The 57,671-nt window shown below is 62.5% G+C and carries 51 protein-coding genes and 2 pseudogenes (2 of these 53 only partly in view); 28 read left to right on the forward strand and 25 right to left on the reverse strand.

Annotation, left to right across the window (positions count from 1 at the left end; translation table 11 throughout):
• From EN859_RS04165 to EN859_RS04180, 4 genes are all read right to left on the reverse strand, one after another.
• Positions 1-160, reverse strand: partial view of an ABC transporter ATP-binding protein gene (locus tag EN859_RS04165; RefSeq protein WP_127851660.1) — the start only. It extends 1,460 nt beyond the left edge of the window; the window shows 160 of its 1,620 coding nt (coding positions 1-160); its start codon is at positions 158-160; its stop codon lies off the left edge, out of view.
• Between the two features lies 1 nt (position 161).
• Positions 162-1,283: an ABC transporter permease subunit gene (locus EN859_RS04170; RefSeq protein WP_127851661.1), complete on the reverse strand. Its 1,122-nt coding sequence runs from the start codon at positions 1,281-1,283 to the stop codon at positions 162-164.
• The gene (locus tag EN859_RS04175; RefSeq protein WP_127851662.1) at positions 1,276-2,199 is read right to left on the reverse strand and encodes an ABC transporter permease subunit; all 924 of its coding nucleotides are present in this window, start codon (positions 2,197-2,199) and stop codon (positions 1,276-1,278) included. Before EN859_RS04175 ends, EN859_RS04170 begins: the two co-directional genes overlap by 8 nt.
• A 165-nt stretch (positions 2,200-2,364) precedes the next feature.
• Entirely contained in the window at positions 2,365-3,957 is a 1,593-nt protein-coding gene (locus EN859_RS04180) for a peptide ABC transporter substrate-binding protein (RefSeq protein WP_127851663.1), read from the reverse strand.
• Positions 3,958-4,139: 182 nt separating this feature from the next.
• Here EN859_RS04180 and EN859_RS04185 point away from each other — a divergent pair, with 182 nt between their 5' ends.
• Positions 4,140-4,736, forward strand: a complete 597-nt coding sequence (locus EN859_RS04185) for a TadE/TadG family type IV pilus assembly protein (protein WP_245525466.1) — start codon at positions 4,140-4,142, stop codon at positions 4,734-4,736.
• Here EN859_RS04185 and EN859_RS04190 read toward each other — a convergent pair.
• From EN859_RS04190 to EN859_RS04235, 10 genes are all read right to left on the reverse strand, one after another.
• The gene (locus EN859_RS04190; protein ID WP_189501686.1) at positions 4,626-6,248 is read right to left on the reverse strand and encodes an alpha-glucosidase family protein; all 1,623 of its coding nucleotides are present in this window, start codon (positions 6,246-6,248) and stop codon (positions 4,626-4,628) included. The genes EN859_RS04185 and EN859_RS04190 overlap by 111 nt on opposite strands.
• Complete coding sequence (gene glgX / locus EN859_RS04195) at positions 6,238-8,295, reverse strand: glycogen debranching protein GlgX (protein WP_127851665.1); 2,058 nt, start codon at positions 8,293-8,295, stop codon at positions 6,238-6,240. The genes EN859_RS04190 and glgX overlap by 11 nt, the downstream gene beginning before the upstream one ends.
• Positions 8,296-8,369: 74 nt before the next feature.
• Positions 8,370-9,998 (reverse strand): alpha-D-glucose phosphate-specific phosphoglucomutase, encoded by a 1,629-nt coding sequence (locus EN859_RS04200; RefSeq protein ID WP_127851666.1) that lies wholly within the window; start codon positions 9,996-9,998, stop codon positions 8,370-8,372.
• A 3-nt stretch (positions 9,999-10,001) separates the two neighbouring features.
• On the reverse strand, positions 10,002-11,447 hold the full coding sequence (gene glgA, locus EN859_RS04205) for a glycogen synthase GlgA (RefSeq protein WP_127851667.1): 1,446 nt from the start codon (positions 11,445-11,447) through the stop codon (positions 10,002-10,004).
• Positions 11,447-12,712 (reverse strand): glucose-1-phosphate adenylyltransferase, encoded by a 1,266-nt coding sequence (glgC, locus tag EN859_RS04210; protein ID WP_127851668.1) that lies wholly within the window; start codon positions 12,710-12,712, stop codon positions 11,447-11,449. The genes glgA and glgC overlap by 1 nt, the downstream gene beginning before the upstream one ends.
• 34 nt (positions 12,713-12,746) lie before the next feature.
• Entirely contained in the window at positions 12,747-14,960 is a 2,214-nt protein-coding gene (gene glgB / locus EN859_RS04215; protein ID WP_127851669.1) for a 1,4-alpha-glucan branching protein GlgB, read from the reverse strand.
• Between the two features lie 53 nt (positions 14,961-15,013).
• Positions 15,014-17,476: a glycogen/starch/alpha-glucan phosphorylase gene (locus EN859_RS04220; RefSeq protein WP_127851670.1), complete on the reverse strand. Its 2,463-nt coding sequence runs from the start codon at positions 17,474-17,476 to the stop codon at positions 15,014-15,016.
• A 134-nt stretch (positions 17,477-17,610) separates the two neighbouring features.
• Positions 17,611-18,393, reverse strand: a complete 783-nt coding sequence (locus EN859_RS04225) for an ATP-binding cassette domain-containing protein (protein WP_189501688.1) — start codon at positions 18,391-18,393, stop codon at positions 17,611-17,613.
• A 2-nt stretch (positions 18,394-18,395) separates the two neighbouring features.
• Positions 18,396-19,460, reverse strand: a complete 1,065-nt coding sequence (locus EN859_RS04230; RefSeq protein WP_127851672.1) for an ABC transporter permease — start codon at positions 19,458-19,460, stop codon at positions 18,396-18,398.
• Between the two features lie 158 nt (positions 19,461-19,618).
• On the reverse strand, positions 19,619-20,635 hold the full coding sequence (locus EN859_RS04235; RefSeq protein ID WP_189501714.1) for a sugar ABC transporter substrate-binding protein: 1,017 nt from the start codon (positions 20,633-20,635) through the stop codon (positions 19,619-19,621).
• A gap of 231 nt (positions 20,636-20,866) precedes the next feature.
• On the opposite strand from EN859_RS04235, the gene EN859_RS04240 reads away from it, so the two are divergent.
• The 4 genes from EN859_RS04240 (at position 20,867) to EN859_RS04255 (ending at position 24,861) form a co-directional block, all read left to right on the forward strand.
• Complete coding sequence (locus EN859_RS04240; RefSeq protein ID WP_127851674.1) at positions 20,867-22,093, forward strand: ROK family transcriptional regulator; 1,227 nt, start codon at positions 20,867-20,869, stop codon at positions 22,091-22,093.
• Between the two features lie 2 nt (positions 22,094-22,095).
• Positions 22,096-22,542 carry an RbsD/FucU domain-containing protein gene (locus tag EN859_RS04245; RefSeq protein WP_127851675.1) on the forward strand — a complete coding sequence of 149 codons (447 nt, stop codon included), beginning with the start codon at positions 22,096-22,098 and terminating at the stop codon, positions 22,540-22,542.
• The gene (locus tag EN859_RS04250; RefSeq protein ID WP_127851676.1) at positions 22,539-23,462 is read left to right on the forward strand and encodes a carbohydrate kinase; all 924 of its coding nucleotides are present in this window, start codon (positions 22,539-22,541) and stop codon (positions 23,460-23,462) included. The genes EN859_RS04245 and EN859_RS04250 overlap by 4 nt, the downstream gene beginning before the upstream one ends.
• 256 nt (positions 23,463-23,718) lie before the next feature.
• Positions 23,719-24,861, forward strand: coding sequence for a DegT/DnrJ/EryC1/StrS aminotransferase family protein (locus tag EN859_RS04255; RefSeq protein WP_127851677.1), 1,143 nt, complete (start codon positions 23,719-23,721; stop codon positions 24,859-24,861).
• 130 nt (positions 24,862-24,991) lie between these two features.
• Here EN859_RS04255 and EN859_RS04260 read toward each other — a convergent pair whose 3' ends face one another.
• From EN859_RS04260 to EN859_RS04275, 4 genes and pseudogenes are all read right to left on the reverse strand, one after another.
• Positions 24,992-26,122: a Fic family protein gene (locus EN859_RS04260; protein WP_127851678.1), complete on the reverse strand. Its 1,131-nt coding sequence runs from the start codon at positions 26,120-26,122 to the stop codon at positions 24,992-24,994.
• A 277-nt stretch (positions 26,123-26,399) separates the two neighbouring features.
• A pseudogene (locus EN859_RS39040) lies at positions 26,400-26,699 on the reverse strand (SDR family NAD(P)-dependent oxidoreductase); the annotation flags it as partial.
• 410 nt (positions 26,700-27,109) lie between these two features.
• Complete coding sequence (locus EN859_RS04270) at positions 27,110-27,703, reverse strand: hypothetical protein (protein ID WP_127851679.1); 594 nt, start codon at positions 27,701-27,703, stop codon at positions 27,110-27,112.
• Between the two features lie 22 nt (positions 27,704-27,725).
• A complete protein-coding gene (locus EN859_RS04275) occupies positions 27,726-28,460 on the reverse strand; it encodes a DUF4142 domain-containing protein (RefSeq protein ID WP_127851680.1) in 735 nt (244 codons plus the stop codon).
• 148 nt (positions 28,461-28,608) lie between these two features.
• Between EN859_RS04275 and EN859_RS04280 the strand changes: the two are divergent.
• Positions 28,609-28,979, forward strand: a pseudogene (locus tag EN859_RS04280) (cupin domain-containing protein); the annotation flags it as partial.
• A gap of 441 nt (positions 28,980-29,420) precedes the next feature.
• Here the strand turns inward: EN859_RS04280 and EN859_RS04285 are convergent.
• Positions 29,421-30,575 carry a sulfite oxidase gene (locus EN859_RS04285; protein WP_127851820.1) on the reverse strand — a complete coding sequence of 385 codons (1,155 nt, stop codon included), beginning with the start codon at positions 30,573-30,575 and terminating at the stop codon, positions 29,421-29,423.
• Positions 30,576-31,180: 605 nt separating this feature from the next.
• Between EN859_RS04285 and EN859_RS04290 the strand changes: the two genes are divergently transcribed.
• The 15 genes from EN859_RS04290 to nuoG all read left to right on the forward strand — a co-directional run bounded on the left by EN859_RS04290 (position 31,181) and on the right by nuoG (position 47,091).
• Positions 31,181-32,203 carry an aminopeptidase gene (locus EN859_RS04290; protein ID WP_127851821.1) on the forward strand — a complete coding sequence of 341 codons (1,023 nt, stop codon included), beginning with the start codon at positions 31,181-31,183 and terminating at the stop codon, positions 32,201-32,203.
• Positions 32,204-32,690: 487 nt separating this feature from the next.
• The gene (locus tag EN859_RS04295) at positions 32,691-33,191 is read left to right on the forward strand and encodes an NADH-quinone oxidoreductase subunit J (protein WP_127851681.1); all 501 of its coding nucleotides are present in this window, start codon (positions 32,691-32,693) and stop codon (positions 33,189-33,191) included.
• On the forward strand, positions 33,191-33,493 hold the full coding sequence (nuoK, locus tag EN859_RS04300) for an NADH-quinone oxidoreductase subunit NuoK (RefSeq protein ID WP_127851682.1): 303 nt from the start codon (positions 33,191-33,193) through the stop codon (positions 33,491-33,493). The genes EN859_RS04295 and nuoK overlap by 1 nt, the downstream gene beginning before the upstream one ends.
• 4 nt (positions 33,494-33,497) lie before the next feature.
• Positions 33,498-34,961: a monovalent cation/H+ antiporter subunit D family protein gene (locus EN859_RS04305; RefSeq protein ID WP_127851683.1), complete on the forward strand. Its 1,464-nt coding sequence runs from the start codon at positions 33,498-33,500 to the stop codon at positions 34,959-34,961.
• Positions 34,958-35,212 (forward strand): hypothetical protein, encoded by a 255-nt coding sequence (locus EN859_RS04310; RefSeq protein WP_127851684.1) that lies wholly within the window; start codon positions 34,958-34,960, stop codon positions 35,210-35,212. Before EN859_RS04305 ends, EN859_RS04310 begins: the two co-directional genes overlap by 4 nt.
• Positions 35,205-36,965, forward strand: a complete 1,761-nt coding sequence (locus EN859_RS04315; protein ID WP_127851685.1) for a Na(+)/H(+) antiporter subunit D — start codon at positions 35,205-35,207, stop codon at positions 36,963-36,965. Before EN859_RS04310 ends, EN859_RS04315 begins: the two co-directional genes overlap by 8 nt.
• A gap of 8 nt (positions 36,966-36,973) precedes the next feature.
• Entirely contained in the window at positions 36,974-38,449 is a 1,476-nt protein-coding gene (locus EN859_RS04320; protein WP_127851686.1) for an NADH-quinone oxidoreductase subunit M, read from the forward strand.
• On the forward strand, positions 38,446-39,885 hold the full coding sequence (locus EN859_RS04325; RefSeq protein ID WP_127851687.1) for an NADH-quinone oxidoreductase subunit N: 1,440 nt from the start codon (positions 38,446-38,448) through the stop codon (positions 39,883-39,885). Before EN859_RS04320 ends, EN859_RS04325 begins: the two co-directional genes overlap by 4 nt.
• A gap of 154 nt (positions 39,886-40,039) precedes the next feature.
• On the forward strand, positions 40,040-40,405 hold the full coding sequence (locus EN859_RS04330; protein ID WP_127851688.1) for an NADH-quinone oxidoreductase subunit A: 366 nt from the start codon (positions 40,040-40,042) through the stop codon (positions 40,403-40,405).
• Positions 40,393-40,896 (forward strand): NADH-quinone oxidoreductase subunit B, encoded by a 504-nt coding sequence (locus tag EN859_RS04335; protein WP_111547966.1) that lies wholly within the window; start codon positions 40,393-40,395, stop codon positions 40,894-40,896. The genes EN859_RS04330 and EN859_RS04335 overlap by 13 nt, the downstream gene beginning before the upstream one ends.
• A complete protein-coding gene (locus tag EN859_RS04340) occupies positions 40,893-41,429 on the forward strand; it encodes an NADH-quinone oxidoreductase subunit C (RefSeq protein WP_127851689.1) in 537 nt (178 codons plus the stop codon). Before EN859_RS04335 ends, EN859_RS04340 begins: the two co-directional genes overlap by 4 nt.
• A 25-nt stretch (positions 41,430-41,454) precedes the next feature.
• On the forward strand, positions 41,455-42,669 hold the full coding sequence (gene nuoD, locus EN859_RS04345; RefSeq protein ID WP_127851690.1) for an NADH dehydrogenase (quinone) subunit D: 1,215 nt from the start codon (positions 41,455-41,457) through the stop codon (positions 42,667-42,669).
• A gap of 17 nt (positions 42,670-42,686) precedes the next feature.
• A complete protein-coding gene (gene nuoE / locus EN859_RS04350; protein WP_127851691.1) occupies positions 42,687-43,199 on the forward strand; it encodes an NADH-quinone oxidoreductase subunit NuoE in 513 nt (170 codons plus the stop codon).
• A 4-nt stretch (positions 43,200-43,203) separates the two neighbouring features.
• Entirely contained in the window at positions 43,204-44,469 is a 1,266-nt protein-coding gene (gene nuoF / locus EN859_RS04355) for an NADH-quinone oxidoreductase subunit NuoF (protein WP_127851692.1), read from the forward strand.
• Between the two features lie 33 nt (positions 44,470-44,502).
• On the forward strand, positions 44,503-47,091 hold the full coding sequence (nuoG, locus tag EN859_RS04360; protein WP_127851693.1) for an NADH-quinone oxidoreductase subunit NuoG: 2,589 nt from the start codon (positions 44,503-44,505) through the stop codon (positions 47,089-47,091).
• Between the two features lie 58 nt (positions 47,092-47,149).
• Here nuoG and EN859_RS04365 read toward each other — a convergent pair whose 3' ends face one another.
• From EN859_RS04365 to nuoH, 3 genes are read right to left on the reverse strand one after another with little or no spacing between them, the layout of a single operon-like run.
• Complete coding sequence (locus EN859_RS04365) at positions 47,150-47,590, reverse strand: CBS domain-containing protein (RefSeq protein WP_127851694.1); 441 nt, start codon at positions 47,588-47,590, stop codon at positions 47,150-47,152.
• Positions 47,591-47,636: 46 nt separating this feature from the next.
• Entirely contained in the window at positions 47,637-48,203 is a 567-nt protein-coding gene (locus EN859_RS04370) for an NADH-quinone oxidoreductase subunit I (RefSeq protein WP_127851695.1), read from the reverse strand.
• A 19-nt stretch (positions 48,204-48,222) separates the two neighbouring features.
• Positions 48,223-49,209: an NADH-quinone oxidoreductase subunit NuoH gene (gene nuoH / locus EN859_RS04375; RefSeq protein WP_127851696.1), complete on the reverse strand. Its 987-nt coding sequence runs from the start codon at positions 49,207-49,209 to the stop codon at positions 48,223-48,225.
• A gap of 367 nt (positions 49,210-49,576) precedes the next feature.
• Here nuoH and EN859_RS39045 point away from each other — a divergent pair, with 367 nt between their 5' ends.
• The 4 genes from EN859_RS39045 to EN859_RS37985 all read left to right on the forward strand — a co-directional run bounded on the left by EN859_RS39045 (position 49,577) and on the right by EN859_RS37985 (position 51,594).
• Positions 49,577-49,861: a YbhB/YbcL family Raf kinase inhibitor-like protein gene (locus tag EN859_RS39045; RefSeq protein WP_245525467.1), complete on the forward strand. Its 285-nt coding sequence runs from the start codon at positions 49,577-49,579 to the stop codon at positions 49,859-49,861.
• Between the two features lie 268 nt (positions 49,862-50,129).
• Entirely contained in the window at positions 50,130-50,675 is a 546-nt protein-coding gene (locus EN859_RS04385) for an oxygenase MpaB family protein (protein WP_189501690.1), read from the forward strand.
• Positions 50,672-51,400, forward strand: a complete 729-nt coding sequence (locus EN859_RS04390; RefSeq protein ID WP_127851698.1) for an SAM-dependent chlorinase/fluorinase — start codon at positions 50,672-50,674, stop codon at positions 51,398-51,400. Before EN859_RS04385 ends, EN859_RS04390 begins: the two co-directional genes overlap by 4 nt.
• A 38-nt stretch (positions 51,401-51,438) precedes the next feature.
• Positions 51,439-51,594: a hypothetical protein gene (locus EN859_RS37985; RefSeq protein WP_189501692.1), complete on the forward strand. Its 156-nt coding sequence runs from the start codon at positions 51,439-51,441 to the stop codon at positions 51,592-51,594.
• Positions 51,595-52,462: 868 nt separating this feature from the next.
• Here the strand turns inward: EN859_RS37985 and EN859_RS04400 are convergent.
• From EN859_RS04400 to EN859_RS04410, 3 genes are all read right to left on the reverse strand, one after another.
• Positions 52,463-53,119, reverse strand: coding sequence for an FCD domain-containing protein (locus EN859_RS04400; RefSeq protein WP_210237679.1), 657 nt, complete (start codon positions 53,117-53,119; stop codon positions 52,463-52,465).
• Between the two features lie 162 nt (positions 53,120-53,281).
• Complete coding sequence (locus tag EN859_RS04405) at positions 53,282-54,283, reverse strand: Gfo/Idh/MocA family oxidoreductase (RefSeq protein WP_127851700.1); 1,002 nt, start codon at positions 54,281-54,283, stop codon at positions 53,282-53,284.
• Positions 54,280-55,059, reverse strand: a complete 780-nt coding sequence (locus EN859_RS04410; RefSeq protein ID WP_127851701.1) for a creatininase family protein — start codon at positions 55,057-55,059, stop codon at positions 54,280-54,282. The genes EN859_RS04405 and EN859_RS04410 overlap by 4 nt, the downstream gene beginning before the upstream one ends.
• Before the next feature lie 192 nt (positions 55,060-55,251).
• Here EN859_RS04410 and EN859_RS04415 point away from each other — a divergent pair, with 192 nt between their 5' ends.
• From EN859_RS04415 to EN859_RS04425, 3 genes are all read left to right on the forward strand, one after another.
• The gene (locus EN859_RS04415) at positions 55,252-56,532 is read left to right on the forward strand and encodes a sugar ABC transporter substrate-binding protein (RefSeq protein WP_127851702.1); all 1,281 of its coding nucleotides are present in this window, start codon (positions 55,252-55,254) and stop codon (positions 56,530-56,532) included.
• 68 nt (positions 56,533-56,600) lie between these two features.
• The gene (locus EN859_RS04420) at positions 56,601-57,479 is read left to right on the forward strand and encodes a sugar ABC transporter permease (protein WP_127851703.1); all 879 of its coding nucleotides are present in this window, start codon (positions 56,601-56,603) and stop codon (positions 57,477-57,479) included.
• A 1-nt stretch (position 57,480) separates the two neighbouring features.
• On the forward strand, positions 57,481-57,671 hold the 5' end (the start) of the coding sequence (locus tag EN859_RS04425) for a carbohydrate ABC transporter permease (protein WP_127851704.1). It continues 697 nt past the right edge of the window; 191 of the gene's 888 nt are visible here — the first part of the coding sequence; it begins with the start codon at positions 57,481-57,483; the stop codon falls past the right edge of the window.

The raw sequence follows: 57,671 nt of genomic DNA on the forward strand, positions 1-57,671 counted from the left end.
TCGTCTGGCTCTTGCCGGAGCCGGATTCGCCGACCACGGCAACGGTCTCGCCTGCATTGACATGGATGTTGATGCCCTTGACGGCCTCGACCGCGCCGTCAAGCGTGCGGAAACGGACGCGAAGGTCCTTGACGCTGAGGATCGTTTCGGAAGCGGCCATCTCAACGGTCCTTGGGGTCGAGCGCATCGCGCAGGCCATCGCCGACGAAGTTCAGCGCGAACAGCGTCGAGACGAGGAAGAAGGCCGGGAACAGGAGCAACCAGTTGGCGGTGCCAATGTTGTGGGCGCCGGTCGAGATCAGCACGCCCCAGCTGGTCATCGGCTCCTGGACGCCGAGGCCGAGGAACGACAGAAAGCTTTCCAGGATGATCACCTGCGGCACCAGCAGCGTCATGTAGATCACCACCGGGCCGAGCAGGTTGGGGATGACGTGGCGGATCAGGATGCCGCGCTGGCCGACGCCCATCGCCTCCGCCGCCTGGACATATTCCTGCCGGCGGATCGACAGCGCCTGGCCGCGCACGATGCGCGCCATGTCGAGCCAGAGCACGGCGCCGACCGCCAGGAACATCAGCACGAAGTTCCGGCCAAAGAACACCACCAGCATGATGACGAAGAAGATGAACGGCAGCGAATAAAGCACGTCGACGATGCGCATCATCACCTCGTCGACCTTGCCGCCGGCAAAGCCGGCAGCCGCACCATAGAGCACGCCGATGACACCGGCCACGACGCCGGCGAGAAGGCCGATGGCCAGCGAGATGCGCCCGGCCATCAGCGTGCGCGACAAGAGATCGCGGCCGGTATTGTCGGTGCCAAACAGGAAATACTGCTGCTTGATCGAAGCGCTCAGCACCGCTTCGAGGCCATCAGGCGATTTGCTCTCTATCTTGGTGTTGTCGAAAGCGTCGGACCGGTCGAGGTAGCGGACGTTGCGGTCGTCGAACGGCTTGGACGACCTGACGGTAACGAAGATGCGGTCGCCCTCCTGCCGCCACTCCTTGATGTCGACGCGCATGCGCTTGATCGCCTCGTCTAGCGCGGACTCGATCATGTCGGCCTTCGGATAGGCCGAGAAGCTCGGCGGCGTGCGCACATAGTCGGCGTAGATGGCGGTGTATTGATGCGGCACCAAAGCGGGCCCAAACACGCTGACGAGCGCGATCAGCACAAGATAGTAGAGGCTGAACATGGCGGCGCGATTGGCCTTGAGGCGCGCCCAGGCATCGCCCCACAGGGAGCGGCCAACGACGACTGGAGCGGTGGCTGCAATATCAGTCATAGCGCACCCTGGGGTCGACGAAGGCATACATGACGTCGACAATCAGGTTGAAGACGATGGTGAACAGCGCGATGACCACCACGGTGCCCATCACCAGCGTATAGTCGCGGTTTAGCGCTGCATCGACGAAATAGCGGCCGACGCCGGGAACGGCGAAGATCGTCTCGACGATGATCGAACCGGTGAGCAGCGCCGCAGCTGCCGGGCCGGTGAAGGAGACGATCGGCAGGATGGCGCCGCGCAGCGCATGCTTGACGATGACCGACCAGTCCGACAGACCGAGCGCGCGGGCGGTGCGGATGTGATGCGAGCGTAGCGATTCGATCATCGAGCCGCGCATCAGGCGGGCGACGATGGCGATCTGCGGCAACGCGAGTGTCAGCACCGGACCGACCTTGTTGAGCAGGGCACCATCGCCCCAGCCGCCGATCGGCAGCAGCCGCCATGTCAACCCGAACAAAAGCTGGATCACCGGCGCGATGACGAAGGTCGGGATGGTGCTGCCGGCGGCCGCAAGCGCAATCACCGAATAGTCGGCGAGCTTGTTTTGATTGAGCGCCGCAATGGTGCCAAGGAGGCCGCCGAGCAACAGCGCCAGGATCAGCGCCGAGGCGCCGATCTGGATTGAAATCGGCAGGCCCTTGGCGAACAATTCGGTGACGGTGAAATCCGGCAAGTTGTAGCTCGGGCCAAAATTGCCGCGCAGCAGATTGCCGAGATAGTGGACATATTGCAGCCAGAGCGGGTCGTTGAGGCCGAACTGCGCTTCAAGATTGGCCTTGACCTCGGGGCTCAGCCCTCGCTCCTGATTGAACGGGCCGCCCGGCGCGACGCGTATGAGGAAGAACGCCGTGGTCACGATGACGAACAGCGTCGGGATGGCGGTCAAAAGCCGCCGGAATACATAACGCAGCATCGGTGCCCCGCTAACCTAGAGCGACGTGCGTCCACTTGGGCGCACAAAGTACGCTCTAGCACTTCAAATCTTCGCATCGTGCGTTCCGAAAATCGATTCCGATTTTCGGACCGATGCGATGGCTAACCGCCGCCCCGAAATGGAGCGGCGGTTCGGCCAAGGAAATCAGTCCTTGGAGATGAAGCGGGACGGATGCACGTCCATGACGTTGTCCACGAAGCCGTGAAGCTTCGGAGAAACGATGTCGTGGTAGCTATAGTAGAGAAGCGGGATATTGCCGAGCTCGTCGACGAGGATGCGCTCGGCCTCAGCCAGTTCCTTCATGCGCTCTTCGGGCTTGCCGCCGGCGGCGGCCGCCTTATCCATGGCCTCCTCGTATTTCGGGCTGTTGTAGTCCGAATAGTTGTTGCCGCTGGCCTTGCGCGAGATGCCGAGGAAGGTTTCCGGATCCTTGTAGTCCGCAATCCAGGCGGCACGCGCCACGTCATAGTCGCCCTTCTGCTCGAGGAAGGAGTAATGCGTCTTGGTATCGGTGTTGAGCAGCGTGACGTCGACGCCGAGCGGCTTCAACTGTTCCTGGATGGCGACCGCAGTGTTCTTGTGGTTTTCCGAGGTGTTGTAGCGGATTTCCATCTTCAACGGATGCTCGGGCGTGTAGCCGAGCTTCTCGAGGATCTTCTTGGCTGCGTCCTCGCGGTCGATCTGCGACATGTCCGCGTATTTAGCCATTGCCGGCGTGTAGCCCTCGATGCCCGGAGGCACCATCGAATAGCCGGGCAGCATCGAGTTCTGCCAGACCTTGTCGGCAATGAAATCACGGTCGATGGCCATGGAGATAGCAGTGCGCAGTTCCGGGTTGTCCCACGGCGCCTTGTCGGTCTTGATCGCATAGTAGTAGGTGCCGAGGTACGGCCCGACATGAATCTGATCGCCAAACTTGGTCTTGAGGTCGGCGAGCTGCTCAGTCGGGAGATCGTCGTAGCTGTCGAGTTCGCCAGCCTCGAAGCGCTTCATCGCCGACGAACGATCTTCGGTCGGGATGTAGTTGACGGTGTCGATCTTGACGCTCGCAGCGTCCCAGAATTTCGAATTCTTGACCAGTTTCATGTGGTCGTTAGGAACCCACTCGGCCAGTGTATAGGCGCCGTTGGAGACCAGGTTGCCCGGCTTGATCCAATCGGCGCCGAGCTTTTCGATCGAGGCCTTGTTGACCGGATAAGTCGCCTGGTGGGTCAGCATTTCGAGGAAATAGGGCGTCGGCGCCTTGAGCGTCACTTCCAAAGTATTTGCGTCGATTGCCTTGACGCCCATCTCCTCGGGCTTCGCCTTCTTGGTGTTCACCTCCTCGGCGTTCTTCACAGGATAGAGCATCGAAGCATATTCGGCGCCGGTGGCCGGATCCTCCAGCCGATGGAAAGCGTAGACGAAGTCATCTGCCGCAACCGGGCTGCCGTCCGACCAAAGGCCGTCCTTGCGCAGCTTGAAGGTGTAGACGGTGCCGTCGTCCGATACTGTCCAGCTTTCGGCGGCGCCCGGAATGACATTCGCCTTCTCGTCCTGCATGACCAGCCCCTGGAACAGATCACGCAGAACATTGGCTTCGTAGACTGTCGAGGTCTTGTGCGGGTCGAGCGACTCCGATTCGGCGGCGGTGCCGCGGTTGTAGACGATCTCGGCGAAGGCCGGCGTATAGAAGGTGCCGGCGGCCAAGGCCATGGTTGTGGCGAATACCGTCGCCTTCAGCATATTTTTCAACATGGAGTTCTCCCTTGTCGACGCGGCCTCTCAGCTACGTCTTTTGAGTGTTGACGCCCCGAAACCGATATCTGGTTCCTTTGAGCGCGCCGCCGGGTTCCCTTGTCCGGCCGCTGGTGGCAGGAGACTAGACAGACGGGAATCTTATTTCAACTGAGTCCTGCTCGACTCCTGCTTGACGCAAAGTGAGCAGCCCCGCGCTAAAACAGGAATATCTAAAGCTGGAAGCACTTTTCAACTTGGTGCAGCTTGAGGTTGCTCGGTCTGTTTTCTGTTTTTGCAGTGCGGGCTTGCCATGCTCCGCATCATGCTGCAGAACCCAGATCCTCGCGCTTTATGGTACCGCTTCCGGGGCAAATGCCTCGGGAACGTCGGCGATCGAATTTGCCATACTGGCGCCGCTTTTCATCCTGCTCTTGCTCGGCATGGTTGCATACGGCATCTATTTCGGGGCAAGTCATTCGGTCCAGCAAATCGCAGCGGACGCCGCGCGAACAGCCATCGCCGGCTTGAACGCGGCCGAGCGAAAGACCCTCGTCACCTATTTCATCGATCACGACGCCGCCGGTTATCCTTTTGTAGATGCCCATAAGCTGAGGGTCGATGCCAAGGACAGCACCGTCGACGGCAGCCGTTCAATAAACTGGGGCCGAGCCTGGTCGGCCGAGGCATCAGCCAACTCGTCCGAGAAAGCAGCCCAGCGCCGGCAGCAACAGCATTTTTTCCTGCAGGCCGGCGCCGCCAAGCTCGATCGCTTCCACAGCACCCAGGTCCGGCGGTAGCGGCCAGTTGGCCGGCTCGTCGGCGAAGTTGAAGACGCAGAGCAGCTTGTCGCCGCCGCCTTCGCGGACGAAGGCAAGGACTTCGCCCTCGGCATCGAGAAAGCGGATCGAACCCTTGACCAGCGCCGGATGCTTTTTGCGCAACGCAAGCATCGCCCGGTAGCGGGCGAGAATCGACATTTCCTCGCCGTTCTGAACGTCGACTGCGCGGGCGCCATGGCTATCCGGCACCGGCAGCCACGGCTTGGCCGCGGAAAACCCGGCATTGGCGGCGCCTGCCTCCCAGACCATCGGCGTACGACAGCCATCCCTGCCCTTGATGCCTGGCCAGAAGCGGATGCCGAACGGGTCGCGCAGATCCTCGAAGGCGAGTTCCGCCTCCTCCAGACCGAGTTCCTCGCCCTGATAGAGACAGATCGATCCGCGCAGGCAGCACAGCAGCGCTATCGAGAATTTCGCCAGTCTCTGCGGATCGCCGCCTGGCCTCGTCCAGCGGCTCACATGGCGCACGACATCATGGTTGGAAAATGCCCAGCAGACCCAGCCGTCGGAAACAGCGGACTCGAAGGCCTCTATGCTGCCTCGTACATGCGCCGCTGAAAACTGCGGGCCGAGCAGGTCGAATGTGTAGCACATGTGGAGCTTGTCGCCGCCGGAGGTGTAGGCGGCGAGCGTCTGCAGCGAACGGTCTTCGTCACCGATCTCGCCTACCATGGCACGACCGTCATATTCGTCGAGCAGCGCCCGGAAGCGCCTGAGGAAAGCAAGGTTTTCCGGCCGCGTCTTGTCGAACAGATGCTCCTGGTAGAGATAGGGATTGGTTGCGATGTTGGTGCCGGCGACGCTTGCCGCCAGAGGCGGGTTGTCGCGGAGCCAGCGGTCATGGACATAGTAATTGACCGTGTCCAGCCGGAAGCCGTCGACGCCGCGCTCCAGCCAGAACCGCACCGTTTCCAGCAAGGCATCCTGAACGTCGGGATTGTGGAAATTCAGGTCCGGCTGCGAGGCAAGGAAATTGTGCATGTAGTACTGCCTGCGCGTGGCATCCCACTCCCAGGCAGGGCCGCCGAAAATCGACAGCCAGTTGTTGGGCGCGTTGCCGTCGGGCTTGGCATCGGCCCAAACATACCAATCGGCCTTGGGATTATCGCGGCTCGACCGGCTTTCGACGAACCATTCATGCTTGTCCGACGAATGCGACAGGACCTGGTCGATGATGATTTTCAGGCCGAGCCGGTGCGCCTCGGCAACCAGCGCGTCGAAATCCTCTGACGTACCGAACATCGGATCGACAGCGCAATAATCGGACACGTCGTAGCCCATGTCGGCCATCGGCGACTTGAAGAAGGGAGACAGCCAGACGGCGTCGACGCCAAGCGATGCGACATGGGCCAGCCTTGACGTGATGCCGCTGAGATCGCCGCTGCCATCCCCCGTCGTGTCCTGGAAGGAGCGCGGATAGATCTGGTAGGTGACGCAGCCGCGCCACCACTCGGCATTGTCACTTGCCACCACGGTTCTCCTTCGTCTGAGCCGGCCCGGCCCTGCGTTCGATCATGAAAAACACCGTTCGCCCCGGCACCGGCCGTGAGATTCCTGCTGCGCCGTCCAGTGCTTCGATGGCTGGCTCCCACCAAAACCCCTCGCGCTCCGGCAGCGTGAACATACACGCTCGACGATCGCCGTTGATGACGACGGCAAGGCGGCAACCCCCGTCGCCGGCGCCGCCGAGCATCATGACCAGGCGGTGCCGCCCCGGGTCATGCCAGGCCGCCTCGTCAAGCGGCACGCCGGTTTCCGTGAACCAAGCAATATCAGCTATTTCCGAACCGCCTGGCGGCTGGCCGGTCAGGAAACGCGTATCGGCAAGCGCCGGCACTGAGCGACGCACCGCGGCGAGCATGCACGCGTAGCGTTCCAGTGCCCGATCGCGCCCGACCCAGTCGAGCCAGGTGATCTCGTTGTCTTGCGCATAGGCATTGTTGTTGCCCTTCTGGGTGCGGCCAAATTCGTCGCCGGCCGTCAGCATGATCGTGCCGCGCGAGGCAAAGAGCGTCGCCAGCAGCGCGCGCCGGTCGTCGAAGCGAGCCTTGGCGATAGCGCCGTCACCGGTCTCACCCTCGACGCCGTTGTTCCACGACAGGTTTTCGTCGTGACCGTCGCGGTTCTGCTCACCATTGGCCTCGTTGTGCTTGCGCTCGTAGGCAACGATATCGGCCAGCGTCATGCCGTCATGTGCGGCGATGAAATTGACGCTGCGGCTGGTCCGCTGACGCGAACTGCCGAAGACATCGGACGAGCCGGCCAGCCGCGTCGCCAGCGCGCCGACCATGCCGCTGTCGCCGCGCCAGAAGCGGCGGATGTCGTCGCGATAGCGGTCGTTCCATTCGAGGAATGGCGGCGGAAAATTGCCGAGCTGATAGCCGCCCGGGCCGATGTCCCAGGGCTCGGCGATCAGCACCCGGTCGCCAAGGACGGAATCATGTCGAATAGCCCTCAGCAGCGGCGCAGCGGTGTCGAACGCGCCCTCGACCCGGCCGAGAACCGGCGCCAGGTCGAAGCGGAAACCGTCGACGCCGGCATGGCGGACAAAATGACGAAGCGTGTCGAGGACCATTTCCTGGACGACCGGATGATCGCAGTCGATCGTGTTGCCGGTGCCGGTGTCGTTGGCCAGCCTGCCGTCTGGCTCGTGCCGGAAGTGGGCGCGGCTATCGAGGCCGCGCAGCGACAGCGTTGGCCCAAACTTGTCGCTTTCGCCGGTGTGGTTGAAAACAAGATCGAGGATGGTGCCGATGCCGGCATTGCGCAGTGCTGCGACCGTATCGCGCAGTTCAGCCAGGCCGCCGGGTGCCAGGCGCGGGTCGAGCGCCATGAAGGTGACGGGATTGTAGCCCCAGGCATTGCGCAGCCCGAGCGGCGGCAGATGCCGCTCGTCGATCGATGCCGTCACCGGCATCAGCTCGACCGCTCCGACGCCGAGTTTTTGCAGATGCTCGACGACAGCCGGATGGGCAAGGGCTGCGATCGTGCCGCGCTGGTTCTCGGGAATGTCCGGATGCAGCATGGTGAAGGCGCGCACCGGCACTTCGTACACCAGGCCGCCGGGCCGGAAGAGCAGCGGCAAGACAGGCAGCGGCTTCGGCAAGGCACTGGCAATGGCCTTCGGCATCAGCGGCGCGGTGTCGGTCCCCTCGCCCCGGCGCTGGCCAAGCCTGCCGTCATAGGCATAGGGCCTGTCGATCTCGACGGCGTAGGGGTCGACCAGCAACTTGTCGGGATCGAACCAGAGCCCGCGCTCTGGTGCATAGTCGCCGTCGGCGCGAAACCCATACCGGGTGCCGGCGGCGAGGCCGGCAACGAAAAGCCCGTGCACACCCTCGCCTTCCGGCTGGAGTTCAAGCCGGTCGATCTCACGGCCTCCCCGCTCGTCGAACAGCGAGACCCAGAGCCCTTTGGCCGCTGACGACCACGCGGCAAAGCGGATGCCGCCTTGCCCGACATGTCCGCCAAATCGCGGCCGCCAGTCAGCCGCTATTTTATCTTCCTGTTTGACCATGATCTTTTCCGAAAACCGGGTTCCACTTTTTCGCTGCCGCGGACCTTCGGTTCGGGATCATTGTCTGGATGGCATCAGGTGATGACGCTCGGCTTGGCGCGGCCGGTATGGGCGCGAATCCCGGCAGTGTCATCGGCGGCCGCAATCAGATCGGCAAGCGCCTGCTGCGTGTCGAGATCATGCCGGCTGTTGTCCGGCTCGTAGCGCTCGATATAGACGCGCAGCGTCGCGCCCGAGGTGCCGGTGCCGGAGAGGCGGAAGACGACGCGCGAGCCGCCGTCAAACAATATCCTGATGCCCTGGTTCTTGCTGATCGAGCCGTCGACCGGGTCGTTATAGGCGAAATCATCGGCGCTGGCGATCTTCATGCCGCGCACGCTTGTCCCCGGCAGCGAGCCAAGTTTGGCGCGCAATTCATCGACCAGCGCATTGGCACGGTCGATCTCGATCTCCTCGTAGTCGTGGCGCGAGTAATAGTTGCGGCCGTAGGTCGCCCAGTGCTGGGTGACGATCTCCCTGGCGCTTTCGCCGCGTGCTGCAAGGATGTTGAGCCACAACAGCACCGCCCACAGCCCGTCCTTTTCGCGGACATGGTTGGAGCCGGTTCCGGCACTTTCCTCGCCGCAGATCGTCGCCATGCCGGCATCGAGCAGATTGCCGAAGAACTTCCAGCCGGTCGGCGTCTCATAGATGCCGATGCCGAGCTTTTCGGCGACGCGGTCGGCGGCACCACTGGTCGGCATCGAGCGGGCGATGCCTTTCAGGCCGGCCTTGTAGCCCGGCGCCAGATGGGCGTTGGCGGCGAGCATGGCCACCGAATCCGATGGGGTGACGAAAATCCCCTTGCCGATGATCAGGTTGCGGTCGCCGTCGCCGTCGGACGCGGCGCCGAAGTCTGGCGCATCCGGTCCCATCATCTCGTCATAGAGGTGCTTTGCGTGGACCAGATTGGGGTCGGGGTGGTGGCCGCCGAAATCCGGCAGGGGAATGAAGTTGCGGGCGGTGCCTTTCGGCGCGCCGAGACGGTTTTCGAGTATCTCCTTGGCGTAGGGTCCGGTCACCGCATGCATGGCGTCAAAGCGCATGCGAAAGCCCGATTTGAACAGCCGGCGCAAGGCCTCGAAATCGAACAGGCTCTCCATCAGCTCGGCATAGTCGGCGACCGGATCGATCACCTCCACCGTCATGCCGCCAGCCTCGACGGTACCGATCGTGTCGATGTCGACCGTTGCGATGTCGGCGATCTTGAAGCTCGAGATCGCCTTGGTCCTGGCGAAGATCGCATCGGTCAGCTTTTCCGGCGCCGGGCCGCCATTGCTGGCATTGTATTTGATACCAAAATCCTCGTGCGGGCCGCCCGGATTGTGGCTGGCCGACAGGATGATGCCGCCGAAGGTCTTGTATTTGCGGATGATGTTGGAGGCCGCCGGCGTCGACAGGATGCCGCCCTGGCCGACCATCACCTTGCCGAAACCGTTTGCCGCGGCCATGGCGATGGCCTTCTGGATGACCTCACGGTTATAGAAGCGGCCGTCGCCGCCGATCACCAGCGTCTTGCCCTTGAATCCGTCCAGCGCATCGAAGATCGACTGGATGAAGTTCTCGGCATAGTGCTCCTGCTGGAACACCGGCACCTTCTTGCGCAGCCCGGAAGTGCCGGGCTTCTGGTCGGGATAAGGTTTGGTGGCGACAGTTCGTATCATGCTTCACGCAACCCTTTTCGAAAGCAGCAAGCGATAGAGTTCAACATATTTTTCCGCGCTTTTGTCCCACGACACATCCGTCTTCATGCCTTGCCGTTGCATCGAGGTCCAGACCGTCGGGTTGGCATGCGCCTCCACCAGCCGGCGGATGGCGTGCAGGAAATCGCCGGCATTGGCGGGCGCGAACTGGAAACCGGTCGCCACGCCGGCCGAGATAGCCGCCTCGTTGGCGTCGATGATAGTGTCGGCGAGACCGCCGGTGCGAGCGACGACCGGCACGCAGCCATAGCGCAAGCCGTAAAGCTGCGTCAGCCCGCAAGGCTCGAAGCGCGACGGGATGACGATGGCGTCGCAGCCGCCTTGCATGGTGTGGGAAAGCGCCTCGTCGTAGCCGACGACGACGCCGATGCGGCCACGATGGCGGGCAGCGGCGGCAAGCAGAGCGCCTTCGAGGCCTGCATCGCCGGACCCGAGGATCGCCAGCCGCGCACCTCTTGCGACGATGCCGTCGACGACCGCCGCCAGTATGTCCATGCCCTTCTGCCAGGTGAGCCGACTGACGATGCAGACGATCGGGCTGTCGTCGCGGTCGAGGTTGAAGCGATCCTCGACGGCGGCCCTGTTGGGCAGTCGCGCCTTCAACGTCTTGGCCGTATAGTTGGAAACCAGGTGCTTGTCGGTTTCCGGGCTCCAGATCTCGGCGTCGATGCCGTTGACGATGCCGTAGAGATCGGTGGACCGCATGTTGATCAGGCCGTCGAGGCCCATGCCGAATTGCGGCGAGCGTATCTCCTGCGCATAGGTCGGGCTGACCGTGGTGATGGCCCAGGCAGCCTGCAAGCCGGCCTTGAGGAAGCCGACGCCGCCGTAATATTCGACGCCATCGAGCGCCATGGCCGCCGCCGGCAGGCCGAGCTCACCGAAGATGCCGGCGCCGAACTGGCCCTGGAAGGCGAGGTTGTGGACGGTCATCATCGACGGCGTGCCGACCGCCTTGCCGAAACGCATATAGGCCAGCGTCATCGCCGACTGCCAGTCATGGGCATGGACGATATCAGGCTGGTAGCCCGAGATGGCGCCGCCGGCAATATCGCCGCCGACCTGGCTCAGGGCCGCGAAACGCCGCCAATTGTCCGGCCAGTCGGCGCCAGTGGCATTGCCGTAGGGACCGCCGGGGCGGTCGAACAGATGCGGCGCGTCGAGCACGAACAGGTCGAGCCCGGCGATCTGGACGGCGTGGACCGAAGCCTTGCCGCCCTGCAACGATGGATATTGGTGAACGGCCTTCTTTTTCCTGAAGGTTTCCATCACCTGGGGATAGCCGGGGACGAGCGTACGCATGGTCACGCCCTTGCCGGCGAGTGCGACGGGCAAGGCGCCGGTGACGTCGGCAAGCCCGCCGGTCTTGATCAGTGGGAATATCTCGGGCGTGACCGACAGAACCTGCACTACAACCCCGCCTTATCGATCATGTCCTGCGTGATAAGGCAGATGCCCTTTTCCGAGACGCGAAAGCGCTTGGCGTCGAGATCAGGATCCTCGCCGACCACCAGACCTTCCGGTATCCTGACGCCATGGTCGATGACCACGCGCTTCAAGCTTGCGTTCCGGCCGACATGGCAGTCGGGCAGCATGACGACTTCTTCGAGCGTCGAATAGGAATTGATGCGCGCACCGGTGAAGATCAGGCTCCGCTTCAGCGAAGCACCCGAGACGATGCAGTCGCCTGAGACCAGCGATGATACTGCCATGCCGCGACGGCCGTCCTCGTCATGCACGAACTTTGCCGGCGGCTTCAACTCGGCATAGGTCCAGATCGGCCAGTCGCGATCGTAAAGGTCGAGTTCCGGTGTCACGTCGGTGAGGTCGATATTGGCTTCCCAATAGGCGTCGACCGTTCCGACATCGCGCCAATAGGCCTCGTTCTCGGCCGTCGAGCGCACGCAGGATTTGGCAAAGCGGTGGGCGATCGCCTTCCCGTGCTCGACGATATAGGGGATGATGTCCTTGCCGAAGTCGCGGCTCGAGCCGGGTTCGGCGGCATCGCGGCGCAGCTGCTCCATCAGGAACTTGGTCTTGAAGACGTAGATGCCCATCGAGGCGAGCGCAAAGTCCGGCTTGTCGGGAATGCCGGGCGGATCGGCAGGCTTCTCGATGAAGGAGATGATGGTGTCCTTGGTGTCGACATGCATGACGCCGAAGGCGGTCGCTTCCATGCGCGGCACTTCGAGGCAGCCGACGGTGACGTCGGCGCCGGCCTCGACATGCTGGCGAAGCATCATCTCATAGTCCATCTTGTAGACGTGGTCGCCGGCCAGGATGACCATGTATTCGGGCCCGTAGGACTCGATGATGTCGATGTTCTGGTACACGGCATCGGCGGTACCTTCATACCACTGCGTTTCCGACACACGCTGGCTGGCGGGCAGGATGTCGAAGCTCTCGTTTCGCTCGGGCCGCAGGAAGTTCCAGCCGCGCTGCAGGTGGCGGATCAGCGAATGCGCCTTGTACTGGGTGGCGACGCCAAGGCGGCGAATGCCGGAATTGAGCGCATTTGAGAGCGCGAAATCGATGATGCGCGTCTTGCCGCCGAAATAGACCGCAGGCTTGGCGCGCCGGTCGGTCAGCTCTTTGAGGCGGCTGCCACGGCCGCCGGCCAGCACATAGGCCATGGCATCGCGCGCCAACGGCTGGGTTCGTCTTGTGTCTGCCATCTTATCCTCCCAAATTACCGGTACGCAGCATCGCTCAGCCCGCGACAAATTCGAGCATGATCGTCGACAGCGGCGGCAGGAGCATCGTCGCCGATATGCCCCCTGCTTCCGCCCGAGCCTCGATGGCGCCAGCATTGCCCTTGCCTGAACCGCCATAATCCAAAGCATCGGTATTCATGATCTCGCGCCATATTCCGGCCTGCGGCAGCGGCACGTGGTAATTGTCGCGCGGGACCGGCGTGAAGTTGGATATGACGGCGACCGGGGTGCCATCCGGCGCGCTGCGCAGCCAGGCAAAGACAGAGTTCGCGCTGTCGTCGACGATCAGCCAGGAAAATCCCTCCGGCTCGCAGTCGCGCGCATGCAGCGCCGGGCGCGAGCGGTAGAGATAGTTGAGGTCACGCACCACTTGCCAGACGCCACGGTGAAGGCGGAAATCGAGCAGGTTCCAGTCGAGTGCGCGCGCCTCGCTCCACTCGCGGCGCTGCGCGAATTCCTGGCCCATGAACAACAGCTTCTTGCCGGGATAGCCCCACATGAAGGCGTAGTAGGCGCGCAGCGTCGCGAATTTCTGCCAGTCGTCGCCAGCCATCTTGCCGAGCAGCGTACCCTTGCCGTGTACGACCTCGTCGTGGGAGAGCGGCAGCACGAAATTCTCGCTGAAGGCGTAGACCAGGCCGAAAGTGATGTCGTTGTGGTGATGCTTGCGAAAGATCGGCTCCTTGGAGAAATACTCCAGCGTATCGTGCATGAAGCCCATGTTCCATTTGAAGCCGAAGCCGAGCCCGCCTTCGTGCACCGGCTGCGAGACCTTTGGCCATGAGGTCGATTCCTCGGCGATCGTCATCACGCCCGGATGATGGCCATAGACCTCCTTGTTCATCCGCTGCAGGAAGCTGACCGCCTCGAGGTTTTCGCGTCCGCCCTTCTCGTTGGGGATCCATTCGCCGGCCTTGCGCGAATAGTCGAGGTAGAGCATCGAGGCGACGGCATCGACGCGCAAACCGTCGACATGGTATTTCTCGGCCCAGAACAGAGCATTGTTGACAAGGAACGAGGCCACCTCGCGCCGGCCGAAATTGTAGATCGCGGTGTTCCAGTCGGGATGGAAGCCCTTGCGCGGGTCGGCATGTTCATAGAGCGCGGTGCCGTCGAACTGCGCCAGGCCATGCTCGTCGACCGGGAAATGCGCCGGCACCCAGTCGAGGATGACGCCGAGACCGGCGCGATGAGCGCCGTCGACAAAACGGGCAAAGCCGTCCGGATCGCCGAAGCGGGCCGTCGGCGCGTAGAGGCCGGTCGTCTGGTAACCCCAGGACGGGTCATAGGGGTGCTCGGAGATCGGCATGAATTCGATGTGGGTGAAACCGGTATCGACCACATAGGGGATCAGCCGGTCGGCGAGTTCGTCCCATGACAGGAAGCTGCCGTCGTCGTGAAGTTGCCACGAACCGGCATGGACCTCGTAGATCGATACCGGCTCGCGCCTGTGATCGGCGTTGCGCCAGAAATTCCGGTGCGCCTCGTCGCCCCACTGATGCGCCGGCGCAACCGCCGTCACCGACGCGGTGGCCGGGCGCAGTTCGGACCTGAAGGCGAACGGATCGGCCTTCAGCGGCAACCTGACGCGATCGGGCCCGATGATCTCGTATTTGTAGGGCCGGCCGGCGCCGATGTCGGGGATGAACAATTCCCAGATGCCGGTGTCGCGGCGTTCGCGCATCGTATGCCGGCGACCGTCCCACTCGTTGAAGTCGCCGACCACCGAGACGCGCCTTGCATTGGGCGCCCACACGGCGAAGTGCACGCCGGACGCACCCTCGTGATCGATAAGATGCGCGCCGAGCTTGTCGAACAGCCTGAGATGCGACCCTTCGGCGATATAGTAATCGTCCAACGGGCCGAGCACCGGGCCGAACGAATAGGGATCGGTCAGCCACCAGTCGCCGCCGGCGTTCCTGGCGTGATAGCGCAGCGGCTGGCGCCTTCGGATCGACAGCCTGCCTTCGAAGAAGCCGCCATCGTCGCGCCGGGACAGGTCGCCGGCCTTCCTGCCGGTCAGCGTATAGGCGGTGACGAACTCGGCATTGGGAACGAAGCAGCGGGCCACAAACCCCTTCCCCGCCTCATGCACGCCGAGGACGGCAAACGGATCGCCATGCGTGCCGGCGACAATCGCCGCGACATCGCCGGCTGGCGCCAATCCATCCGGCCCGCTTGTCGCAGCGGTCGCGCGCGGCTTCCTCATCGGGCCTCCCTGGGCACCACGGACCACATTGTTCGTGGCCTCATGCAATCATATCAGACGGGCACGTTCCAGATTTCTTTCGCATATTGGCGGATCGTGCGGTCTGACGAGAACCAGCCGACGCGAGCGACATTGCGGATCGCCCTCGCATACCAGTCCGGGCTGTTGCGCCAGACGGCATCGACGTCGCGCTGGGTGGCGGCGTATGCATCGAAATCGGCCGCCACCATGAACCAGTCGCTCTGGTAGAGACCGTTGATCAGGTCGCGATAGCGTTCGGGATCGTCCGGTGAGAAGACGCCCGACGAAACGGCGGCGAGAGCTTGCGACAGTTCGGGCGATGCCTCGATCACGGCGCGCGGATCGTAGCCGTTATTGCGTCGTTCGGCGACCTCTTGAGTTGTCAGGCCGAAGATGAAGATGTTGTCGTCGCCGACGCACTCCTTGATCTCGACATTGGCACCGTCGAGCGTGCCAATGGTCAATGCGCCGTTCAGCGCGAACTTCATGTTGCCGGTGCCGGACGCCTCCATGCCGGCGGTCGATATCTGCTCGGAAAGGTCGGCGGCAGGCATCATGACCTCGGCCAGACTGACATTGTAGTTCGGCAGAAAGACAACTTTCAGCAGACCGCGAACCGCCGGGTCGCGGTTGATGACCTTGGCGACGTCATTGGCCAGTTTGATGATCAGCTTGGCGTTGTGGTAGCTGGGCGCCGCCTTGCCGCCGAAGAATTTCACACGCGGCATCCAGTCCCGCTCCGGATGCGAACGGATCTGGTCGTAAAGCGCGACCGCCTCGAGGATGTTGAGGAGCTGGCGCTTGTATTCGTGGATGCGCTTGATCTGGATGTCGAACAGCGCAGAAGGGTCGAGCTTGATGCCAAGCCGGTCGGCGACGAGATTGGCGAGCCTGGCCTTGTTCGCGCGCTTGACGGCGGCGAACTTGTCGCGGAAGGCGGCGTCTTCGGCGAAGGCGTCGAGCCCCTTGATCGCATCGATGTCATCCAGGAAGCGGTCGCCGATCGCCTCGCGCGCGAGGGTGGTCAGGCCAGGATTGCATTGGATCAGCCAGCGCCGCGGCGTGATGCCGTTGGTCTTGTTGTTGATGCGATCGGGATAGAGCTTGTGGAGGTCGGCAAACACCGTTTCCTTCATCAGTTCGGTGTGCAAGGCAGAGACGCCGTTGATCGAGTGCGAGCCGACAAAGGCCAGATTGCCCATGCGCACCCGGCGGTCGCCGTTTTCCTGGATCAGCGAGATGCGGCCGATCTGCTCGTTCGAGAACTGGTCGGTGGCGCGCGCTTCCAGCAGCACCTCGGCATTGATGGCGTAGACGATCTGCATGTGGCGCGGCAAAAGCCGCTCGAACAGCGGCACAGGCCAGCTTTCCAACGCCTCGGGCAGCAGCGTGTGGTTGGTGTAGCCGAAGGTGCGCCTGGTGATGCTCCAGGCCTCGTCGAAATCCATGCCGTGGACGTCCATCAGCAGGCGCATCAGCTCCGGCACGGCGATTGCCGGGTGGGTGTCGTTGAGGTGGATCGCCGCCTTGTCGGGCAGCGACTGCAAATCACCATACTGGCTGAGATGGCGTTGGATGATGTCCTGCAGCGAGGCGGTGGAGAAGAAATACTCCTGCCGCAGCCGCAATTCCTGCCCGGCCTTGTGGGAATCGGCGGGGTAGAGGACGCGCGACAAGGCATCGGCCTTGTTGCTTTCGGCAAGCGCGCCGATGTGATCGCCGGCGTTGAACCTGTCGAGCAGGATCGGATCGATCGGCATGCCGGACCACAGGCGCAGCGTATTGACCCGGTTGGCCCGCCAGCCGACGACCGGCGTATCGTAGGCAACGGCCAGGACATGTTCGGTCGGCTTCCAGACATGGCGCTCGAGCCGGCCGTCCTTCGAGGTGACCGATTCCACCGAGCCGCCGAAGCCGACCTCGAAGGAGCGTTCGCGCCGCTCGAACTCCCAGGGATTGCCGTGGTCGAGCCAGGTCTCGGGCAGTTCGACCTGCCAGCCGTCATGGATTTCCTGCCGGAACATGCCGTTGGCGTAGCGAATGCCGTAGCCATGCGCGGGAATGTCGACGGTCGCCATGCTTTCCATGAAGCAGGCGGCGAGCCGGCCGAGACCGCCATTGCCAAGCGCCGCATCCGGTTCGAGCGCGGCCATAAGATCGAGGTCGACGCCGAGAGACCGCAGCGCTTCGCGCATATTGTCCATCAGGCCGAGATTGGAGAAGGCGTCCCGCATCAGGCGGCCGATGAGGAATTCCAACGACAGATAGTAGACGCGCTTTTCCTGCTGGGCGTAGGCCTCCTGCGTCGCCTGCATCCAGTGATCGACGATGCGGTCGCGCACGACCTTGATCGAGGCGGTGAGCCAGTCGTATTGTGTGGCGACGCGGGTGCCCTTGCCGACCCTGTATTTGAGGGCCTGCAAGACTTCGGCAGCGAGCGTCTTGGGATCGGGGTTTTCGAGGGTGGGAGCTCCGGACGTCATCACGCTGGTCATGCTGCCTCTTGTGCGGTTGCCATGATCATACCGGCTTTCACCATTCCTCCCAGCCCCATCCTAGTGCATTGCAGCATATGTTCAATCGATTTAGGCCGCTGGTTCTCCTGCGGCAATTTACCCGTCGGGGCAGATCAAGCCGCCAGCGCATCCTCCGGCGGCTTCTTTGCGCCGGTCATGAGGGCAACGGCATCCGACATGGAAATCTGCTTCGGATCGACGACGCAGAGGCGCCGTCCGAGCCGATGGATGTGGATGCGGTCCGCGACTTCGAACACATGCGGCATGTTATGCGAGATGAGCACGATCGGCAGGCCGCGCTTCTTGACGTCGAGGATCAGTTCCAGCACGCGGCGGCTCTCCTTGACGCCGAGGGCTGCCGTCGGCTCGTCCATGATCACCACTTTCGAGCCGAAAGCGGCGGCGCGCGCCACCGCCACGCCCTGACGCTGGCCTCCGGAAAGCGTCTCCACTGCCTGGCTGATATTCTGGATGGTCATCAGGCCGAGTTCGGTGAGCTTGTCGCGAGCGCGCTTTTCCATCGCCGGGCGGTCGAGCATGCGGAACCAGCTGCCGAGCGGACCGGGCTTCCGGATCTCGCGACCGAGGAACATGTTGTCAGCGATCGACAGCGCCGGCGACAGCGCCAGGTTCTGGTAGACAGTCTCGATGCCGGCTTCGCGGGCTTCGATGGGCGACTTGAACAGTACCTGCTTGCCGTCCAGTTCGATGGTTCCCTCGTCGGGATGCACGGCGCCGGAGATCGCCTTGATTAGCGTCGACTTGCCGGCGCCGTTGTCGCCGATCACGGCCAGGATTTCTCCCGGATAGAGATCGAAGTCGCAATTGTTGAGGGCGGTCACGCGACCGTAGCGCTTGGTAAGACCGCGCGTGGTGAGGACGGGCTCTTGGGTCATGGTCACACCGAAACCTTTCTGATCCACTGGTCGATCGCCACGGCGCCGATGATCAGCACGCCGGTGAGCAGCACTTTCCATTGCGGATCGGCGCCCAGCATGTTGAGGCCCATCGAGACGACGCCGACGATCATCGCGCCGAACATCGTACCGAGAATCGAGCCGCGGCCGCCGAAGAGGGAGATGCCGCCGATCACCGTCGCGGTGATGGCCTGCAGATTGTAGTCGGTGACGGCGGCGGACGGCGAGATCGAGCCGTTGCGGCCGATCGAGACCCAGGCGGCGAAAGCGGCGATCAGGCCAGCAAGGGTGTAGACGGCCATCAGCACCTTCTTGGTCTGGATGCCCGACAGCTTCGCCGCCTCGGGGTCGTCGCCGACGGCGTAGACATGGCGGCCCCAGGCCGTGTGATTGAGCACGTACCAAAGGACCATGACCAGCACGACCATGGCAATGACGCCGAGCGTCAGCACCGCCGTGCCGACCTTGAGGCTCATGCCAAACAGATGCAGCAGCGGCGCCTGGACATCGACATCGGCATCGCGGATCGTCTCATTGGCCGAATAGATGAAGTTGGTGGCCATGACGATGTTCCAGGTGCCGAGCGTGACAATGAACGGCGGTAGCTTCATGTAGGCGACCAGCAGGCCGTTGAGCAGGCCGCAGGCCGCGCCGGCGGCAAGCCCCACTACCACCGCGAGAAGGGTCGGCAGACCGTAGGTGACCGCGCAATTGCCCATGATAACGGCCGAAATCACCATGATGACACCTATCGACAGGTCGATACCGGCGGTCAGGATGACCAGCGTCTGCGCGGCGCCCAGAATGCCGACGATGGCGATCTGCTGCAGGATAAGCGTCAGCGTGTAGGACGAGAAGAAGCGCCCGCCGATGGCGACGCCGAAGATGATGATCGCCAGCACCAGCACGATCAGCGGCACCGCCGCCGGGGTGGAATGGAGGAAATGCTGGATGCGCTTGACGGCCGACTTGCCGTGCTCTTCGAAAGCGGCGACGTTCGTGTCGCTGCCCGAGAGAACCTTCTCGAATTCCTGGATCTGAGACATGTTTCCTCCCGTCTGCGCGGAGCTTCAGTCTCGCCCCAACGGCCTCCACGCATTCCGGTCTGTCGCCGGGATTGTTCGCGCTTGGCACATCGTCCACCCGAAGCGGCCGGGGATCAAGCCCCGGCCCACCGGTATTTTAGCTGCCCGTCAGGCCAGCATCAGCCCCAGCACTTGGCGAGGCCTTCCTTGGTGTCGATGGACTTCACGCCATTGGCCGGCTTGTCGGTCACGAGATTGACGCCGGTGTCGAAGAAGTTCTTGCCTTCGGTCGGCTTCGGCTTGGTGCCGTCCTTTGCGTAGGCGGCGATCGCCTCGATGCCGAGTGCGGCCATCTGCAGCGGATATTGCTGCGAGGTGGCGCCGATCACGCCTTCGGCCACCGACTTGACGCCGGGGCAGCCGCCGTCGACCGAGACGATCAGCACCTGGCTTTCGAGGCCGACAGCCTTGAGCGCCTGGTAGGCGCCGACAGCGGCGGGCTCGTTGATGGTGTGGATGACGTTGATGGTGTTGTCCTTCTGCAGAAGGTTCTCCATTGCCTTGCGGCCGCCTTCCTCATTGCCGTTGGTCACGTCGTGGCCGACGATGCGCGGATCGTCCTCATCGCCGATCTTATTGGCGTCCTTCACGTCGATGCCGTAGCCTTGCATGAAGCCCTGGTCGCGCAGCACGTCCACCGTCGGCTGCGAGGGCGTCAGGTCGAGGAAGCCGATCTTGGCGTCCTTGGCCTTGTCCCCGAGCGTCGCGGCGGCCCAGGCGCCGATCAGCTTGCCGGCCTCGAGATTGTCCGTCGCGAAAGTCGCGTCGGCCGCATCGATCGGATCAAGCGGGGTGTCGAGCGCGATCACCAGCAGGCCGGCGTCGCGCGCCTTCTTCACCGTCGGCACGATGCCCTTGGTGTCGGACGCGGTGATCAGGATGCCCTTGGCGCCGTCGGCAATGCAGCTTTCGATCGCCGCCACCTGGCTCTCGCTGTCGCCGTCGATCTTGCCGGCGTAGGTCTTGAGATCAACGCCGAGCTCCTTGGCCTTGGCCGTCGCGCCTTCCTTCATCTTGACGAAGAAGGGATTGGTGTCGGTCTTGGTGATCAGGCAGGCGCCAACGCCTGCGGCCGATGCCGTCGAGGCGAACGCCATGAGGCCCAGGCCGGCCGCGGCAAACACGGTGGATTTCAACAGTGCTGACTTGGTCACGATTTTCCTCCCAATTGAACCATTTTCGGATGCCGGCCAACCGGCACCTGCAGCGCATCCGACGTATTTTCTCCCAGCGTGGACGCCTACCCAAAAGACACCAGTCCGTAGTGACTGTCAATAATTAAATCACTCTTATTTATTATTGACAGCCCTGCGCCGTTCACTCATTCTGGCCCAAAAGCCTTGAGGGGAAAAGACGGGAGGAACAGGGTGGAGACCGGCATTGTGAGGCACGGTTCGCCCAAGGCAGCCGAAAGCCGTCTGCACCGGGGCACCAATCAGAGTGGCATGCGCGACCACAATGAGCGGCTGGTGTTGTCGCTGGTGCGTCAGCACGGCAGCATGGCCAAATCCGACATTGCGCGCATGACCGGGCTTTCGGCACAGACCGTCTCGGTCATCATGCGCGAATTGGAGGAAGATGACCTGCTCGTTCGCCAGGCGCCTTTGCGCGGCAAGATCGGCCAACCATCCATCCCGATGGCGCTCAATCCCGATGGCGCCTATTTCATCGGCTTGAAGATCGGCCGCCGCAGCGCCGAGCTGGTGCTGATCGATTTTCTCGGCAATGTGCGCTCGATGCTGCAACATTCCTATCGCTATCCGGCACCGCACGAGACGGTGGAATTCGTCACCTCCGGCATGAAGAAAATGCGCGGCGAACTCACCCCGGCGCAGGACAAGCGCATTGCCGGGCTTGGCATCGCCATGCCGTTCGAACTGTGGAACTGGGCCGACACCGCAGGCGCGCCGCGCGAAATCATGGACGAATGGCGCCACCGCGACATCCGCGCCGACATCCAGGCTCAGTGCGAATTTCCAGTCTACCTGCAGAACGACGCCACCTCGGCCTGCGGCGCAGAGCTTGTGTTCGGTCAGGCGGGTGCAGCGCGCGACTTCGTCTATTTTTATATCGGCGCCTTTGCCGGCGGCGGCATAGTGCTGAATGGCCGTCTTTTTGGCGGCCCGACAGGAAATGCCGGCGCGCTGGGCTCGATGCCGGTGCCCGGGCCGGACGGCAAGCCGACGCAGCTTATCGACGTGGCATCGATCGCCATGCTGGAAAAGGCGCTCAATGCACGCGGCGTCGAGGCCTCGCATCTGTGGACCTCGCCGGATGACTGGGGCGAGATCGGCGTCGAGCTCGACGACTGGATCGCCACCGCCTCGCAGGCGCTCGCTTATGCCATCGTCGCGGCATCGTCGGTCATCGATTTCGAGGCCGCGGTGATCGACGGATGGATGCCGCTGACCGTGCGCCGCCGGCTTGTCGATGCCGTGATCGGGGCGATCGGCACGATCGACGGCGAAGGCCTGAAGCTTCCAGCCGTTCGCGAGGGCACCGTCGGCATTCATGCCCGCGCACTGGGCGGCGCCAGCCTGCCGCTCTCCGAACGCTTCCTGATCGGTTCGACCACGATTTCCAGGAGTTTCTGAGCATGCTGATCGGAATCCCGGCGTTGCTCGGTCCGGAGCTTCTGGCGACGTTGCGCGCCATGGGCCATGGCGACGAGATCGCCCTTGTCGACGGGAACTACCCGGCCGAGGAGCAGGCAAACCGGCTCGTCCGGGCTGACGGCCATCAGCTCATTCCGGTGCTGGATGCCATATTGAGCGTGCTGCCGGTCGACGACGCCGTGCCGGAAGCGCTATTTCGCGCCTCGGTCAAGGGCGATCCCTTGCTCGCCGATCCCGTGCACCGCGAGATCGAGGCGATCTGCGCCATGCGCGCGCCGGGCCGCAAGGTGGTTGCGCTGGCCGGCACCGACTTCTATGCAAGGGTCAAGGCCGCGCATGCGATCGTCGCCACGAGCGAGCCGCGGCTCTACGCCAATATCATCATCCGCAAGGGCGTGATCTATCCGCCGGAAAGCAAGAACTCATGATCCTCTGCTGCGGCGAAGCCCTGATCGACATGCTGCCGCGCACCACCACTGAGGGCGAGCCGGCCTTTGCCCCCTATGTCGGCGGTGCGGTCTTCAACACGGCCATTGCGCTTGGCCGGTTGGGTGCCCCCGCCGGTTTCTTCTCCGGCCTGTCGTCGGATCTGTTCGGCGGCCAGTTCAGGGAGGCGCTGGGGGCAAGCAAGGTCAGTTCCATTTATGCGCACACGTCGCCGCGGCCGACGACGCTTGCCTTCGTGCGACTCACCAACGGCCAGGCCACCTATACCTTCTATGACGAGAACACGGCAGGGCGCATGCTGACCATCGACGACCTGCCGGAGCTTGGCAGCGAGATCGAAGCCATGCTGTTCGGCGCCATCAGCCTGATCTCGGAGCCGGCCGGATCGGCCTATGAGGAATTCATGCGGCGCGAGCACGAGCATCGCGTCATGATGCTCGACCCCAACATCAGGCCAAATTTCATTCCGGACAAGGCCAGGCATCTCAGGCGCATCCGCACCATGATGGCGATGGCCGACATCGTGAAGCTGTCGGACGAGGACCTCAACTGGTTCGGCGAAGCCGGTTCGCACGAGGATGTCGTCCGCAACTGGCTGGATCGCGGCCCGAAGCTGATCGTCGTCACCCATGGCAGCGAGGGCGCAGTCGGCTACACCAGGGATCACAAGGTCACGGTGGTGCCGAACAAGGTCAAGGTAGTCGATACGGTCGGCGCCGGCGACACGTTCAACGCCGGCATCCTGGCCTCCCTGCATGAGCAAGGCCTGCTGTCGAAGGCGGCGATCGCCGGCCTGTCGAAAGACGCCATCCACAAGGCGCTGGCGCTCGGCGCCAGCGCCGCGGCAGTGACCGTGTCGCGCGCCGGCGCCAATCCGCCATGGCGGCATGAAATCGCCTGACCGGGACGCGATCCCCAGGCAAGGCACCGCGCCGGTCGATCACTTTATGTTTCGCCGCACCGGACGGATGCGATGCAAAGGCCGGACCTTGCCCGGCGAAGCCCGGATTTCCGGCATCTCACAAAGACACACCGGCAATCGCGGGTAACAGGCTGCGACACTTGAGCAATTCACGGTTTTGCCCATGCAGCTTTCTCGGCTGCGCCAAGTCTGATACCAGCGGCCGATTATCTGGCTAACCCGTTTTGAGGCCACCATGCAGTTCATCGACCTTGGCGCGCAGCGCGAACGAATCCGCGACAGGCTGAAAGCAGCGATCGACCGCGTCGTCGACGAAGGCCGCTACATCCTCGGACCTCAGGTCACCGAATTCGAAAACAAGCTTGCCGCCTATATCGGCACCAAGCATGTCGTCGCCTGCGCCAACGGCACCGACGCGCTCTTGCTGCCACTGTTTGCCGCCGGTATCGGTCCTGGTGATGCAGTGTTCGTGCCGAGCTTCACCTTCGCCGCCACGGCGGAAGTGGTGGCGCTGGCCAAGGCCGAGCCGGTTTTCGTCGATGTCGATCCGCATACCTACAATATCGACATCGCCAGCCTCGAGGCGGCGATCGCCATGATCAAGGCGGAAGGCCGGCTGAAGCCAAAAGCGATCATACCGGTCGACCTGTTCGGCCTTGCCGCCGACTACGAGGCGATCATGGCGATCGCCAACCGCGAAGGGCTGATGGTGATCGAGGACGCCGCGCAGTCGATGGGCGGCTCGGCGAACGGCAAGATGTGCGGCTCCTTCGGCGCAGTCGGCTCGACCAGCTTCTATCCGGCGAAACCGCTCGGTTGCTATGGCGACGGCGGCGCGATGTTCACCAACGACGATGCGCTGGCCGAACAGCTCCGCTCCTTCGCCTTCCACGGCAAGGGCGAAACGCAATATGACAATGTCCGCGTCGGCATCAATTCGCGGCTCGACACGCTGCAGGCGGCGATCCTGATCGAGAAGCTGGCGATCCTTGAACAGGAGATGGTTGCAAGGCAAGCGGTCGCCAATCGTTATGCCGAAGGCCTCGGCGATATCGTCAAGGCGGCGCGCAATCTGGACGGCAGCCGCTCGGCCTGGGCGCAATACGCCATCGAGACGCCGAGGCGCGACGCGCTAAAGGCGCATCTGGGAGAAAAGGGCATTCCGTCGGTCATCTACTATGTGAAGCCGCTGCACAGCCAGGTTGCCTATCGCGACTATCCGCGCACGCCAAACGGCCTTGCCGTTTCGGAGGAGCTACCGCAGCGTATCCTGTGCCTGCCGATGCACCCCTATCTGAGCGAGGCCGACCAGGACCAGATCATCGAGACGATCCGCAACTATATCGGCTCGAACTCGGCGCACGTCGCCGCCGCGTAGGGCCTCACGCGTGCGATCACGGTCTTGCCGGTATGCTTTCCAGCAGTACACCGATCGCGGCATCAAGAACAGGCGTCAGCCGATCTCATCTTTGTCGGGCATTGCCCGCCATGCCGCCGATAACGTGCGATTAGATGCGGGGCGGCTCTTCGCCGCCCAGCCTCGCCAGCGAATAGCTCGTGCTGCGCCCACCAGCCTCGTCCCTCACCAAGATGCCCCGCGCGACGAGGTCGTTGATGTCGCGCAGGGCGGTGTCGGGCGAGGTCTTTGTCAGCGCCGCCCATTTCGAGGAGGTGAGCTTGCCTTCGAAGCCATCCAGCAGCCGGTTGACCACCTTGCGTTGGCGTTCGTTGAGTGGCTGGCCGGCCTTCGCTTCCCAGAAGCGCGCTTTGCGAAGGACATTGGCAAGGATTTCCTCAGCGCCGTCGAACGCGCGGTCGAGGCATCTGAGGAACCATTGCAGCCAGGCGGTGATGTCGAGATCGCCTTTCTGCATCCGCTCGAGGATGGCGTAATAGTCCTTCCGCTCCAGGCGGATCTGCGCGGACATGCTGTAGAAGCGCTGAGGGCTGCCTTCTGATCGCGCCAGCATCATGTCGGCGATGGCGCGGGCGATTCGGCCGTTGCCATCCTCGAAGGGATGGATGGTGACGAACCACAGATGGGCGACCGCCGCCTTCAGGACGGGGTCGAGCGACGCACCGCCGTTGAACCAATCGATGAATGCAGCCATTTCGGCTTGGAGCCGAGCCGCCGCCGGCGCTTCATAGTGCACCTTCTCGCGGCCGATGGGGCCAGAGACAACCTGCATGGGGCCGGATGCCTCGTCGCGCCAGGCGCCGACGATGATCTTCGTCATGCCGCTGCGCCCGGTCGGAAACAACGCAGCATGCCAGCCGAAAAGCCGCTCGTCCGTAAGCGGCTGTCGATAGTTCTGGGTGGCGTCGAGCATCATCTCGACCACGCCTTCGACGTCGCGGTCGACAAGCGCCAGCGCCCCAATGTCTATGCCCAAGCGACGTGCGATGGAGGAGCGGACCTGCTCCTTGTCGAGGACCTCACCTTCGATCTCGCTGGACTTGAGCACATCCTCGGTCAGGGTCTGCAGGACGGCCTCGGTCCGCAGCTCGAAGCCGAGCGCCTCCATCCGGCCCAGCAGCCGGCCCTGGCGGTGGCGCACGGCGGCCAGCTGATCGGCGAGATCTTGGCTGTTCCATTCGAACTTGGGCCAGCCTTCAAGCTCATGGATATAGGTCGCCATATTCCCCGCACTCCTTGCGGGGAATATGGCGTTTATTCGCGGCATGTGCAAGATTTTTCACCGCAATTTATGCAGCGAATGGAACGGTCAAAGTCCGCAGGGCACAATGCTGCGCTTGCTGCGGCCTGGCGTGTTCACCAGTGTAGATGGCGTTGTGGCCACAGTTGGTGGTCAGGAACGCGCCGGGATCGTATGCCCATGACGAGCTCACTGCCGCCTCCAGCTCAGGCAGAATGCGCACCCGCTCATAGCTGTTGAGCTTTCTGCGAGCGCGCCAGAGAACCGCCTTCCGGCCGGCATCTTGCACCCAGCGCGCCGTCTCGCGGGCGTCCTCGTCCTCGTTGAGGTATGAGATCACACATCGGCCCCTTCCCGCGCGAACGCGATTGCTACGGCCCGACCGATCCCGGAATCGGCGCCCGCTATTATGGCTGTGCAATCCTGCAGACTTTGGTGCCCTTATAGGTCTGTTCGCCGTGGTCCGGCATCGGCGACATGTCCCCAGTCGCGCCCGGCATATCCTGCGTTTGTGGGGTTGCGGCGGCGCCGGGTATTTTGTCTTGGGATCGGAATTCATGCTCCAATCCATGGCTCAGTCAGCGTGTTCAGCTAACGTGCTAACTGCCCGGTTGGGCATTGGTTCCTCATGATAAGGAGCGCCGTGCCCTCACCTCCACTCTCTTCCGATTGTCGATTTCGGCGACCCCAAGGCAATGAAGTGCAACGAGGAGACGACCGGTCGAGCAGCCGCGAGCAGGTTGCCGTTGCCGATCGCATGGGGCTTGGCCGAACCGAGGCGATGGCCGCGAGCTGCCGCTGTGATTGCTGAAAGGTTCCGACGAATTGCCTCTACCCGATGTGAATCCCCTGACGTTTCCTCCTGATAACAACCCCGATTACAACCTCTCAGCCGATGGCAACGTTCGCTTCGACGTAGCGCTTGTGCTGGCGTAGGCCCCCGCCGCCTTGCGGCAGCGGGGTTCTCGATCAAGGACGATTGATGCGATCGCGTTCGATTTCCTCTGAGCGATAACTCTCTGCGTAAGGGTCGAACACGGTCCATCCGCCGGCTTCGTAGTAAGTACGGCGTTCAGCCAAATCGACCGCCCTTGACTGCTCGAGGATACTTTCGGCATCTGCAACAAGGTCGTCCTCGACCTTGGCCGTCACCAGCGTACCGCCGCGACGCACACCCTCTGCATAGACGTTGGCATCCCTTTCGGGGACGCCGGCGTCGGTAAGGGCGCCGATGATCCCACCCGCAGCACCGCCAACCGCAGCACCGGCAACTGCTCCTGCGGCGGTGGCTGCAAGCCATCCAGCGGCGACCACCGGTCCGACGCCTGGAATGGCCATGACACCCAAACCGGTCAACAATCCACCTGCGCCGCCGACCACGGCCCCTATTCCAGCGCCGCTGGCCGCATCTTCGGCAGCTTCCGAGCTATCATCCTTGTACCAGTTGGTGACATTATTGGCGACGATGCTGATGTTGGAGCGTGGAATGCCTAATGCCTCCAATTCACCTACGGCGTCGGCTGCGTCGTCGTAGTCGTCAAATAAACCCGTTAGCGTCTTCATCATTGATCTCCTGAGTCTCTGTTCATTTGTTTTCGGCAACGACGTTGCCTTGATAATCCAGGGCTACCGCGGTGCTTCGTCCGTTCTTCGTGGCTTGCCCACGCCAGATGCCCTGATCGTCTTTTGTGAGTTCGGAGACGTCCGAGTAACCCGCGTCCTGAATGCGGCTCTTGGCTTGGCCTTCGGTAAAGCTGTTCGCCCCTGGAACAGGAGCAGCCGGGTTCGAGCTTCCGGTCGTGGTCACCGCAGGCGTTGTCGAACTGGTGCTGGAAGCGCCGGCATCCTTTGCAATTTTTTCGATCATTTCCTTGTGCATTTTGAGCTTCGGCGTGGTGTTCTGGGCGAACGACTTGAGGGCTGCATTGTCACCGTCTTTGGCATAGCTCTCGAACAACTTGACTGCATCGGAATGTGCAGTGCGCTGCATTTCGACATAGGTATCATCAAGGGGCGCCTTGGCGGCTTGAAGCTTCTCCAGATCGCCCTTGTGCTTTGTGTCGAGTTCCGTCGGCACCCTGAGCTTCTGTTCGCCAGCGATGCTCTCCAGTTTGGCGTTGGCCGAACCGTGATCATCGATCATCTTCTGCGCGAAATCCTTGATGCGCTGATCGGTCGCCTTTGACTGGGCGATCTTGCTCGATTCGACTTCGAACATCCCGCCAACGGCAGCCTTGTCGACAAACTCCTGCGGGGTGTCCGCAGCGAATGATATCTTCTGAAGATCGAGGCGCGCGGTGAGCTCGATCTGGCAGAGCATACGCAGGCTCTTCTCCGTTCGACGATGTGGAAAGGATAGAACCAGCTTCCGCGTCGTAACTTTGACGTCCGCGCCTTAACGCGGCAAGACCGGTCGCCTCTATGTTTGAGAACACACCTTGGCTGAACAAAAGGCCCTTTATCCTGTAGATACCAAACACACGAGCATGTTCGACTGGACGATCCCGGCGGGATTCGCCACCGGGCGGCACGTTCACCGGGTGCAAGAGGAGACTTTCTATGTGCTCGAGGGCGAGTGTGAGTGGCATGTCGGCGACAAGACGATCCGCGCAACGCCCGGAACCTATCTGTTCATCCCGCCAGGAGTGCCGCACAACATCACGAATGTCAGCGAGAAACCGGCAGCCGTGCTGATGACCGTTTCTCCGCCTGGCACGAGCATTATTTCGAAGAGCTCGCCAAACTCGCGGCGCAGGGTGCGCCGGATCCAAAAGCACTCGCCGATCTGCGAAACCGCTACGACACCGACCAGCTCTCGACGCTGACAACACTCACGTAAGCGCGATTATCGAAGGCCGCTTCATTGACGCAACCGGCGACCTCCGGTGTCGTCGCCGGCGATGTCGGCTTTCAGGAAATGATAGAGCTTGTCGCTAAGTCCGACATAGGGCGCAAAGCGGCCGCCGAGCTACGCACCCGTTTTGACCCACGATCGCAGGCCTCAACGAAGACTATCAGAGAATTTCCGACCGGGGCATGCTTCGCAAGGCGAAGGCGACCGCGGCGACTTTAGACTCGCGCCTATGCCGCCAACGGCGCCATGGCCACCTGCAGCGCAAAATCGTGCGCAGCGTTCCGTACGCCACCTCGATCGACCTAATCAATCATTTCTGCGACCGCACCGCCTGCTGCAAATTGGCTATGCCCACGGCGTAACGGGTCGCACTCAATCCGGTCGCCACACAGCTTTCCAGGCTGCTCCGCTCGCGGCGCCGAGCCGTCAACTGACCTGAATACGGCGGGTCACCTGTCCGTTGCTCTCCCAATAGGTGTGTTTTTTGGCAATCCACGGATCGCTCATTGCCGGCTGAATGTTGCCGCTCTTATCGATCGCGCGCGAGGTGACGGTGTGCTCCCCGGCGGGCGGCTTGGGCCAGTCCAGAGACCACATCTTCCAGGCAAACTCCGCCTCTTCGGTGCCGTCCACGGTCGCCGGTATCCAAGGCCCATCGTCGATCTTCACCTCGACCCGGTCAATCGGCGCACCCCAGGCGGCTCCGACGATCCGATAATCGCTGCCGATATGAGTCACCCGAGCCGGCGCCGATTTGAGGCGCGCCCGTCCGACGGACGTTTCTACCCACACGGTCTCGCCGTTATGGTCTTCCTCGCGGAGCGTGACGTAGTCGCGTCCCATGAACCGGTTCTCGAAGCGCTGGTCGCGCACGTCGATGCGCTTGAGCCATTTCGCGTTTGCGACCCCGTACCAGCCGGGCGCTATCAGCCGCACCGGGAAGCCGTTATCGGGCGGCAAGGGAGTTCCGTTCATCTCGTAGCAAAGGATGTTTTTTGGATCCATGGCGTCTGCCAGCGACATGCTGCGCGCGAAGTTCTGCTTGAACTTAACGTCATCGGCCCGCTTGATCTCGCCTTCGTCGGCGGCCCAGAAGACGACCTCTATGCCGCTGTCGAGGACGCCGGCCTCCTTTAGGATCGGGGCGAGCGGCGTGCCCGCCCAGCGCGCATTACCGATGCCGCCGTTGAAAAACGGGAGGCCGGTATTGCCCGAACATTCGACCGTGAACGTGACTTCCTGGCGCGGCCGGGCCTTGATGTCGGCGAGCGTCAGCGCCATCGGCTTTTTGACCAGGCCGCCGATTTCGAGCTTCCACGTGCCAGCGTCGATGACCGGCCTGTTGAAATGCGCAATTGAAAAGAACCTGTCGTTGGGCGTCACCCATGAATCGAGATCCTCCCAGACGAGTTGATTCTTGATGACCTCCGGCACCGGGTTCGGCGGCAGTTGATCGGTCCATTTGACGACTTCCTCGCCGGGCCGTGAAGGAAAAGAGTAGGCCCGCGAGGCATGGAGAGCGGCGATTGCGGCAAGAGCCGCGCTTCCTTGAATAAGTTCTCTGCGTTGAAGATGAGGCATGCTGTTTTCCCTCCCAGTTAATCCGGAACGGGCTGCAGCATCCTTTTGAGCCGTAGACTGATCACGGACAGGCGCACAATGAATGACTGCCCCACCCGGATGTCCGGACAGGTCAGGCAATCAGCGAGGCATCTCAAGCATGTGAAGCATTAGACGAAACTCTGCTTGGGTTTCGTCCTTGGAGAGTGCGCCTTTGAAACTGAGCTGTCCACAACTTGGACGGGATAGTGACCTTGCGGTATTCGTGCTGGTTTCCCCGTTCCGCCGAAAGTCGGGGCCCCTCCGGTCGCTATCGAGCGGGCTGGCAACTTCCAGACTAATAGTCTGGAATGGGACCGGAAGCTTAGGAAACGTAGTACCCCAATGGACAGTCCGCATCATGCCGACTCTGCCCTGCCGTGGACATCAGTCAATACGTAGGCGAATGGCCGCATTTGCCAATCGTGCCGAAGTCGAAAGTCCGACCCGCTGCCCCTCAGCATCTTGACGAAAATTGGTGCGCCTGTTTGAGACACTGGGGCAATCGGGACATTTGCTCCGTGGGGAGATGAGCAAGCGGTGGGCAAGCTGTGAAACGCGTTTTTCAATTGCTTGCCGCGGTGACCATGGCGTCCGGCGTGACCGGTTGCACCAGCATTTCCTACTACGCGCAGTCGTTGGAAGGCCATGTGCAGATCATGGCGGCGCGCGAAAATGTTGCAAAACTGATTCATGATCCTTCGACGCCTGAGGCATTGCGCGCCAAGTTGACGTCGGCGGGCACCATACGACGGTTTGCGACAAATGAACTGGCACTGCCCGAAAACAATAGCTACCGCAGCTATGTTGACATCGGTCGGGACGCTGTGACTTGGGCCGTTTTTGCCGCGCCGCAATTCTCCCTGACGCCACGAACATGGTGCTTTCCGGTTTTCGGCTGCGTTCCGTACCGGGGTTACTTCGCTCGGAAATCTGCGACTGAAAGCGCTATCGAACTTCATAGACAGGGGCTGGACGTCTATGTCACAGGCGTCACCGCATATTCCACACTGGGCTGGTCCAGTGACCCGCTGCTAAGCACCATGCTCCGTCAGGACGACACGTATCTTGCAAGCCTTGTCTTTCATGAACTGGCGCATCAGCGCATCTATGTGGATGACGACTCCGCATTCAATGAGGCTTTCGCAGTTGCCGTCGAAACAACCGGAGTAAGGAAATGGCTCCGCGCCGCTGGCGATCACGCCCGATTGCGCCGCTACGAAGCCGATCGCAAGCGCCGGGCCGATTTTCTCGGACTGGTGTCGAAAACTCGGGACGAGTTAAGGCAGGTCTATGAAAGTTCCGGTAGCTTGGAGCGGATGGCGGCTGACAAGGCAGCCGCGATCGACAAGCTGCGGATGCGCTACCGGCAAATGCGCGATAAGCGCTGGGCCGGATACCGGGGATACGACGCCTGGTTCGATGCCCGGATCAACAACGCAAAGCTCGCCGCGACTGCTGTTTACGGCGAACAGGTTCCGGCGTTTCTTCGGTTGTTCGACTTGTGCTCCAGCGATTATCCAAGGTTCTACGCTTCTGTTCGACGGATTGCGGATATGCAGAAACCTTCCCGTGCCGAAGCGCTCAAGGCTGTCGCTACGTGTGATTGACTTCAACAAGCAGGGGAGCCCGGTCTCTGGAATGCTCCGATAGGGCCGGAAGCGGAACGTCCGCTCTCGAGATGATGGGCTAGAAAGTCGACCTTTTCATCCAGGGTAGTGCGCAGACCGCTTTGCGCCAGAGAACGAACCCGCTCGCTTGCGCGAGGTTCACGACCATCGGATTGAGGTGCGCCGCTGCCGCGCGATGAGCGCCCACCTTGCCTGGCAAACCGTTTGATGTCAGCGACTCTTCCAAGCCTAGTGTTTGTTGGGCAACAGCACCCTAAGTGACACCCAACTCTTCCGAGGCAACCCGGAAATTGAGTTGGCGCGCTGCGCTCTCGAATATGTGTAGTGAGTTTAGTGTAGCGCCAAACCAACGATAATCTTGAGAAAAATCCGAGACTAGGGCACAATTTGTGAACTGAGGTGGACAGCTATCTCAAGTCCGGCCCTGTCGCGCCGAGTGACAGTTCGCGTCGGAGGAGCGGCGTCGATGGATCAGGGGTTCTTTCTTCTGTTCGCTGCGGCGTCCGTGGTCACGGCCCTGACCTTGGTCCTGGCGCGGAATCCAGTTCACAGCGCATTGGCGCTGATGGCGTGTTTCCTGCAGATATCGGCGATCTTCGTCCTGCTCGAGGCGCCGTTGCTCGCGGTCATCCAGATTTTCGTCTATGTCGGCGCGATCATGGTCCTGTTCCTATTCGTGATCATGATGATTGATGTGCGCGAAGCGGTATTGCAGCGGTTCTTGCCGGGCAGCAACCTGCCTGTTCTGGTGCTGCTCGTCCTGCTTGGGGTCGAGATGCTTGTACTGGTGCTCAGGAGCGACCGCTTTTCGGTCGCGAAGCCCGTCGCAATGCGCACCGGCGGTGAGGTCAGGCAGCTCAGCACGACACTTTTCGCCGACTATCTCCTGCCGTTTGAAGTCGCCTCCGTCATCCTGCTGGCGGCCCTGGTAGGCGCCATCGTGCTGGCGCGGAAGGAGCCGGAGTGATGGTGCCGCTCTGGTGGTTTATCGTGCTCGGAGTGGTCCTGTTCGTGATCGGAGCGGCGGGCGTACTGCTCAGACGCAATATCCTGGTCGTGCTGATGTCGCTGGAACTGCTGCTTAACTCGGTCAACATCAACTTCATCGCTTTCGGGCACTACTACGACGACTTCCGCGGGCAGATTTTCGCAATCTTCGTCATCGCAATCACTGCGGCGGAGGTTGCCGTTGCCCTCGGCATCTTGGTCGCCCTCGCGAGGAACAAGTCCACCCTCAAGGTCGACGAAGTGACCATGATGAAAGGATAGCGGCTTGGACCCGGTGATGTCGATCCGGCCGCTGCTTGCCGTTGCCGTCGCAGGTCTGGCGGTCCTTGCAATTCTCCTTCTAAACAAACGCGAGCAACTCCGCGATGCAGTCTCGCCGTTGGCCGCGATCGCCATGTTCGCAATTGTCGCCTCAATGGCGCCCACGGTTCTGGCTGGCGGGACTGTCGATTTGCGCCTGTTCGAGATTCTGCCGGGGATCGACTTCGCTTTCCGTGTCGATGCGCTCGGCATGGTGTTTGCCACCGTCTCGTCGCTGCTGTGGATCGTGGCGTCAATCTATTCCATTGGCTACATGCGGCACTTGAATGAGCATGCGCAGACCCGGTTCTTCGCCTGCTTCGCCGCCAGCCTCGCGGCGGCCGCCGGGGGCGCCTTTGCCGCCAATCTGTTCACGTTGGTGATCTTCTACGAGGTGCTGAGCCTCGTTACCTATCCGCTCGTCTACCACCACGAGGACGAGGAGGGATGGACGGGCAGCCGCAAGTACCTCGTCTATTTGATGGGCGCGTCGAAAAGCGTGCTTCTGGCCGCGCTGGCGTTGACTTACCACATTGCGGGGTCGCTCGACTTTGTGGCGGGGGGGCTGCTGGCGGGGGTCGACGCCTCGGCGCCGCTGCTGACTGTCGTCTATTTCTGCTATCTCTTCGGCTTCGCCAAGGCCGCGGTGATGCCGATGCACGCCTGGCTGCCTGCCGCGATGGTGGCGCCGACACCGGTCAGCGCTCTCTTGCATGCGGTGGCCGTCGTCAAGATGGGTGTGTTCTGCGTGCTGCGTGTGGTGTTCCACGTCTTCGGCGCAGGGCTGGTGGGCGGGCTGGGGCTCGGCATCGCCACGGCCTATGTGGTCTCGTTCACGATCCTGATGGCGTCCATCTACGCCCTGACGCGGGACGACCTGAAGGCGCGGCTCGCCTATTCGACGGTCAGCCAACTCTCCTACATCGTGCTGGGCGCGGTTCTGCTGTCGCCCGTCGCGATGGTCGGGGGGATCATCCACATCGCGGCGCATGCATTCTCGAAGATCACGCTCTTCTTCTGCGCCGGGTCGATCTATTGTGCGTCTGGCAAGCGGAACATCAGCGACATGGCCGGCATCGGCCGCAGGCTGCCCTGGACGATGGGGGCGTTCTTCGTCGGCTCGCTCAGCATGATTGGGGTACCGCCGACTGCGGGCTTCATCAGCAAGTGGTATCTGGCTCTCGGCTCGGTGGAGGCCGGGGAGATCCCGTTCCTTATCGTGCTCTTGGTAAGTTCGGTCCTTAACGCCGCCTATTTCCTGCCGGTCAGCTATGTCGCTTTTTTCGGGACGGAGGCGCAGGAATGCCCGGCGACCGTTCGTGAAATTCCGATGTTGACGATCCCGCTGGTCGCGACCGCCATCCTGTCTGTGGCGATGGGCATCTTCCCGGACTATTTCCTCGCCCTGGCGGAAAGAGTGGTCAGATGATCAAGCGCGTCGTTGATTTCTTTGGCGATGAGAGACATGCAAGAAGGCGTCACCGACTATTCTATCTGGTGCTCGTCCTGATCGTCATCGCCGACTTTCTGATCTTCCGCGAACACGCCGAATACCTGTGGGAGCGGCTGCCTGGCTGGTCTGCCCTCTACGGCTTCGGCTCCTGCGTGCTTCTAATCTTCGTGTCCAAGTTTTTTGGCCATCAGTGCGGGCTGATGCGGCGCGAGGACTATTATGACTGACTTCGTCCATCCCGGCCTGCTGTTCATTCTCGGCGCCATTCCGATCCCCTTCCTAAAAGGGTCTGTCCGCAAGGCCTATGTGCTGCTGATCCCAACGCTGGCGATCCTGGCCGTGCTCACGATGCATCCTGGCGGCTACGGCGCGGCGCGGTTCATCGGGCAGGAAATCATTATGGCGAAGGTCGACAAGCTAAGCATCCTCTTCGCCACCGTTTTCAGCATCATGGCATTGATCGGCACGGTCTATGCCTGGCATCTGACGCACGCAGGACAGCATGTGGCGGCCTTCGTCTACGTCGGCAGCGCGCTCGGGGTAGTGTTCGCCGGCGATTACCTGACCCTGTTCCTGTTCTGGGAGGGTATGACGTTTGCCTCTGCCTACCTGGTCTTTGCCCAGCGCAGCGATCAGGCGCTCCGCGCAGGGTTCCGCTACCTCATGGTCCATATCACCGGCAGCGTAGCCCTGCTCGGTGGCATCATTCTCCATGGGTTCGCCACCGGTTCGCTGCTCTTTGGCCCAATCGAGGGAGGGCTGGGCTTCGCCACCTGCCTGATCCTTGCCGGGTTCTTGCTCAACGCCGCGGTGCCGCCACTCAACGCCTGGCTGACTGACGCCTACCCGGAAGCGACCGTCACCGGGGCCGTATTCATGAGTGCCTTCACCACGAAGACTGCCGTCTATGTGCTGGCGCGGGCGTTTCCGGGGACCGATCTTCTTGTCTGGCTCGGCACTGTGATGGCGCTTTACGGCGTTATCTACGCGGTGCTGGAGAACGATTGCCGGCGGCTCTTGGCCTATCACATCGTCAGCCAGGTGGGCTACATGGTGGTGGGCATCGGCATCGGGACCGAGATGGCGGTGAACGGCGCCGTCAGCCATGCCTTCGCGCATATCCTGTACAAGGCACTCCTCTTCATGGGCGCGGGGGCGGTGATCCACGTCACGGGGCGGCGCAAGCTCACCGAACTCGGAGGGCTCTACAGAACCATGCCAGTAACCCTTGCGCTCTACATGGTTGGCGCCTTCGCGATCTCGGCATTCCCGTTCTTCTCAGGCTTCGTCACCAAGTCGATGGTGGTGGCTGCCGCCGGACAGGATCATCGCGCGCTGGTGGTGCTGGCGCTGACGATGGCGTCGTCAGGGACGTTCCTGCACACCGGGCTCAAGCTCCCGTACTACATGTTCTTCGGCACGGACCAAGGGCTGGAAGCGCGAGAACCGCCGCGCAACATGTTGGTTGCGATGGGCATGGCAGCGGTGCTCTGCATTGCGATCGGGGTGTTCCCCCAGACGCTCTACGCGCTTCTGCCCTATCCGGTCGACTTCGAACCCTACACCGGCGTCCATGTCACCGAGAGCCTTGGCGTGCTGATGTTCACCGCTTTGGGCTTCGTCATGTTCCTCAGGGCACTCGATCCCGAGAATACGATCAGCATCGATACAGACTGGTTCTACCGCATGGGTGCGCGGCGCTTCATGTGGCTCGCCGAAAGACCGCTGGCGCGCTACGAGAAGGCGGTGAGTGATGTGTCCGAGACCGCGGCGCTGCCCTTTCTGCACGGGATGGCACGGGCAGGACTGCGGATCGATCTCCACGGCGTGGACGCCTTCGTGAACGGCGTTGCCCGCTCGATCCTGCGCGGCGGCCTGGCGCTGCGGCGGCTCCAGAGCGGCGTCGTGACCCATTACGCGCTGGCGATGATCGCTGGTGTGATCGCGGCTATCGCCGTATTCGCTGTGGCGTGGCGGTAGGGGGCGCGATGGCGATCCCCTTGCTTAGTCTCATCGTGTTCACGCCAGCCGTCGGGGCAGCGGCGCTGATGTTTATCCGCAACGACGATGTGGTGCGGTGGATGGCACTGGGTGTCACTGTCCTCGACTTCGCGCTTTGCATCGCCATGCTCGGCGGCTTTGACACCTCTACCCATGAGATGCAGTTCACCGAGACGCGCCCGTGGGTACCCGCGCTAGGGATCACTTACGCACTTGGCATCGACGGGATCAGCGCACCCTTCGTGTTCCTGACCGCGCTGTTGGGCTGGATCTGCGTGCTTGCCTCGTGGGTTGCGATCGACCGCAAGGTGAAGGAGTTCATGGTCAGCCTACTCGCCATGCAGGCGCTGATGCTGGGCGTGTTCTGCGCGCTGGACCTGTTCCTGTTCTACGTCTTCTGGGAGGCGATGCTGATTCCGATGTACGTAATCATCGGCGTCTGGGGTGGCGACGGCCGGGTCTATGCAGCGTTCAAGTTCTTCCTCTACACGCTGGCAGGCAGCCTGATGTTCCTGATCGGTGTCATCGTGCTCTATTTCCACGGCGGTGAGACCTTCGACATCCGCACCCTGATGGCGCAGGATTTGCCGTTCCAGGTCCAGTCATGGCTGTTCTTCGCCTTCCTGATCGCCTTCGCGGTCAAGGTCCCGATGGTCCCGGTCCATACCTGGCTGCCGGACGCCCATGTGCAGGCACCGACGGCCGGCAGCATCATCCTCGCCGCCGTGCTCCTGAAGATGGGCGCCTACGGGTTCCTGCGGTTCTCGCTGCCAATGCTGCCCGAGGCGACGGTGCATTATTCGACGCTGATGCTGGTCCTTTCGGCAGTTGCTATCGTCTATGGCGGGTTGCTCGCCTTGGCGCAGGACGACCTGAAGAAGCTGGTGGCCTATTCCAGCATCAGCCACATGGGCCTGGTGACGCTGGGGATTTTCACGCTGAACCTCCGTGGGCTCGAGGGCGGCATCCTGCAAATGTTCAATCATGGCGTGACGACGGGCGCGTTGTTCCTGTCCGTTGGCCTTATCTACGAGCGGACCCATACCCGCAGCATCGCGGATTATGGCGGGCTGATGAAGGCGGCGCCGGTCTATACGGCGTTTCTTGCACTATTCACCCTGTCGTCGATGGCGCTGCCGGGAACGAGTTCGTTCGTGGGCGAGTTGCTGGTGCTGTCAGCCGCGTTCGCAGCCAACCTCGCTGTCGGCGCTGCCGCCGTTCTGGGGGCCTTGCTGGGAGCGGCCTATCTGCTTGGCATGTATAGGAAAGTCGCGCTTGGTCCGGCCAGCATCGGTATGCGGTTCAAGATCCGCGACGTGAACGCCCGCGAGATAGCGGCGATCCTGCCCCTAGCCGTCTTCGTTCTTTGGATCGGACTCTATCCGAAGCCCTTTCTCGAAATCATCGACGCCTCGGTGAAGCATCTACTAGCGCAGGTGCACGGTAAGGGGGGCGCCCAATGACCGCCGCCGCGCTTTTCCAGTCGATTCTGGCGAGCCTGCCCGAGATCGTCGTGGTTACCGGGGCCTGCATCCTGCTGATCCTGGGTCAGCTTGTGCGGAAGGGGCAGCAACATTTCCTTGTCTGGGCTTCAGTCGCGGTCGTGCTGATTGCCGCCGTGGGAACACTCATGCTGGCGGGCGAGGTGCGGACGGCCTACTCGGGCATGTTCATCGCCGACCGCTTCGCGGTCTTCTTCAAGGTCGTGTTCTACCTGGTCACAGTTCTGACATTCCTTCTTTCGCGAAAATATGCCGAGATCGAAGGGATCGGGAGCAGTGAATACTACGTACTGCTGCTCTTGGCGCTTTCGGGAATGATGATCATGGCCTCGGCGACCGACCTCCTGTCGATCTATGTAGGCCTCGAACTGATGGTGCTCTGCACCTATGTGCTGACCGGCTTCCTGCGGCAGCAGCAGCGGTCGAACGAAGCGGCGCTGAAATACGTGATCCTTGGCGGGGTCTCGACCGGGATTTTCCTTTACGGCGTTTCGCTGATCTACGGGCTCGCCGGCACGACGCAGTTGGACGGGATGGCTGCGGCGGTGACCGGTGATCCGCTCGATCCCGGATTGCTCCTGGCTGTGGTTTTTATCGTCGCGGGGCTGGTATTCAAGGTCGGCGCGGTGCCGTTCCATATGTGGGTGCCGGACGTCTATGAAGGCGCGCCGACAACGATCACCGCCTTCATGTCGGTGGGACCAAAGGCAGCGGGGTTCGCTGTGATCCTGCGGGTGTTCCTCAACCCACTGGTCGCAGCCTCGAACGTCTGGATCATCGTCGCGGTCATCGCAGCAGTGACGATGGCGCTCGGCAGTTTCGTGGCGCTGGTGCAGGACAATTTCAAGCGCCTCTTGGCCTATTCCAGCATCGCCCATGCCGGGTTCGCCATGTTCGGCGTGGCGGCCGGCGGTGCGGACGGGGTTGCCAGCGTGATGCTCTATTTGCTGATCTATGCGTTCATGAACCTCGGCATCTTCGCCATCGTCATCATGATGCGGAACGGCGATTTCTCGGGCGAGGTCATCGAACACTACGCTGGTTTCGCCAAGTCGCATCGCGGACTGGCGCTTCTGATGCTGCTTTATCTGTTCTCGCTGGCCGGCATTCCGCCGACAGCGGGGTTCTTCGCCAAGTTCTACGTGCTGGTCGCACTCGTTGAGCGGGGTTTCGTCATGCTGGCGGTGATCGCAGTGCTGCTGAGCGCCGTTGCCGCCTACTTCTACATCCGCATCGTCATGGTGATCTACATGCGCGAGCCGGAGGGCGCGTTCGACCCGGCGCTGACGCCCGCGGTCGGCGCCACACTCGCCTTCACCGCTGCCGGCACCATCGGCATCGGCCTATTTCCGGCGTGGTTTCTGAGGCTTGCTCAACATGCCGCAATTGGCGGCTGATCGATTGGATTTGCAATGATCTGGCCGACGGAATACTCTAGCCGTGCGAGAAAGGAATGCCCAAGTTGCTTCCCAGGGCGCCCGCATCACCGGTCCCAAACGGGTCGGTAGCGGCCTGAGTAAAGCCCTCGGTAGGTGACCGGGGCTACGCGACGTGACCGGAATGGAGTTCCTGCCGGTTCTTTTCATGGTCGCCGGAATTGTTCTGGTGGCGATGGTTACGCTTTTTGTCTCCTCGCTACTGCGCCCGTCCAATCCCTATCCCGCGAAGAACATGCCCTATGAATGCGGCATGGACCCGGCGGGCGAAGCCGCCGGAGGCCGCTTCAGGGTGCAGTTCTTCATCCTCGCGATCCTGTTTGTCGTCTTCGATGTCGAGACGATGTTTCTCTTTCCCTGGGCCGTCGTCCTGAAAGAGATCGGGCTGGTCGGCTATGTCGAGATGTTCATCTTCATCTTGCTGCTTCTCGTGGGCTTCGGCTACGCTTGGCTGAAGGGGGCGCTGGAATGGGAGGCGTAAACAACGCGATCCGCGACAGCGTGCTGTTCACCACGGCCGACAGCCTGATCAGCTGGAGCCGAAGGTCGGCGCTGTGGCCCGAAACCTTCGGCATTGCCTGCTGCGCCATCGAGATGATCTCGGCGGGGTGTGCCCGCTACGATCTCGACCGCTTTGGCGTGGTGTTCCGGCCGTCGCCGCGCCAGTCCGACGTAATGATCATCGCCGGCACCATAACGCGGAAATTCGCGCCCGTGGTGCGCCGGCTCTATGACCAGATGCCGGAGCCGCGCTGGGTTATTGCCATGGGCACCTGCGCCATCTCGGGCGGGGTCTACAACACCTATGCCGTGGTGCAGGGGGCGGAGACCTTCGTGCCGGTGGACGTGCATGTGCCCGGCTGCCCGCCGCGGCCCGAGGCGCTGATGCACGGCTTCCTCCTGCTTCAGGAGAAGATCAAGAAATCCAGGGCGCTGGCCGGAACGCCTCTGGACCGGGTCGCGGTGCCATGAGCGTGGAGACGTCCCTCATCCGCACCCTGATCGCGGAACGTTTCGGGGAGGCAATCGAGGAGCTGGGCTTTTCGCATGGGGTTCACGCTTTCGCCGTTCCGCCTGACATGATCGTCGAGCTTTGCCGGTTCCTCAAGGAACACCCGGCGCTGCGGTTCGATTTCCTGTCCGACATCTGCGGGGTCGACCATCACCCCGAGGCCCCGCGCTACGAGGCGGTGTACCACCTCTGTTCGCTGACGAACAAATGGCGCGTGCGCATCAAGTGCCGCCTCGGCGATCCGCCGCGGGTCCCGTCGGTGACGGGGGTCTGGCGCACCGCCAATTGGCACGAGCGCGAGGCCTGGGACATGTACGGGATCAGATTCGAGGGCCACCCCGACCTGCGCCGGATCTATATGTGGGAAGGGTTCGAGGGCTTCCCGCAGCGCAAGGACTTTCCGCTCCGGGGCTACAAGGACAAGCTGAACCCGTTTGGCGCCGAAGGCCCGCCGCCGACGCAGCCCGACCTTGCCACCAAGGACATTCCATAGGGAGGCCGTTCCACCGGGACTTGAGATGACCGAAGTCACGGAACTGAGCTGGCCAGAAGCCGATGCGCCCCACACCAAGGAGGTGCTTCTCAACCTCGGTCCGCAGCATCCCAGCACGCATGGGGTGCTGCGGCTCGTCCTTGAGTTGGACGGCGAATATGTCGCACGCGTGGACCCGCATATCGGCTACCTCCACCGCGGCACCGAGAAACTGGCCGAGAGCTTCACCTACACCCAGATCTTCCCGCTGACCGACCGGCTCGACTATCTCTGCCCGCCCTCGAACAACCTGGCCTTCGCACTAGCGGTGGAGAAGCTCCTGGGCATCGAAGCGCCGATCCGCGCGCAATATATCCGCGTGCTGATGGCCGAACTGGCGCGGATCTCAGGTCATCTCCTGATCACCGGCGCGCTCCCGCTGGACCTGGGCGCCATGACCGCGCTGCTTTACGCCATGCGCGAGCGCGAAATGATCATGGACCTGTTGGAGATGATCAGCGGGGCGCGGATGCACACCTCCTTCTGTCGGGTCGGCGGTGTGCGCGAGGATCTGCCCGACGGGTTCTTCCCCAAGATCCGGGAGTTCTGCGACATCTTCCCGAACCGGATCCGCGACTATGAACGGCTGGTCGATAACAACCGGGTGTTCCTGAAACGCACGCAGGGGATCGGCGTGATCTCCGCCGCGGACGGCATCGATCTGGGCCTGAGTGGCCCGAACCTGCGCGCCTCGGGCGTCGACTGGGACATCCGCCGCGACGAGCCCTATGAGATCTACGACCGGCTCGCGTTCAATGTTGTTACCCGCGATGAAGGCGATTGCTACGCACGCTGGCGATGCCGCGTCGAGGAAATGCGCGAGAGCGTCCGGATTATCGAGCAATGCCTTGACCAGATGCCCGACGGGCCGTTCCAGATCGACATGCCGACAATTGCCTTCCCGGTCGACAAGGATCGGGTGCACTGCTCGATGGAGGCGCTGATCCAGCATTTCGACCTGTCGGCCTATGGCTTCAAGGTGCCGAAGGGCGAGGTCTATTCGGCGATCGAGGCGCCAAAGGGCGAGCTCGGCTTCTACATCATCAGCGACGGGTCGCCAAAACCGTTCCGCATGAAGGTGCGGGCACCTTCGTTCGTCAACCTACAGGCACTCTTCGGGGTCACCAACGCGCACTACCTGGCGGACATGATCGCCGTGCTCGGCAGCCTCGACCCCGTGATGGCGGAAGTGGACAAGTAGCAGAGGATTTGGACGCGATGACCATGCGCGAAAAGATCGAAGAGGCGGCGGCGCGGTATCCCGACCAGCGTTCGGCGATCATGCCCGCGCTTCTGATCGCGCAGAGGGAACGTGGCCATCTGCCGGGCCCGGTGCTGGAAGAGGTCGCCGACATCCTCGGCGTCGAGCGGATCTGGGTCTACGAACTGGCGACCTTCTACACCCTCTTCCATACCGAGCCGGTGGGCATTTTCCACCTGCAGCTCTGCGACAACGTCTCCTGCATGCTGCGCCGATCCGACGACCTGCTGAGGCATCTGGAGGAGGTGCTCGGCATCAAGAAGGGCGGCACGACCCCAGACGGGCTATTCACGCTTTCGACCGTCGAATGCCTCGGCGCTTGCGAGATGGCCCCGGTGATGCAGGTCGGCGACGACTATCACGGCGACCTCGACATGGCGCGGATCGACGCGCTCCTGGACAGGCTGCGCGCGACGGTGCGGCAAGCGACTGGCGCCGATCTCGCCGCCGCAGGACCGCAGGGAGAATAGCGCCATGTTCGAACCGGTCCTTCTCAGGAACGTGGACGTGCCGGATGGCCATCTGCTCGCGACCTACGAGGCCGGCGGCGGCTACCAGGCGCTGGCCAAGGCGCTACGGGAGCACACGCCTGACGAGATCATCGACCTTGTCAAGAATTCCAACCTGCGCGGTCGCGGCGGAGCCGGATTTCCGACGGGCATGAAATGGAGCTTCGTGCCCAAGCGTGCTGGCAAGCCGAAATACCTATGCTGCAACGCTGATGAGGGCGAGCCGGGCACCTTCAAGGATCGGATCATCATGGAGCGTGACCCGCACCAACTGATCGAAGGCATGGCGATCAGCGCCTACGCGATAGGAGCGGAAACCGCCTATGTCTACATCCGTGGGGAATACACGCTGGCGATCTCGCGGCTGGAGCAGGCGATCGCCGAGGCTCATGCGAAGGGTTATCTGGGAACACGGATTCTGGGCTCGGATTTCAGCTTCGTCGTGCACATCCATTGCGGCGCCGGCGCCTATATCTGCGGCGAGGAGACCGCGATGCTCGACTCGCTCGAAGGCAAGCGGGCGCAGCCGCGTCTGAAACCGCCGTTTCCGGCGGTCGAAGGGCTCTACGCCAGCCCGACCGTGATCAACAACGTCGAGACGCTGGCCTGCGTACCCCATATCGTGGCGCGAGGGCCGGACTGGTTCCGCGGCATCGGCCCGGACAAGAGCCCCGGCCCGAAGCTCTATTGCCTCAGCGGACAGGTGCGGAAACCGGGCCTTTACGAGCTGCCAATGGGGATACCGCTGCGCGAACTGGTCGAGGACTGCGCCGGTGGGCCGCTACCGGGGCGCAAGCTCAAGGCGGTGATCCCAGGCGGGGTCTCGGCGCCGCTGATCCCGGAGCGCGGGCTGGACGTCGGAATGGACTTCGACTCGCTGGCCGCCGCTGGCTCGATGCTCGGCTCGGCCGGGGTGATCGTGATCGACGACTCGACCTGCATCGTCAAAGTCGCCACCCGGATCATCGAGTTCTTCCACCACGAGTCCTGTGGCAAGTGCACGCCTTGCCGCGAAGGGCTGAACTGGGTCGTGAAAGTGCTGCGCCGGGTCGAGGCGGGCCAGGGCGCGCCGGGCGATCTGGAACAGCTGGAGGCGCTCTGCAAAGGCATTTTCGGCAACACGTTCTGCGCTCTGGGCGACGGAGCGGCGATGGGCCTGCGGGCAGCACTGGCCCATTTCGAGCATGAATTCGTCGCTCATATCGAGGAGCGGAGGTGCCCGTTTCACTGACGAAGACGCAAGGAGAGGACCGCGAGGAAAGACATGGTTAGCGTGACAATCGATGAACGAACGGTGGAAGTGGCGGCGGGCTCTACGGTGCTCCAGGCTGCCGAGCGTTTGGGCATCGACATCCCGACCTTCTGCTACCTGAAGCGGCTGCCGGCGCTGGCCTCCTGCCGCATGTGCCTGGTGGAGATCGAGGGGCAGCGGCGGCTACAGCCTTCTTGCGCCACCGCGGTCACCGACGGCATGGTGGTGCGCACGAACACGCGGCTGATCGACGAAACGCGCTCTTCCATGCTCGACATGCTGCTCGCCAACCACCCCCTCGACTGCCCGATCTGCGACAAGGGTGGCGAGTGCGAGCTTCAAGACATGGTGATGGCGTACGGGCCCCGCGCAAGCCGGTTCCGCGATGCCAAGCGTGTGTTCCACTCCGAGGATATCCGTCTCAGCCCGGTCATCATCATGAACGTCAACCGCTGCATCCAGTGCCAGCGCTGCGTCCGGATGTGCGAAGAAGTCGTCGGCGCGGTCGCCTTGGGCACCGTTGAAAAAGGCATGGATACCGCTGTCACTGGCTTCGAGGGCAGTCTCGCGAGTTGCGATCAGTGCGGCAATTGCGTCGAGGTCTGCCCGGTCGGCGCGCTGATGAGCTTCCCCTATCGCTACAAGGCGCGACCCTGGGATCTGGTCGAGACCGACACGGTCTGCCCGCACTGCGGCACCGGCTGCCAACTTACCGTCGGCGCGCGCAAGGGCGAGTTCATGCGGGTCCGCTCGAAGGTGGAGCACGGAGTCAACCGCGAAACGCTCTGCGTGCGCGGGCGCTTCGGCCTCGACTTCGTCGGGAGTCAGGACCGGATCAAACGGCCGATGATCCGCCGTGACGGGATCCTGGTTCCGGTTTCCTGGAACGAAGCGGGGGACTACCTACGCCGGCGGCTGTCGACCGTCGACAGCAAGGCCGCGGGCGGGCTGGCCTCCCCGCGCCTGCCCAACGAGGTGCTTTATCAGTTCCAGAAGCTGATGCGGACAGCATTCCGGACCAACAATATCGACTGCTCCTCGCGCTGGTCCACGCCCTTTGATATGCTCGGCCCGTTGGTGGCCGCCTTCTACACACGCGCACCGCTGGAGGAGGTGATCGGCAACGACTGTGTGCTTGTCGTCGGTGGCAACGTGACGGACGAAAACCCAGTCACCGAATATTTGCTGCGGGACTGTGCGCGTCGGCGACAGACCAGGTTACTGATGCTCTCGGCGCGGCCATCCCGTCTGGACGCCGATGCGCGGGCAGTCGTTCGCGTGCCGCCGGGCGGTGAGGCTCAGGGCCTTGCCGCGGTGGTGACCGGGCTAGGGGCGGCTGGTCAGGCATTGCCGGGCGATGTTTTTGCGGACATCGGCGCGACAGCCGGCCGGCCGGCCGCGGCCACCGATAGTGACGGTCCGGACCGCCTGGCCGCAGCGCTGCTGGAAGGCCGGAGCGTCACCGTGCTTGTCAGCGCCGACCTCCTAAGATCGCCCCTGGCGCGTGCGACGTTGCAGCAGCTCAACAACCTTTTGCAGGTTCTCCGCGCACTCGGTAAGGGCCCGGCGATGCAGTTCCTCTTCGACCGTGCCAACCAACTGGGCGCCTGGGACATGGGCGTTCTGCCGGCGGCGCTGCCGGGGCTACGCGCGCTCGCCAATGATGCGGCGCGCGCAGTTCTCGAACGGGCCTGGGGCGCCGAAATCCCGTCTGAACCGGGCGTGGATTTCGACGCCATGCTGGAACTCTGTGACAGGAAGCGAATGGGTGCGCTCTATATCGCCGGAAGCGACCCCCTGATGTCCTATCCCGACCGGGGATTCGTGCAACGGGCGCTTCGTGCCGCCGATCTCCTGATCGTGCAGGACGCGTTCCTCACGGATACAGCGGGCCTGGCGGATGTCGTGCTGCCCGCGGCGGGTTATGGCGAGGAATCCGGCACGTTTACCAACAACGAAGGCCGGACCCAGAAGGTCTGCAAGTTCCGCGAACCAGCCCTCGAGGCGCGGGACAATCTGGCGATATTCGACTTCGTTGCGACGCTTCGCGGCCAAGCGTTGCGGCCGTCGATCCAAGGCGAAATCTTCGGCGAGATTGCCCGGCTGGTTCCGGCCTACCAGGGGTTGACGCAGGACGGGCTTGGCGCCGACGGAGTATTCACGAAGGCGGCCCTTGCGCCACCGGTTGGCGAGTTCTTCGCCCTCCCGCCTGCCCCCATTGCAGCCGACCGGCTCATGCTGGTCACCGGCAACTGCCTGTTCCACAACGGATATCTTTCCGAGCGCTCGGAGGTCCTGAATACGGTCGCGGATGACCCATATGTCGAGATGAGCGCGCCGGATGCAGCGCAGCTTGGTCTTGCGGATGATGATCAGGTGGTCGTGCGATCCGCCCAGGGCGAACTGACGGCGAAGCTCAAGGTCAACAAGCGTTTTCCCAGGGGCCTCGTGTTCGTTCCCGAAAACTACAGATCCCTGCGTCTCAACAGCCTTATGCGGCGGGGCGAATACCCATGTCCGGTGGAAGTTCAAATGGCGTACGCGGTCTTTGAGATCGCCAACGTGGCCGGGGCGGAGGCGCGGCCTGCAAATCTGGGCTGAGGCACTACGGGCTCCCCGTCGGCAGCCTGCCCTGCCCCTGCACCTCGAGCCGGCGTCGTCAGTGATAGCCGGTCCCGGCGATGTAGTCGTATAGCACCTGCTCGTTGCTCTGCAATTCGTCGAGCCGGTGCTTGACCACGTCGCCGATGCTCACCACGCCGACAGGGGTGCCGCCATCCATGACCAGCACATGGCGCGTGCGCCGTTCTGTCATCATCGCCATCACCGAGGGTAGCAAATCCTGTGTCGAACAGGTCGCCACACTGCGGTTCATGATATCAGCGACCCGCATCAAGGGCGCGTTGGTTCCGTGTTTAGCCACCGCATTGCAGCAGTCCCGCTCCGACAGCGTGCCCAGGCAATCCCCGGGGAAACGGCTGACGATCACGAAGCCGATGTTGTTCTCCCGAAACAGCCGTAGCACTTCCACCATCGTTTGACCTGGAGTGACTGAGACGACCTCGGGAGCCTTGGTCTTCAAGATTTGGCAGACCAGCATCTGAGCCTCCTGTCTGCGCGCTCCGGCTTGCCAGCCGGCGCGCCTTTCACGTTCGTCGGATATTCCGCCACCAGTTGTACCCCTGCGGCTCGCTCGTCTCGACCAGCACGTCCTGCTCGGTGTTCAGGCGTGCAGAAACCACACCGCCTCCGGTCGCCGCCTTGCCCGGCTTGCCGAGCAGATCGTCACGCCCGATCACAAGGTCACGCGAGGAAAAACTCGAGAATTCGTATTGTTGGCCAAGCGCGATCGCGTCGGCCGGACAGGCGTCCTCGCACAGCCCGCAGAACAGGCACCGGGCCATGTCGATCTCGAATTTTGCTGGGTGTCGGTTGCCCTTCTCGTCCTCGTAGGGGATGACTTCAATGCAGTAACAGGGACAAATCCGCGCGCAGAGCTCGCAAGCTACGCATTTGATCTCGCCCTCGTCGTCGCGCTTCAGGAAGTGATGCCCGCGGTAACGCGAATAGGGCAACCATTTTTCCTTGTCCGGATACTGCATGGTCACGGGTCTGGAGAACATGTAGCCGAAGGTCAGCGCCAAGGCATTCGCCAGATCGGCGAAGAACGCCCAGCCGATCCATATTCCAGTTCTGTCCAGTGCGCGCGACATTGTCGCCTCGTTGCAGCCCCTAAAGGAAAGCAACACCGGTTATGATTATGTTCGCCATTGACAGAGGAAGCAAGACCTTCCACCCGATCGCCATCAATTGGTCGTAGCGGTAGCGCGGGAAAGTGAAGCGAAACCAGATAAACACATAGACGAAGAACGCGACCTTGAGCACGAACCAGAGGAGCGGTGGCAACGGGACCAGCACGCCGTTCCAGCCGCCGAAGAACAGGATTACCGCCAGGACCGACGTCAAAAGCATGATGGCGTATTCACTGACCATGAAGAACGCAAAGCGGATACCGCTGTATTCGGTATGGAACCCGGCCCCCAGGTCGCCTTCCGCTTCCGCCAGGTCGAAGGGAATGCGCTGCGATTCGGCCAGCCCGGCGACGAAGAACACGAAGAACCCGACCGGTTGGTAGACGATGTTCCAGACATCGGCTTGCGCTCGCACGATCTCGAGCAGGCTCATGGATTGCGCCAACATCACCACGCCGATGACCGCGAACCCCATCGGGATCTCGTAGCTGATCATCTGAGCGCAGGTCCTGAGGCTGCCCAGGACAGCGTATTTGCTGTTCGCCGCCCAGCCGCCGAAGATGACGCCATAGACCTCAATCCCGATCACCGCAAAGACGAAAAGGAGCGCCACGTTCATGTTGGAGACATAGAGAGTGATCTCAGTGCCGAGGACCGAGACGGATTCGCCGAAGGGGACAGCGACGAACACCACGAAGGGCGGGGCGAGCGCCAGGATTGGCGCCAATTTGAACAGGAAGCGGTCGGCCTCAGCCGGGATGTGGTCCTCTTTGGTCAAGAGCTTGATCCCGTCCGCCACCGGCTGCAGCAGCCCATGCCATCCCACACGCATCGGCCCCATCCTCTGCTGCATGTGCCCCGCGACCTTGCGTTCCAGCCAGGTCAGCGGCAAGGGCAGCAGCAGCAGGATCGCAATCAGCAACGCGACCTTGAAGACGATCAGCCCAAGAGCAACGACGAGTTCCATGATCCGAGGCCACTCGTTCAACGGGACGAGACCCGCGACCCGATTAGCACTGTGCAGTTGTCAGACTGCGCGCGCATGGCAATTGCCAACGACGGCGCAACTCGTGCAATCCTATCACAGCCTTGCCATCACTGGCTACGATGTGTGCGGCGCGGCGCTTAAACGGGACGGCAGGAGAAAGGAACTGCCATTCAATATTGTCTCGTACATTTTCGATAGAGCGCTTATCCTTGCGTCAGATCAACCGTGAAACTGGTGTCGGAACGCAGCCTCAAGGCGACGCCCGCGCTTCCTGCCAGTTCTGCCTGACACCTAGCGTTTTGGGATTGAGTGTTGCGCGGCGAAGCACCAGCGTTAGGGGCGACCCATGCAGCTCAGTTCAAGCAGCTTTGCGAACGGCACGACGATCCCGCGGCGTTTCACTTGCGACGGTGAGGATCGTTCCCCTGCCCTCGGCTGGACCGGCGCTCCGGCCGGAACCCGCAGCTTTGTCCTTCTCTGCGATGATCCAGACGCTCCGGCTGGGATCTGGCATCACTGGGCGGCCTATGACATTGCGGCCGATTGTGCAGAGTTGGCCGAAGGCGCTGCCCAGCACGCCGGCAAACAAGGCTTCAAGCAGGCAACCAACGATTTCCGGCGACCAGGTTAAGGTGGTCCCTACCCACCGCATCGCCACGGCCCACACCGCCATCATTTCCGGCCGCTTGCGCTGCAGATCGATCACCTGCCGCTCGGCAACGACCCATCGTGTCAGGGGGTCGAACAAGAAGCGCGCAAGCATCTCCTCGCCGAGGCGGTCTCGTGGGAGTATATGAGCGATGATGGTCTTCGGTCATGTGAACTGTGGCAATTGAGGAAGGCCTGTGGGTCATCAGCGACACAACTGATCGCAATGGCCCCGGCTGATGATATGCGTCATGCGGATCTTTCTCTATTGCGCCAATGACCCCGACCTTCTGAACTGGGTTCAGGGCACGGCGGCATACGGCTTTGTCCAAGCTTATCACGCCTATGTGCAGCAGCTCTCTGCATCGGAGCGCGACCGCTGTTATGCCGAGGGCGTTCCCGCCACGCGCCTTTTCGGCGCCACAGGGGCACCAGGATCGCAAGCCGAGCTTGAAGCGCTGTTCCATGCGACAGCCGGACGGCTGCAGCGCTCGGCCATCGTGCTCAAATTTCTCGCCATCATGCGTTCGGCGCTTATCCTGCCGCTGCCGCTGAGGCCGGCACAGCACCTACTGGTGGCGGCTGCCGTTGATCTGGTGCCTTGCTCCGTGCAGGCGATGCTGGGGCTCACTGGGCACGGCTTGCACAGGTGGGAAGCTGCGGCAGTCCGGCAAGCAGGGGCTTTGGCGGATCGCCTCGTTATGGAAACCAACCCGGCCGTTCAGGCCTGCCGGCGGATGCGCCTTCCGGCCGACTATTTGTATGTCCATCGCAGCGCAATCGGCGCCTGTCCATGATTGTCTTGTTCACGGATTTCGGCTTGCACGGCCCCTACACGGGCCAGATGAAGGCTGTGCTGCACCAGATGGCGCCGGGTATCCCCGCGATCGACCTCTTCTCCGATGCGCCGGTCGGCAATCCCAAGGCGTCGGCCTACCTGCTGGCGGCCTACGCGGAATGGTTCCCTGCGGGAACCGTCTTTCTCTGTGTCGTTGATCCAGGCGTCGGGGGGACGCGGCCGTCGGTCATCGTCGAGGCCGGCGGTCGCTGGTATGTCGGCCCCGGCAACGGCCTGTTCGAGCTGATCCAGCGCCGCGCGGCTGAGACGTTGAGCTGGGATATCGACTGGAAGCCAAAGCGCCTGTCTGCCAGCTTCCACGGGCGTGACCTGTTTGCCCCGGTCGCAGCCATGCTGGCACACGGTGAGCCGCCGCCCGGAAGGCCGCGCCTGGATGAAGCAGATCGCCGTAGAGGCTGGCCGGAGGACCTCGCCGAGATCGTCTATATCGACCATTTCGGCAATGCCATGACCGGCCTGAGGGCGGCCAGGCTGCCAGCAGGTGCAAGGCTCGCCGCAGCAGATCGCGTGCTGGAGGCCGCGACAACCTTCAGCGATCGTCCGCCGGGCACGGCGTTTTGGTACGAGAACTCGAACGGGCTTGCCGAGATTGCTGTCAATCAAGGGCGCGCGGACGGCGACCTCGGTCTCGCGATCGGCAGTCCTGTGGAGATCGTCCTTTGAACGAAACCGGTTGTCCGTCACGGCGTTGATCTATTGCGATGCGCAAATCAACGAAACGAGGCCCGGTCGCCGATCTGCCGAAGCTGAAAAAGGGCGATGACAAGGCGCGGGCGATGACCGGCAACAAGCGCCTTGCTGAGCAGATTCGCAAGGTTCTTGCCAAGCACTATGCGAGCAAATACCGGGCGAAGTGAAAAACATGATCGCTACACCCTATGTCGGCGGTCTCGACCCGGCAGTTCAGGTCATGTGGACGACGGCCACACGCGCCCGTCGGACTGGCGTGCAGCAATCGCGCCCGCGGCACAGAGACGATCCTCTTCGAATATGACGGCGCATAGATCGAGGACCCAGACCGGTTCTCCCAGGAGCCAGCTCCTGCCCTCACCCGCGGCGCCTTTATGGCGAGCGCCTTCGAGTGTTTTGAGCCCTCGGCCGAAGTCAGAACCGGCCTAAATGCACGCCATTGCCGCCGACTACCCCATGCCTCGTTGGAAGGTCTTTCGAAGCCGGAGTTCTTAAGCTACGTGTGACGAGTGCCATCAACGAGAAGGAGAAAATTGACGAAGAGGCCCAAAATCATTTCCTTCAAAACTCCTTGACTTATCCGTTAACGCTCAATTCAATCTCGAAGAATTAGGCGTAAGCCACTGATATATAGTGATTGGTAGGCCCGGAGGACATGCCTTGAACCTTGATTTCATTGGCTTTTTCGTGGGCCAGAATCGTCAACCTTCCCGCTTTGTTCCGTACGGTCCCGCGCTCGATGACGGCCGCGTAGCTGTCACCACAGGTCTGCAGCCCTTCGGATTAAATCGCCGGCCGCATCGCCTTCAACCGCCTTGAGAAGCCCTCTCTCCGACAACTGGAAGGCCGGAGATGCTCTGGCAGTACTGCAAAAAGCACAGCAAGCAACGGAAAGCTACTCGCTGACACCTGAAATCCCTGGCTTTCGCCCATGAGCGGGTCCCATCTGATGCTGGACCCATCAATTCCGGCTGGTCGAGGGCAGCGGCTTCAACAGGAACGGCGACCGATCGATCCCATCGGCTCTGTAACGGCTTACTGCCAGATGTTGATCGTGGCGAACGTGCGCATCAGATGGTCGGAGACCAGCTCCTCGGCGCGCGCCGCGTCGCGCGCGGCGATCGCATTGACGATGAGCTGCAGATCCTTGTGGGTCTGCTTCCGCACCGGCTCCGGCGCCGGCTTGTCCGTGTCGCGGCCGTCGAACTGGACCGCCTGCCGGTCGCCCAGGATGCTGTTCATGATCTGCATCAGGAACTTGTTCTTGGTGCTGGCGAACATTTGCCGGTGCAGCGCATAGATGCTCTCCTTGAAATCCTCCCAGCAGTGGGCGGAGAGGATTTCCTCCAGGATGCGCCGCATCTCCGCGATCTCGCCGTCATCGACGCGGGTCACGACGAGACGCATCATCGCCGGCTCGAACAGCAGCCGGCCTTCGACGATCTCGGCAAAGGAAGGGACCGCGTCGTGGTTCGCGGCATTGGTCTGGTCCATCCGGCTGAAGATGTCGCGCGCATCGTCGGCCAGGAAGGTGCCGCTGCCGACCCGCCGGTGCACGAGCCCTTGGCGCTCCATCATGGCAAGCGCGCTACGCACAGCGGTGCGGCTGGTCTTGAGCTGCTGCGCGAGCTCGCGTTCGTTGGGCAGCTTCGCCCCCGGCACCATCAGGCCTTCCCTGATGCCGCGCAGCAACGAGCGGTAGACGATTGACGGCGTCGCCCGGTCGTTTGTCGCTATCGCAGCCAGTTCCTGCAATGCCGCTGTGTAGGCCATCAAAGGTCAGGTCCCGAGATTTGCCCGGCGAGAAGCAGAATCAATCCGGCAAGTCAACCATTCCGGCGCAATCTGGCCCAATCAGCGTTCCACTTCAACGGGCAGTCCTGTTTCCGCCGATCGTGCCAGCGCGTCGAGCACGGGGATCGCGTCAAGAGCCTCGCGCGGATCCTGCAGGTAAGGCTGCCCCGACAGGGTGGCCTTGACGAAATGGTCGAGCTCATCGGCGAGGTCGCCGGCAATGCGTCCGTTGACCTCGGGCCACAGATGCGTATCGCCGCCGCTGGTGCCTTGGTCCTCGACCGTGAAGAACCCCTGATCGGAGCAGTCGAGATACGTCGCCGAGCGGGTTCCGACGATTTCCAGCGCCGAACGGAATCCGTTCATCAGCCCGTCCGGCCATGCCCAGGAATAGTCGATGCTGCCGATCGCGCCATTCTCGAAATTCACGACCGCGTAGAGCGCATCCTCGTTGCCATTGCCGAGCACCGAACGCTTCTGTGCGTACACCCGGCGGATGCGGGAGCGCGCGATCCACTGCATGGCGTCGACGTCGTGCACGCCCATGTAGAAGAGGATCGAGCTGGCGCCGCCGAGGCGCCTGGCGGTCGAGCGTATGCCATTGCGCTTGGCGCGCAGATGGATCGGCTCGCCAAGCCGTTCCGGTGCTGCCGCATGGAACGTCTGCACATAACGCGGATCGAACCGCAATATATGGCCGACCATCAGCCGAATCCCGTTTCTTTCGACGGCCTCCATGATGCGCCGCGCGGCGGAGGCCGTATGCGCGAGCGGCTTCTCGAGCAGGATGGCCTTGCCCGCTTCGGCGGCCGCGATCGCCGCCTCCTCATGCAGCCGATCCGGCAGGCAGATGCTGACGGCGTGAAGGCCGGGCAGGCCGAGCAGCGCCCGATAGTCGGCGAAGCCGGCCGCGCCGGTGATCCTCGTCGCTTCGCTTGTCCGCTCCGGATCGCGGTCGCAGACGCCGACCAGTTCGGCGCGGAGATGCTCGGCATAGATGCGCGCATGACGCAGGCCGAAGAAACCGAGCCCGATGACGCCGACCTTGAGAGGCTCGATCACGCGCGCGGCTCCGGAATCCGCCAGCTGCGAAAATCATCGATGAAGATAGCGAGCGCATCGGCGACCGCCTCGAAGAAGGCTGCACCCGCCTCGGGGCTGGCGAGGGACGGATCACCGAGCGTGCCACTGGGCGAGAGGTCGGCAAAATCGTGATAAATGCGGATTGCCGACGCGCCCAGGAGATCGGTGGTCAGATAGGCCGATCCGGGATCGGGATAGGCGGCCTCGGCGTTCTCGATCTTCACCAGGTCCGGCCGCAGATGCTGGACCATCGCCGTCTCGAATTCGCACGCATGGCCCATGCCGCCGGGTTTCGACCGCCTGAGCTCTGCGATCGCCTGCCGCGCCAGCTGGAAATAGGTAAGCACGGCGATCCGCGCGGCGCCATAAAACCGGTGCCCGAGCGTCGAGGCCAGCACGTCGATTACGCCGGCGTTCCCGCCATGGCCGTTGACGATCAGGATGCGGCGAAAACCATGCTGCACCAGCGATCCGACGATGTCCTCCGCCACCGCCGTCAGCGTTTCCGCCCGCAGCGTGATACTGCCGGGAAAACGCATGTGATGTGCCGAGAAGCCGAACCAGGGCGGCGGCAGCACAGCGGCGTCGCCGGCGCGCGCGGCGGCGGCCAGCGCGACGGCATGGGCTAGCATCGTGTCGGTGCCGAGCGGCATATGCTTGCCATGCTGCTCGACCGAGCCCAGAGGCAGCATGAGGACGGTGCGCTCCCGGTCAAGTGCTGCGACGTCCGGAGAGCTCAGTTCTTCCCACCGCATCTGTTGCTCCTATCTTCACCGTCGACCGGCACGCGTCCCAAAGTCCCGGAGTTTACGACCTGTCCTAAAAAGGTTGCAATTGATCTCGATCGGTTCGTATAGTTTCCATCATGAAGTACGGTGTCAACGATCATCTGATGGTAGCGCCGGCGGATCCGGGCTCATGGCGCACCAAGGGGAAGGAGTGTCTCGATGAAATTTCGCAAGCTGACGATCGCCGCGGCGCTGATCTCCGGCGCTCTCCTGGCGAAACCGGCCCTGGCCGGGGACATCACGCTGGAATTCGTGGTGTGGAACTATTCGCTGGAAACCATCCAGGACAATGTCGGGAAGTTCGAGGCCGCCAATCCGGGCATCAAGGTGAAGGTCACCGATTATACCTGGCCGGACTATCACGACAGCCTCGTCCTGCGCTTTCGCGGTAACACCCCCACCGACGTGATCTACGGCGGTCAGGATTGGTTGCCGGCCTGGGCCGCTGCCGGATTCGTGGTGCCGCTGGACGACATCGCGCCGGCGGGTGCGGTGGACGACCTGAAGAAGGACATCGCCGGATTTGCGCTGAGCGACATGACATACAAGGGCAAGCTCTACGGCCTGCCCTATTATGCCGATACGATCTCCTTCATCTACAACAAGAAAATCCTGGAGGAGAAGGCCATCGCCGTGCCCAAGACCTGGGAAGAGGTGACGGCTGCCGCCGAGAAGCTCAAGGCGGACGGCATGGAGCGGCCGATCTCGTATGAATACGCCCAGGAACTCCCGAACTTCTTCGATGCTTTCGTGGCGCAGGCCTATGGCCGCGGGGCAAAGCTGTTCGATGCCGAGCAGAAAGCGATCTTCGACAATCCCGAGAACGGCGCGTACAAGCAGCTTCAATGGCTCGCCGACGCCTTCTCCAAGGGACTGGTTCAGCCTGAAACGCATGAATCGAAGATCATCCCAGCAATGAACACCGGCCAGCATGCCTTCACCGTCGTCTATAATTATGTACTGGCGGCGATGAACAACGCGGCCGACCAGCCGCTCGCCGGCCAGTTCGCGCTGGCGCCGATGCCGGGCGAGACACATACGACGCTTGGCTTTTCGAAATTCTATGCGGTGACGGCCAAGACGGCGGCCGACCCGGAACGCGCCGAGGCCGCCTGGAAGTTCATCAACTTCATGGCCGGCAAGCCCTATACGGTCGCCAAGCGCTGGGCCGCAGAGAAGGGCCTCGGCTTCGGGCAGCTTCCGCTGTTCGAGGACCAGTCGGTCATTGAAGCTTGGGGCAAATGGATCGACGTGCCGACGCTGAAGCAGCAGGTCGCGACGGCGCGGGCGGGGACCTGGACGGAGTGGGGCTCGCAATGGTCGGCCTATTTCCGTCCGCTGCTCGCCAAGGCCATGGTCGGCGAAGCTCCCGTCGAGCAGGTCATGAAGGACGGCGCGGAGCGCTGGAACCAGATGCGGGAACAGTTCGCCAGCCGCTAGGTCCGCGATAAAAGCGGCGAGTTGCCGATACCGGCCGCTCGCCGTCCAACTGAAAAGCCGACCTGCCCATGTGGACCACGCAACGCTTTCCGGCCATCTGGCTCCTGCCGGCGCTGCTGCCGGTCGCGCTGATGACGATCTATCCGATCGCCTATGCGCTGTGGACCAGCATGCATTCGGTGCTGCTGCTTTTCCCCGACACGCCGTTTACGGGCATCGACAACTATGTCCGCGTGGTCAAGAGCGGTTATTTCCTCGATGCGCTTTACAATTCCCTGCTCTTCACCGCGATTGCCGCCCCCCTGGTGGTGGTGTTCGGCACCTTGACCGCCCTGTTCCTCCAGCGCCGGTTCTTCGGCTCGAGGATCGTCCGCTCGATCGTGCTCCTGCCATGGGTGCTGCCCGGGGCAATCAGCGCGGTGCTGTGGATCTGGGTGTTCCATCCCAGTTTCGGCGTACTCAACGGCACGCTGCGCGCGCTGGGGGCGATCGACGGCTCCATTCCCTGGCTCACCTCGCCGAAGCTCGCGCTGATCTCAGTCGTGGTGGCGCATATCTGGACTCAGATCCCCTTCGCCGTGGTGCTCATCATGGCGGCGCTTTCGGCCATCAATTCCGAGACCCTTGAAGCCGCGGCGATCGATTGCCGCAGTCCGGTCAGGCGTTTCCGCTATGTGATTTTTCCCGAGATCAAGCCGATGTTCGTCGTGCTTTTGATCTACAATGCCCTGGCGGCCTTCACGACCTACGACCTCGTCTACGCCATGACCGGCGGCGGGCCCGGCACGGCCACCACGCTGCTCTCCTTCCAGATCTGGAAGGAAAGCTTCTCGATGTACGACTTCGGCACGGGCTCGGCGGTCGCCTTCATCGTCGTGGCGATCTCCGCAGTGATGATCCTGGCGATCACCCGCGCCCTGCCGTCCGACCTGTTCGAGGGCGACTGAGATGCCAGGCCGCCGCAATCCGCTGCTCACCTTCCTCTTCGCTGCGCTGATCCTGCTCTTCACCGGTGGGCCGGTGGCGCTTGCGCTCTATGGCAGCCTGGTACCGGACCGCATTCTGCTCGACCCCAACCGCAGCGTTCTTTCCGAGGGACCGAGCCTCGAAAGCTATCGCTATATCTTCACCGGCGAGTT

The sequence above is a fragment of the Mesorhizobium sp. M00.F.Ca.ET.216.01.1.1 genome (assembly GCF_004010325.2).
GTDB lineage: Bacteria > Pseudomonadota > Alphaproteobacteria > Rhizobiales > Rhizobiaceae > Mesorhizobium.

Coding starts and splice junctions, on each gene's coding strand:
- EN859_RS04170 (WP_127851661.1), bottom strand. CDS start 1,283: ATGACTGATATTGCAGCCACCGCTCCAGTCGTCGTTGGCCGCTCCCTG.
- EN859_RS04175 (WP_127851662.1), bottom strand. CDS start 2,199: ATGCTGCGTTATGTATTCCGGCGGCTTTTGACCGCCATCCCGACGCTG.
- EN859_RS04180 (WP_127851663.1), bottom strand. CDS start 3,957: ATGTTGAAAAATATGCTGAAGGCGACGGTATTCGCCACAACCATGGCC.
- glgX (WP_127851665.1), bottom strand. CDS start 8,295: ATGGTCAAACAGGAAGATAAAATAGCGGCTGACTGGCGGCCGCGATTT.
- EN859_RS04200 (WP_127851666.1), bottom strand. CDS start 9,998: ATGATACGAACTGTCGCCACCAAACCTTATCCCGACCAGAAGCCCGGC.
- glgC (WP_127851668.1), bottom strand. CDS start 12,712: ATGGCAGACACAAGACGAACCCAGCCGTTGGCGCGCGATGCCATGGCC.
- glgB (WP_127851669.1), bottom strand. CDS start 14,960: ATGAGGAAGCCGCGCGCGACCGCTGCGACAAGCGGGCCGGATGGATTG.
- EN859_RS04220 (WP_127851670.1), bottom strand. CDS start 17,476: ATGACCAGCGTGATGACGTCCGGAGCTCCCACCCTCGAAAACCCCGAT.
- EN859_RS04225 (WP_189501688.1), bottom strand. CDS start 18,393: ATGACCCAAGAGCCCGTCCTCACCACGCGCGGTCTTACCAAGCGCTAC.
- EN859_RS04230 (WP_127851672.1), bottom strand. CDS start 19,460: ATGTCTCAGATCCAGGAATTCGAGAAGGTTCTCTCGGGCAGCGACACG.
- EN859_RS04245 (WP_127851675.1), top strand. CDS start 22,096: ATGCTGATCGGAATCCCGGCGTTGCTCGGTCCGGAGCTTCTGGCGACG.
- EN859_RS04250 (WP_127851676.1), top strand. CDS start 22,539: ATGATCCTCTGCTGCGGCGAAGCCCTGATCGACATGCTGCCGCGCACC.
- EN859_RS04255 (WP_127851677.1), top strand. CDS start 23,719: ATGCAGTTCATCGACCTTGGCGCGCAGCGCGAACGAATCCGCGACAGG.
- EN859_RS04260 (WP_127851678.1), bottom strand. CDS start 26,122: ATGGCGACCTATATCCATGAGCTTGAAGGCTGGCCCAAGTTCGAATGG.
- EN859_RS04270 (WP_127851679.1), bottom strand. CDS start 27,703: ATGAAGACGCTAACGGGTTTATTTGACGACTACGACGACGCAGCCGAC.
- EN859_RS04275 (WP_127851680.1), bottom strand. CDS start 28,460: ATGCTCTGCCAGATCGAGCTCACCGCGCGCCTCGATCTTCAGAAGATA.
- EN859_RS04285 (WP_127851820.1), bottom strand. CDS start 30,575: ATGCCTCATCTTCAACGCAGAGAACTTATTCAAGGAAGCGCGGCTCTT.
- EN859_RS04290 (WP_127851821.1), top strand. CDS start 31,181: ATGGCGTCCGGCGTGACCGGTTGCACCAGCATTTCCTACTACGCGCAG.
- EN859_RS04295 (WP_127851681.1), top strand. CDS start 32,691: ATGGATCAGGGGTTCTTTCTTCTGTTCGCTGCGGCGTCCGTGGTCACG.
- nuoK (WP_127851682.1), top strand. CDS start 33,191: ATGGTGCCGCTCTGGTGGTTTATCGTGCTCGGAGTGGTCCTGTTCGTG.
- EN859_RS04310 (WP_127851684.1), top strand. CDS start 34,958: ATGATCAAGCGCGTCGTTGATTTCTTTGGCGATGAGAGACATGCAAGA.
- EN859_RS04315 (WP_127851685.1), top strand. CDS start 35,205: ATGACTGACTTCGTCCATCCCGGCCTGCTGTTCATTCTCGGCGCCATT.
- EN859_RS04320 (WP_127851686.1), top strand. CDS start 36,974: ATGGCGATCCCCTTGCTTAGTCTCATCGTGTTCACGCCAGCCGTCGGG.
- EN859_RS04325 (WP_127851687.1), top strand. CDS start 38,446: ATGACCGCCGCCGCGCTTTTCCAGTCGATTCTGGCGAGCCTGCCCGAG.
- EN859_RS04335 (WP_111547966.1), top strand. CDS start 40,393: ATGGGAGGCGTAAACAACGCGATCCGCGACAGCGTGCTGTTCACCACG.
- EN859_RS04340 (WP_127851689.1), top strand. CDS start 40,893: ATGAGCGTGGAGACGTCCCTCATCCGCACCCTGATCGCGGAACGTTTC.
- nuoD (WP_127851690.1), top strand. CDS start 41,455: ATGACCGAAGTCACGGAACTGAGCTGGCCAGAAGCCGATGCGCCCCAC.
- nuoE (WP_127851691.1), top strand. CDS start 42,687: ATGACCATGCGCGAAAAGATCGAAGAGGCGGCGGCGCGGTATCCCGAC.
- nuoF (WP_127851692.1), top strand. CDS start 43,204: ATGTTCGAACCGGTCCTTCTCAGGAACGTGGACGTGCCGGATGGCCAT.
- nuoG (WP_127851693.1), top strand. CDS start 44,503: ATGGTTAGCGTGACAATCGATGAACGAACGGTGGAAGTGGCGGCGGGC.
- EN859_RS04365 (WP_127851694.1), bottom strand. CDS start 47,590: ATGCTGGTCTGCCAAATCTTGAAGACCAAGGCTCCCGAGGTCGTCTCA.
- EN859_RS04370 (WP_127851695.1), bottom strand. CDS start 48,203: ATGTCGCGCGCACTGGACAGAACTGGAATATGGATCGGCTGGGCGTTC.
- nuoH (WP_127851696.1), bottom strand. CDS start 49,209: ATGGAACTCGTCGTTGCTCTTGGGCTGATCGTCTTCAAGGTCGCGTTG.
- EN859_RS39045 (WP_245525467.1), top strand. CDS start 49,577: ATGCAGCTCAGTTCAAGCAGCTTTGCGAACGGCACGACGATCCCGCGG.
- EN859_RS04385 (WP_189501690.1), top strand. CDS start 50,130: ATGCGGATCTTTCTCTATTGCGCCAATGACCCCGACCTTCTGAACTGG.
- EN859_RS04390 (WP_127851698.1), top strand. CDS start 50,672: ATGATTGTCTTGTTCACGGATTTCGGCTTGCACGGCCCCTACACGGGC.
- EN859_RS37985 (WP_189501692.1), top strand. CDS start 51,439: ATGCGCAAATCAACGAAACGAGGCCCGGTCGCCGATCTGCCGAAGCTG.
- EN859_RS04410 (WP_127851701.1), bottom strand. CDS start 55,059: ATGCGGTGGGAAGAACTGAGCTCTCCGGACGTCGCAGCACTTGACCGG.
- EN859_RS04415 (WP_127851702.1), top strand. CDS start 55,252: ATGAAATTTCGCAAGCTGACGATCGCCGCGGCGCTGATCTCCGGCGCT.
- EN859_RS04420 (WP_127851703.1), top strand. CDS start 56,601: ATGTGGACCACGCAACGCTTTCCGGCCATCTGGCTCCTGCCGGCGCTG.